Origin of the sequence: Kurthia sp. ISK08, from assembly GCF_046159805.1 — a bacterium.
Classification (GTDB): domain Bacteria; phylum Bacillota; class Bacilli; order Bacillales_A; family Planococcaceae; genus Kurthia; species Kurthia gibsonii.
Map to the genome: position 1 here is coordinate 57,672 of NZ_JBJXHL010000007.1, position 57,671 is coordinate 115,342.

General features: G+C 35.3%; 58 protein-coding genes and 1 riboswitch (2 of these 59 cut by a window edge). Of the genes, 48 read left to right on the forward strand and 10 right to left on the reverse strand.

What is annotated here, in order from left to right; all coding sequences use genetic code 11:
- Positions 1 to 230, forward strand: the 3' end of a protein-coding gene (locus ACKVQX_RS12450) for a type 1 glutamine amidotransferase domain-containing protein (RefSeq protein ID WP_087682025.1). 457 nt of this gene lie to the left of the window's left edge; 230 of the gene's 687 nt are visible here — the last part of the coding sequence; its start codon lies off the left edge, out of view; it ends in the stop codon at positions 228 to 230.
- 55 nt (positions 231 to 285) lie between these two features.
- Here the strand turns inward: ACKVQX_RS12450 and ACKVQX_RS12455 are convergent, their stop codons facing one another.
- Positions 286 to 906, reverse strand: a complete 621-nt coding sequence (locus tag ACKVQX_RS12455; protein ID WP_068457015.1) for an NAD(P)-dependent oxidoreductase — start codon at positions 904 to 906, stop codon at positions 286 to 288.
- A gap of 169 nt (positions 907 to 1,075) precedes the next feature.
- Between ACKVQX_RS12455 and ACKVQX_RS12460 the strand changes: the two genes are divergently transcribed.
- Positions 1,076 to 2,848, forward strand: coding sequence for an aminopeptidase P family protein (locus ACKVQX_RS12460; protein WP_409136376.1), 1,773 nt, complete (start codon positions 1,076 to 1,078; stop codon positions 2,846 to 2,848).
- Positions 2,849 to 3,145: 297 nt separating this feature from the next.
- Here the strand turns inward: ACKVQX_RS12460 and ACKVQX_RS12465 are convergent, their stop codons facing one another.
- The gene (locus tag ACKVQX_RS12465; RefSeq protein WP_068457023.1) at positions 3,146 to 4,327 is read right to left on the reverse strand and encodes an MFS transporter; all 1,182 of its coding nucleotides are present in this window, start codon (positions 4,325 to 4,327) and stop codon (positions 3,146 to 3,148) included.
- 160 nt (positions 4,328 to 4,487) lie between these two features.
- On the opposite strand from ACKVQX_RS12465, the gene ACKVQX_RS12470 reads away from it, so the two are divergent.
- From ACKVQX_RS12470 to ACKVQX_RS12510, 9 genes are all read left to right on the forward strand, one after another.
- On the forward strand, positions 4,488 to 5,447 hold the full coding sequence (locus ACKVQX_RS12470) for a DUF4822 domain-containing protein (RefSeq protein WP_336663960.1): 960 nt from the start codon (positions 4,488 to 4,490) through the stop codon (positions 5,445 to 5,447).
- A gap of 53 nt (positions 5,448 to 5,500) precedes the next feature.
- Positions 5,501 to 6,967 (forward strand): HAMP domain-containing sensor histidine kinase, encoded by a 1,467-nt coding sequence (locus ACKVQX_RS12475; protein ID WP_087682020.1) that lies wholly within the window; start codon positions 5,501 to 5,503, stop codon positions 6,965 to 6,967.
- A complete protein-coding gene (locus ACKVQX_RS12480) occupies positions 6,964 to 7,659 on the forward strand; it encodes a response regulator transcription factor (RefSeq protein WP_087682019.1) in 696 nt (231 codons plus the stop codon). The genes ACKVQX_RS12475 and ACKVQX_RS12480 overlap by 4 nt, the downstream gene beginning before the upstream one ends.
- Before the next feature lie 20 nt (positions 7,660 to 7,679).
- The gene (locus ACKVQX_RS12485; protein ID WP_409136377.1) at positions 7,680 to 8,420 is read left to right on the forward strand and encodes an ankyrin repeat domain-containing protein; all 741 of its coding nucleotides are present in this window, start codon (positions 7,680 to 7,682) and stop codon (positions 8,418 to 8,420) included.
- A gap of 184 nt (positions 8,421 to 8,604) precedes the next feature.
- Entirely contained in the window at positions 8,605 to 9,252 is a 648-nt protein-coding gene (locus tag ACKVQX_RS12490) for a peptidylprolyl isomerase (RefSeq protein ID WP_087682017.1), read from the forward strand.
- Between the two features lie 123 nt (positions 9,253 to 9,375).
- Positions 9,376 to 10,305: a Gfo/Idh/MocA family protein gene (locus ACKVQX_RS12495; RefSeq protein WP_240626027.1), complete on the forward strand. Its 930-nt coding sequence runs from the start codon at positions 9,376 to 9,378 to the stop codon at positions 10,303 to 10,305.
- 10 nt (positions 10,306 to 10,315) lie between these two features.
- A complete protein-coding gene (locus tag ACKVQX_RS12500; protein ID WP_087682015.1) occupies positions 10,316 to 10,813 on the forward strand; it encodes an LURP-one-related/scramblase family protein in 498 nt (165 codons plus the stop codon).
- Between the two features lie 95 nt (positions 10,814 to 10,908).
- Complete coding sequence (locus tag ACKVQX_RS12505; protein ID WP_121176111.1) at positions 10,909 to 11,403, forward strand: LURP-one-related/scramblase family protein; 495 nt, start codon at positions 10,909 to 10,911, stop codon at positions 11,401 to 11,403.
- 67 nt (positions 11,404 to 11,470) lie between these two features.
- Entirely contained in the window at positions 11,471 to 12,094 is a 624-nt protein-coding gene (locus tag ACKVQX_RS12510; RefSeq protein WP_285215644.1) for a CoA pyrophosphatase, read from the forward strand.
- A gap of 39 nt (positions 12,095 to 12,133) precedes the next feature.
- Here the strand turns inward: ACKVQX_RS12510 and ACKVQX_RS12515 are convergent, their stop codons facing one another.
- The gene (locus ACKVQX_RS12515) at positions 12,134 to 12,682 is read right to left on the reverse strand and encodes an ECF transporter S component (RefSeq protein ID WP_068457043.1); all 549 of its coding nucleotides are present in this window, start codon (positions 12,680 to 12,682) and stop codon (positions 12,134 to 12,136) included.
- A 230-nt stretch (positions 12,683 to 12,912) separates the two neighbouring features.
- Here ACKVQX_RS12515 and ACKVQX_RS12520 point away from each other — a divergent pair, with 230 nt between their 5' ends.
- The 9 genes from ACKVQX_RS12520 to ACKVQX_RS12560 all read left to right on the forward strand — a co-directional run bounded on the left by ACKVQX_RS12520 (position 12,913) and on the right by ACKVQX_RS12560 (position 22,333).
- On the forward strand, positions 12,913 to 13,086 hold the full coding sequence (locus tag ACKVQX_RS12520) for a hypothetical protein (RefSeq protein ID WP_156422387.1): 174 nt from the start codon (positions 12,913 to 12,915) through the stop codon (positions 13,084 to 13,086).
- 70 nt (positions 13,087 to 13,156) lie between these two features.
- Positions 13,157 to 14,845, forward strand: a complete 1,689-nt coding sequence (locus ACKVQX_RS12525) for an FAD-dependent oxidoreductase (protein WP_409136378.1) — start codon at positions 13,157 to 13,159, stop codon at positions 14,843 to 14,845.
- Positions 14,846 to 15,095: 250 nt separating this feature from the next.
- The gene (locus tag ACKVQX_RS12530; RefSeq protein ID WP_409136379.1) at positions 15,096 to 15,908 is read left to right on the forward strand and encodes an alpha/beta fold hydrolase; all 813 of its coding nucleotides are present in this window, start codon (positions 15,096 to 15,098) and stop codon (positions 15,906 to 15,908) included.
- The gene (locus ACKVQX_RS12535) at positions 15,905 to 16,867 is read left to right on the forward strand and encodes a diguanylate cyclase (protein ID WP_087682010.1); all 963 of its coding nucleotides are present in this window, start codon (positions 15,905 to 15,907) and stop codon (positions 16,865 to 16,867) included. The genes ACKVQX_RS12530 and ACKVQX_RS12535 overlap by 4 nt, the downstream gene beginning before the upstream one ends.
- Positions 16,868 to 16,902: 35 nt before the next feature.
- Positions 16,903 to 17,124: a DUF2829 domain-containing protein gene (locus tag ACKVQX_RS12540; RefSeq protein ID WP_087682009.1), complete on the forward strand. Its 222-nt coding sequence runs from the start codon at positions 16,903 to 16,905 to the stop codon at positions 17,122 to 17,124.
- 55 nt (positions 17,125 to 17,179) lie between these two features.
- Entirely contained in the window at positions 17,180 to 17,926 is a 747-nt protein-coding gene (locus tag ACKVQX_RS12545; RefSeq protein WP_409136380.1) for a 3-oxoacyl-ACP reductase, read from the forward strand.
- Positions 17,927 to 18,056: 130 nt separating this feature from the next.
- Positions 18,057 to 18,563, forward strand: coding sequence for a QueT transporter family protein (locus ACKVQX_RS12550; protein ID WP_068457058.1), 507 nt, complete (start codon positions 18,057 to 18,059; stop codon positions 18,561 to 18,563).
- Between the two features lie 240 nt (positions 18,564 to 18,803).
- Entirely contained in the window at positions 18,804 to 21,500 is a 2,697-nt protein-coding gene (locus ACKVQX_RS12555; protein WP_068457063.1) for an ATP-binding protein, read from the forward strand.
- Positions 21,497 to 22,333, forward strand: coding sequence for a CheR family methyltransferase (locus ACKVQX_RS12560; protein ID WP_409136381.1), 837 nt, complete (start codon positions 21,497 to 21,499; stop codon positions 22,331 to 22,333). The genes ACKVQX_RS12555 and ACKVQX_RS12560 overlap by 4 nt, the downstream gene beginning before the upstream one ends.
- Before the next feature lie 23 nt (positions 22,334 to 22,356).
- Here the strand turns inward: ACKVQX_RS12560 and ACKVQX_RS12565 are convergent, their stop codons facing one another.
- The 3 genes from ACKVQX_RS12565 to ACKVQX_RS12575 form a co-directional block, all read right to left on the reverse strand.
- Positions 22,357 to 23,484, reverse strand: a complete 1,128-nt coding sequence (locus ACKVQX_RS12565; protein ID WP_409136382.1) for a SpoIIE family protein phosphatase — start codon at positions 23,482 to 23,484, stop codon at positions 22,357 to 22,359.
- A 157-nt stretch (positions 23,485 to 23,641) separates the two neighbouring features.
- On the reverse strand, positions 23,642 to 24,400 hold the full coding sequence (pgeF, locus tag ACKVQX_RS12570; protein WP_068457074.1) for a peptidoglycan editing factor PgeF: 759 nt from the start codon (positions 24,398 to 24,400) through the stop codon (positions 23,642 to 23,644).
- Between the two features lie 134 nt (positions 24,401 to 24,534).
- Positions 24,535 to 25,725: a coenzyme F420-0:L-glutamate ligase gene (locus tag ACKVQX_RS12575; protein WP_068457077.1), complete on the reverse strand. Its 1,191-nt coding sequence runs from the start codon at positions 25,723 to 25,725 to the stop codon at positions 24,535 to 24,537.
- Positions 25,726 to 25,835: 110 nt separating this feature from the next.
- On the opposite strand from ACKVQX_RS12575, the gene ACKVQX_RS12580 reads away from it, so the two are divergent.
- The 7 genes from ACKVQX_RS12580 (at position 25,836) to ACKVQX_RS12610 (ending at position 32,129) form a co-directional block, all read left to right on the forward strand.
- Positions 25,836 to 26,717, forward strand: coding sequence for a LysR family transcriptional regulator (locus tag ACKVQX_RS12580; RefSeq protein ID WP_068457080.1), 882 nt, complete (start codon positions 25,836 to 25,838; stop codon positions 26,715 to 26,717).
- Positions 26,718 to 26,737: 20 nt separating this feature from the next.
- On the forward strand, positions 26,738 to 28,180 hold the full coding sequence (locus tag ACKVQX_RS12585) for a DEAD/DEAH box helicase (protein ID WP_409136383.1): 1,443 nt from the start codon (positions 26,738 to 26,740) through the stop codon (positions 28,178 to 28,180).
- 238 nt (positions 28,181 to 28,418) lie between these two features.
- Positions 28,419 to 29,384 (forward strand): ABC transporter substrate-binding protein, encoded by a 966-nt coding sequence (locus tag ACKVQX_RS12590; protein WP_409136384.1) that lies wholly within the window; start codon positions 28,419 to 28,421, stop codon positions 29,382 to 29,384.
- A 9-nt stretch (positions 29,385 to 29,393) separates the two neighbouring features.
- A complete protein-coding gene (locus ACKVQX_RS12595; protein ID WP_338838384.1) occupies positions 29,394 to 30,380 on the forward strand; it encodes an iron ABC transporter permease in 987 nt (328 codons plus the stop codon).
- Positions 30,381 to 30,382: 2 nt separating this feature from the next.
- Positions 30,383 to 31,168, forward strand: a complete 786-nt coding sequence (locus ACKVQX_RS12600; RefSeq protein WP_409136385.1) for an ABC transporter ATP-binding protein — start codon at positions 30,383 to 30,385, stop codon at positions 31,166 to 31,168.
- A 4-nt stretch (positions 31,169 to 31,172) separates the two neighbouring features.
- The gene (locus ACKVQX_RS12605) at positions 31,173 to 31,667 is read left to right on the forward strand and encodes a HugZ family protein (RefSeq protein WP_409136386.1); all 495 of its coding nucleotides are present in this window, start codon (positions 31,173 to 31,175) and stop codon (positions 31,665 to 31,667) included.
- A 111-nt stretch (positions 31,668 to 31,778) separates the two neighbouring features.
- Positions 31,779 to 32,129 (forward strand): hypothetical protein, encoded by a 351-nt coding sequence (locus ACKVQX_RS12610; RefSeq protein WP_068457098.1) that lies wholly within the window; start codon positions 31,779 to 31,781, stop codon positions 32,127 to 32,129.
- Between the two features lie 114 nt (positions 32,130 to 32,243).
- Here ACKVQX_RS12610 and ACKVQX_RS12615 read toward each other — a convergent pair whose 3' ends face one another.
- Both ACKVQX_RS12615 and guaC read right to left on the reverse strand, forming a co-directional pair.
- A complete protein-coding gene (locus ACKVQX_RS12615; RefSeq protein ID WP_409136387.1) occupies positions 32,244 to 34,202 on the reverse strand; it encodes a methyl-accepting chemotaxis protein in 1,959 nt (652 codons plus the stop codon).
- A 281-nt stretch (positions 34,203 to 34,483) separates the two neighbouring features.
- Entirely contained in the window at positions 34,484 to 35,467 is a 984-nt protein-coding gene (gene guaC / locus ACKVQX_RS12620; protein WP_068457104.1) for a GMP reductase, read from the reverse strand.
- 342 nt (positions 35,468 to 35,809) lie between these two features.
- Here guaC and ACKVQX_RS12625 point away from each other — a divergent pair, with 342 nt between their 5' ends.
- The 8 genes from ACKVQX_RS12625 (at position 35,810) to gltP (ending at position 44,870) form a co-directional block, all read left to right on the forward strand.
- Positions 35,810 to 37,249: a hypothetical protein gene (locus ACKVQX_RS12625; protein ID WP_068457107.1), complete on the forward strand. Its 1,440-nt coding sequence runs from the start codon at positions 35,810 to 35,812 to the stop codon at positions 37,247 to 37,249.
- A 128-nt stretch (positions 37,250 to 37,377) separates the two neighbouring features.
- Positions 37,378 to 37,564, forward strand: a riboswitch (Lysine riboswitch).
- A gap of 120 nt (positions 37,565 to 37,684) precedes the next feature.
- Positions 37,685 to 38,536 (forward strand): transporter substrate-binding domain-containing protein, encoded by an 852-nt coding sequence (locus tag ACKVQX_RS12630; RefSeq protein WP_068457109.1) that lies wholly within the window; start codon positions 37,685 to 37,687, stop codon positions 38,534 to 38,536.
- A 65-nt stretch (positions 38,537 to 38,601) separates the two neighbouring features.
- Complete coding sequence (locus tag ACKVQX_RS12635) at positions 38,602 to 39,390, forward strand: amino acid ABC transporter permease (RefSeq protein ID WP_068457112.1); 789 nt, start codon at positions 38,602 to 38,604, stop codon at positions 39,388 to 39,390.
- 14 nt (positions 39,391 to 39,404) lie between these two features.
- A complete protein-coding gene (locus ACKVQX_RS12640; protein ID WP_068457115.1) occupies positions 39,405 to 40,142 on the forward strand; it encodes an amino acid ABC transporter ATP-binding protein in 738 nt (245 codons plus the stop codon).
- A 288-nt stretch (positions 40,143 to 40,430) separates the two neighbouring features.
- Positions 40,431 to 41,051, forward strand: coding sequence for a CAP domain-containing protein (locus tag ACKVQX_RS12645; RefSeq protein WP_068457117.1), 621 nt, complete (start codon positions 40,431 to 40,433; stop codon positions 41,049 to 41,051).
- Positions 41,052 to 41,224: 173 nt separating this feature from the next.
- Complete coding sequence (locus ACKVQX_RS12650) at positions 41,225 to 42,499, forward strand: sensor histidine kinase (RefSeq protein WP_068457121.1); 1,275 nt, start codon at positions 41,225 to 41,227, stop codon at positions 42,497 to 42,499.
- 2 nt (positions 42,500 to 42,501) lie between these two features.
- The gene (locus ACKVQX_RS12655; protein ID WP_068457124.1) at positions 42,502 to 43,401 is read left to right on the forward strand and encodes a response regulator; all 900 of its coding nucleotides are present in this window, start codon (positions 42,502 to 42,504) and stop codon (positions 43,399 to 43,401) included.
- Between the two features lie 197 nt (positions 43,402 to 43,598).
- Complete coding sequence (gene gltP, locus ACKVQX_RS12660; protein ID WP_269465197.1) at positions 43,599 to 44,870, forward strand: glutamate/aspartate:proton symporter GltP; 1,272 nt, start codon at positions 43,599 to 43,601, stop codon at positions 44,868 to 44,870.
- A gap of 108 nt (positions 44,871 to 44,978) precedes the next feature.
- Here the strand turns inward: gltP and ACKVQX_RS12665 are convergent, their stop codons facing one another.
- Positions 44,979 to 45,740, reverse strand: a complete 762-nt coding sequence (locus ACKVQX_RS12665; protein ID WP_285215632.1) for a glucose 1-dehydrogenase — start codon at positions 45,738 to 45,740, stop codon at positions 44,979 to 44,981.
- A 152-nt stretch (positions 45,741 to 45,892) separates the two neighbouring features.
- Between ACKVQX_RS12665 and ACKVQX_RS12670 the strand changes: the two genes are divergently transcribed.
- From ACKVQX_RS12670 to ACKVQX_RS12715, 10 genes are all read left to right on the forward strand, one after another.
- Positions 45,893 to 46,486 carry a class I SAM-dependent methyltransferase gene (locus ACKVQX_RS12670; protein WP_068457133.1) on the forward strand — a complete coding sequence of 198 codons (594 nt, stop codon included), beginning with the start codon at positions 45,893 to 45,895 and terminating at the stop codon, positions 46,484 to 46,486.
- Positions 46,487 to 46,605: 119 nt separating this feature from the next.
- A complete protein-coding gene (locus tag ACKVQX_RS12675) occupies positions 46,606 to 47,019 on the forward strand; it encodes a MarR family winged helix-turn-helix transcriptional regulator (RefSeq protein WP_409136388.1) in 414 nt (137 codons plus the stop codon).
- 17 nt (positions 47,020 to 47,036) lie between these two features.
- Positions 47,037 to 48,242: an MFS transporter gene (locus ACKVQX_RS12680; protein WP_068457137.1), complete on the forward strand. Its 1,206-nt coding sequence runs from the start codon at positions 47,037 to 47,039 to the stop codon at positions 48,240 to 48,242.
- A gap of 66 nt (positions 48,243 to 48,308) precedes the next feature.
- Positions 48,309 to 49,064 carry an SDR family NAD(P)-dependent oxidoreductase gene (locus ACKVQX_RS12685; RefSeq protein ID WP_068457140.1) on the forward strand — a complete coding sequence of 252 codons (756 nt, stop codon included), beginning with the start codon at positions 48,309 to 48,311 and terminating at the stop codon, positions 49,062 to 49,064.
- 38 nt (positions 49,065 to 49,102) lie between these two features.
- Positions 49,103 to 49,549 carry a MarR family winged helix-turn-helix transcriptional regulator gene (locus tag ACKVQX_RS12690; RefSeq protein WP_087681994.1) on the forward strand — a complete coding sequence of 149 codons (447 nt, stop codon included), beginning with the start codon at positions 49,103 to 49,105 and terminating at the stop codon, positions 49,547 to 49,549.
- Positions 49,550 to 49,849: 300 nt separating this feature from the next.
- Positions 49,850 to 51,043 (forward strand): ABC transporter substrate-binding protein, encoded by a 1,194-nt coding sequence (locus tag ACKVQX_RS12695; protein WP_068457144.1) that lies wholly within the window; start codon positions 49,850 to 49,852, stop codon positions 51,041 to 51,043.
- A 76-nt stretch (positions 51,044 to 51,119) separates the two neighbouring features.
- Complete coding sequence (locus ACKVQX_RS12700; protein WP_087681993.1) at positions 51,120 to 51,998, forward strand: branched-chain amino acid ABC transporter permease; 879 nt, start codon at positions 51,120 to 51,122, stop codon at positions 51,996 to 51,998.
- Between the two features lie 11 nt (positions 51,999 to 52,009).
- The gene (locus ACKVQX_RS12705; RefSeq protein WP_068457151.1) at positions 52,010 to 52,960 is read left to right on the forward strand and encodes a branched-chain amino acid ABC transporter permease; all 951 of its coding nucleotides are present in this window, start codon (positions 52,010 to 52,012) and stop codon (positions 52,958 to 52,960) included.
- Between the two features lies 1 nt (position 52,961).
- Entirely contained in the window at positions 52,962 to 53,738 is a 777-nt protein-coding gene (locus ACKVQX_RS12710; protein WP_068457156.1) for an ABC transporter ATP-binding protein, read from the forward strand.
- Complete coding sequence (locus tag ACKVQX_RS12715) at positions 53,738 to 54,445, forward strand: ABC transporter ATP-binding protein (RefSeq protein WP_068457159.1); 708 nt, start codon at positions 53,738 to 53,740, stop codon at positions 54,443 to 54,445. The genes ACKVQX_RS12710 and ACKVQX_RS12715 overlap by 1 nt, the downstream gene beginning before the upstream one ends.
- Positions 54,446 to 54,589: 144 nt before the next feature.
- Here ACKVQX_RS12715 and ACKVQX_RS12720 read toward each other — a convergent pair whose 3' ends face one another.
- The gene (locus ACKVQX_RS12720) at positions 54,590 to 55,291 is read right to left on the reverse strand and encodes a DUF6904 family protein (RefSeq protein WP_068457162.1); all 702 of its coding nucleotides are present in this window, start codon (positions 55,289 to 55,291) and stop codon (positions 54,590 to 54,592) included.
- A 179-nt stretch (positions 55,292 to 55,470) separates the two neighbouring features.
- On the opposite strand from ACKVQX_RS12720, the gene ACKVQX_RS12725 reads away from it, so the two are divergent.
- From ACKVQX_RS12725 to ACKVQX_RS12735, 3 genes are all read left to right on the forward strand, one after another.
- On the forward strand, positions 55,471 to 56,991 hold the full coding sequence (locus tag ACKVQX_RS12725) for an aldehyde dehydrogenase family protein (protein WP_068457165.1): 1,521 nt from the start codon (positions 55,471 to 55,473) through the stop codon (positions 56,989 to 56,991).
- A gap of 23 nt (positions 56,992 to 57,014) precedes the next feature.
- A complete protein-coding gene (locus ACKVQX_RS12730; RefSeq protein WP_285215629.1) occupies positions 57,015 to 57,380 on the forward strand; it encodes a DUF779 domain-containing protein in 366 nt (121 codons plus the stop codon).
- Between the two features lie 113 nt (positions 57,381 to 57,493).
- Positions 57,494 to 57,671 carry the 5' portion of an aldehyde dehydrogenase family protein gene (locus ACKVQX_RS12735; RefSeq protein ID WP_068450056.1) on the forward strand. 1,250 nt of this gene lie beyond the right edge of the window, so the window shows 178 of its 1,428 coding nt (coding positions 1-178); it begins with the start codon at positions 57,494 to 57,496; the stop codon falls past the right edge of the window.

Consider the following 57,671-nt stretch of genomic DNA (forward strand, 5'->3'; position numbering starts at 1 on the left):
AAGATAAAAAAGTAACTGGATTTACGAATACAGAGGAACAAGCTGTAGGATTAACAGAAGTTGTACCATTCTTAACAGAAGACGCGTTAAAAGAACGTGGCGGCCAGTATGTGAAATCAGATGACTGGGCATCATTTGCAGTAGCAGATGAACGTGTCGTAAGCGGTCAGAATCCTTCTTCAGGTGCTGCAGTTGCAAAAGAAGTTATTCAATATTTAGAAGCACAATAATAAAAAAGTCCGAAGTCGCATTATAAGTGCAATTTCGGACTTTTTTTATGGTTTATTATTGTGCAATTCCTACAGATTCGCCGATATATGTGTCGTCGCCTAAAGCTTTTAAAATAAAGTGTGCGACATCAGCACGTGGTATATTACGTGCATTCTCTGGCACACCTTCTTTTGCTTCACGATATTCTCCTGTATAGTCATCATTCGTCAAACCAAGTGGACGAACAATTGTATATTGTAAGTCTTTATGTGCTTGAATCAAATCAACAGCGTGGCGATGGTCAGTTAAAACATTTTGAAGCATTTTCATCACCATTTTGCCACCTACACCCGGTAGTTCATTATTGATTCCAGCAGAAGCGGTATAGACAATTCGCTTCACGTGATGTGCTTCCATACCAGCTACAATGTGTTGGGTCATTTCTTCTAATTGTGTAGACTTCGCGACCATCTTATTTGAGCCGAGACAAGAAACAACGGCATCATGACCTGCAATTGCAGCAGATACTTCTTCTGCATTTGTCGCGTCACCGCGTACGACATGAAGATGGTCATTTTCGATTTGTAATTTTGTTAAGTCACGTACAAAAGCAGTCACTTCATAACCTGCTTGAAGTGCTTGATTGACTACATGACGTCCAACGCCTCCAGTAGCACCGAATACAATGATTTTCATAAAAATCCTCCTCGAATATAGCGTTATTTACTTATACCCTAAATGAAAATGACATAACAAATCAAATAATGTTCGATTTTTTAAAATATTCAACACTCTTCGGTTCACAAAATAACTTTTTTTGTTCAAAATAGAGAAGTAAGTAATTTTGATAGGGGGACAAATGAAAATGATTAAAGAACGCGTAGCACAACTGAGAGAATTAATGAAAGAACATCAATTGGATGCGTATATTATTCCAAGTTTTGATGCACACCAAGGAGAGTATGTAGCAGATTATTGGAAGAGTCGTGAATGGATTTCAGGTTTTACAGGTTCAGCTGGTACGGTCGTAATTACATTAGATGACGCAGGGCTATGGACAGATGGACGTTACTATATTCAAGCAGAAAAACAATTAGCAGGTTCAGGCATTCGCTTATTCCGTATGGCAGATCCTGAAGTACCTTTTTATACAGAATGGTTAGCGGATGTTTTAAAAGAACAGGCGACAATTGGTTTTGACGGTCGCGTATTTTCAACACAATTAGTAGAGCGTATGAAAAAGGATACAGCTGCTAAACAGATGAAAATTCATGCAAAAGACGATTTAATTGGTCAGCTATGGCACGATCGTCCAGCTGTTTCAGATGCACCTGCTTATATTCATGACGTGAAGTATGCAGGGAAATCACGTACAGAAAAACTAGCAGAAGTACGTGTTGAGATGAAAAAACATCAGGCAACACATTATCTTGTTGCTTCTTTAGATGATATTGCATGGTTATTAAATATTCGTGGTACAGATGTTCCGAATAATCCTGTAGTGACAGCAAATGTGTTGATTACCGATACAAATTGCACCATCTTCATTGATTCTAAAAAATTACGACAAGATGTGAAAGAAGTTTTAGAAGCAGATGGTATTGAGGTTAAAGAATATGAAGAAACTACAGCAACACTTGAAAAGTTACCAACAGATGCAGTCATGTTATATGATGACCAACGCATCAATTATGCTTTAGATGAAGCCATTCCAACAGCTGTTAAACGCATTGCGAAAACAGATGTAACAACAACATTAAAAGCGATTAAAAATGATGTGGAGATTGAAAACTTCAAAGCATGTGAATTACGTGATGGCGTAGCGATGGTTCGTTTTATTAAATGGTTAAAAGAAGAAGTGGCATCTGGGAACATTACAGAAATCGCAGCAGAACAAAAATTAGAAGACTTCCGTCGTGAACAGGCTGACTTTGTAGAGCCAAGTTTTGATACAATTGCAGCATACAAAGAGAATGCAGCGATGATGCATTATAAAGCAGAGGAAGCGACTCAAAAGACATTAGAAGCACAAGGGTTATTCTTAGTCGATTCAGGTGGTCAATATTATGATGGTACAACAGATATTACACGTACAATTGCGTTAGGCGCTCTAACAGATGAAGAAAAACATCATTTCACACTCGTATTACAAGGTTTTATCGCACTAAGTAGAGTGAAATTCTTGCAGGGCTCAACAGGTGGCAATTTAGACGTATTAGCACGCCAACCAATCTGGGCTGAAGGCATTGATTATAAGTGCGGTACAGGACATGGTGTTGGTTTCTTCTTAAATGTACATGAAGGACCACAAAGTATTCGTAACAGCAATCACGTTGTATTAGAAAAAGGTATGATTTTGACGAATGAACCAGGAATCTATTTAGAAGGAAAACATGGTATTCGTACAGAAAACATGTTAGTTGTAGTAGAAGCAGAAAAAACGGAGTTTGGTCAATTCATGGCATTTGATACCATCACATATTGCCCAATTGATGTAGACGCAATCGAAGTAGAATTACTAACACAAGCTGAAAAACAATGGTTAAATGCGTATCATGAAGAAGTATATGCAAAACTTTCTCCATATTTAAATGAAGAAGAACGAGCTTGGTTAAAACACGAAACAAGAGCAATTTAATCAAAGAAAAGCGAAGCCATTCAAAATTGAGTGACTTCGCTTTTTACATAAGAAGTTGTATCCCATGTTTTATGTTGTATTTTTATGCTCAATGATTTTTATTGTGTGGAAGTATCATCTAGCAAAAAAGGGTCGATTTTTAGTTGCATCCATCATATCGATGATCTATTCACTGCTTATTTTTAATTTTTTACAAGGTGAATCTTTTATGTTTTTAACGGTTTATATTAATTGCTATTTATATCTTATGACGCTCGTAGCTTATTTAAAAAAGTCCTCTTTTTCGTAAAAAATTTTTTATTTTGATTTCTGATCCAATCGGTAACTAATACTCGTTAAAATACACGCTAGAATCGCAAGAACACCACCTACAAATGGAATAAACGTTAGCGAGCTTGCGTGATAGACAAATCCACCAATAGCAGAACCCATCGCAATCCCTACATTACTTGCGACAGGCATGAGGGAAGCCGCAAGACCTGTTGCGCTCGGCTGATAAATTTTCGCTAAATCAATTAAATATAACTGAGTTGAAGTCGTTAAGAGAATCGACATGAGTGACATCAAGCCAATATTAACTAAAGCGAGTGGTAGCGAAGCAGTTGTCCAGTAGATTGCGATTAATACAAGTGCTTGAATAAAGAAGACGATACGCAGTCTGGCGATTGGACGATGACTAGCAATCTTTCCAGCAAGAATATTACTAAAGATTGAAATGACACCATAACCAAATAATACGAGACTGATGGACTCATTTTGAATATCTAATGTTTTTAAAATCGGTACAAGATACGTGAATACGGCATAGGTAGCGCCAAAGCCAAGAGCTGGAATGAAGAATGCCATTAGGATTCGACTGTTACCAAGTAGTGCGAATTGGTCACGAATGGAACCTTTCTCTTGACTGAGTTTATGCGGTAATAAACGCTGTGCAAAGATGAACGCAACTAAACCAAGTGAAGCGGTTAAGATGAATGTTGCGTGCCAAGAAAAGTGTCCAGCAAGTAGTGTACCGATGGGAACACCGATGACATTCGCTAATGTAAAACCACCGAATACGAATGAGATGGCCATGCCACGCTTATGTTCAGGAACCGACTCATTGGCTACGACCATCGCTAACGAGATTAACACACCTGTAACGATGGCTGTTAGCATACGAAGTACGAGTAGGACCAAATAGCTTGTTGCAAAAATGGATAATGTATTAAATAGAACGAAAGCTAAAATTAACAGTAGCATCCAAGGACGTTTTTTAAAGTGACTTGTAAGTGCCATAACGATTGGTGTAGTAATGGCAAAAGTAAAGGCAAATGCAGAAACGAGTGTACCTGCTTGTGCATTTGAAATATGAAGACTAGAAGAAATATCAGTTAAAATTCCGACAATCACAAATTCGCTTGTACCTAATACGAATGTAAGTAGGCTTAAAGAGAAAATGAGTAGACCATAGGGTGTTTTGTTTTCTTGTTGTGTCATAGACAGGCTCCTTTTTCTCAAAATAACTTCATTAGCATAGCATAATTAGGACATAAAATAAGGAAAAGTTGAATTTATAATTTGTTTATATTTCAGATATAAAGTGTTTAGAAGTGTCCTTCATACTAAAAGTACGTTATAAATGAAGGAGAGAGATGACATGAAAAAACAATTTAAATTTATGGCATTTGCAGTATTAAGTTCAGCAACAATTTTAGGTGCTTGTAGTAATGGTGAAAGTGAAACAAAAAAAGAAGAAGTAAAACAAGTACAAACAAGTGAAAAGACAGAAGCAGCAAGTCTAACAAAAGGACAAGAAATGGCTAATACGCTAAGCGCAACAAACTGGAAAGGAACACGTGTGTATGACGCTGAAAAAAATGACTTAACAAAAGAGAATCAAAACTTTATCGGTTTGGCTAAATACGATGCACAAACAGGAAAATATGAATTCTTTGATGCGAAAACAGGAAAAACACGTGGTGATGAAGGAACATTCTTTATTACGAACGATGGACAAAAACGTATTTTAATTTCAGATACGATGAAATACCAAGCAGTTGTCGATTTAACAGAATTAAATGATGAGATTTTCACATATAAACGTATGGGGAAAGATCAAAATGGTAAAGATGTCGAAGTATTTGTAGAACATGTCCCTTATAAAGAAAAAGAATTAGCTTTTACAAATGCACCGAAAACATTTGAAGAAACAGAAGCAGTTGAAACGAAAACAGATGGCGACAAAATTTTAAGTGAAACATTATGGTACGGTACGAAGGTGTTAGATGAAAAAGGGAATGATGTCACAAAAGCCAATCAAAACTTTTTAAGTATCGCTAAATTTGATGAACAAACGAATCAATATGAATTCTTTGACCAAAAAACAGGCAAGACACGCGGTGACTTTGGTTACTTTGATGTTATCAACAAAAATCATGTACGTGCGCATGTATCACTTGGTGAGAATAAGTACGGTGTAGCACTTGAACTTACAGAATTAAACAATCAAAAATTCACCTATAAGCGTATGGGAAAAGATGAAGCTGGTAAAGATATTACAATTTATGTAGAACATGAACCTTATAAAGGAGAATTACAACCAACATTTAGCTTCTAGTGGTGAATAGAGCTCCTTTGCACAATAAGGTGGAAAGGAGCTTTTTATAATTTATGAGTATAAAACAACGGTTTTTAGCTTCCTATTTAGGTGGGATTTTTATTGCGAGTTTATCGATTATAGCAATTCTTTGTATCATTTTTTATGTCACAACGGGTTCTGTTCCAACACCTAAAACACTGTATCAGACATTTACGAAACAGCGCTCGCTAAGTCCAGAAGAAGAAGGAGCCTATGTCGATTTACGAAAAACGGCAAAAGAAAATCCGGAAGTACTTTTGGAGTCGAATACGCAAAAACAATTACAGCGTTTTGAAAAAGAAGATGTTGGTATTGTAATTAGTCGCGAAGATCAGATTGTTTATTATTCAAAAGGACTTGTGAAAAAATCATTAGTTGTCCATTTTCCAAAGTTCGATCAGAATAATATCGAAACAAAAGGAACGATTGATAACAGCGGAAATTTATACCGTTATATTAAGTTTGATTTTTATTATCCTAACGAAGAAAAAGGGAGCGTTCTTGTTCTAAAGAAAGAAAATAGTTTTCTAGAGTTCTTAACGAAGTGGGGCATTGTGATTATTGGCTTGATTACGCTCATTGCAGTGATTTTCGTCTGGTTACTGAATCGAATTTTACAAAAAACAATTGTCCAACCACTCGCTAATTTAGGTGAATCTATGACAGATATGCGCGGTGGACATCTTGTTTCAGCGCCGCCACCGTTACCAAAAGATACTGCAATTGAAGTTCAACGACTGCACCAGAACTTTGAGCAAATGCGTGATGCATTGAATCAGTCTTTAGAAGAACAACGTAATCTAGAAAAGAATCGAAAGGATTTAATTGCGAGTATCTCACATGATTTAAAAACACCGATTACATCGATTATTGGCTATGTTCAAGGCTTACAAGAAGGGATTGCAGAAACACCTGAAAAGCAAGCACGTTATTTACAGACGATTTATACAAAATCTGTGGCTTTAAATGAGTTAATTGAACAGCTCTTTTTATATTCAAAATATGATGCGGAAGCAATTCCTTTCCATTTAGAGCGAATTGAATTAACATCCTTTTTACAACACATTGTGGAGGAGTTTCAGTGGAGTCATGCAGATGTTCACTGTCAGTTTGAATCGCTTAAAACGTATGAGGTACAGCTTGATCGTTTACAAATGAATCGCGCACTCGTTAATCTGCTTGAAAATAGCGCGAAATTTAAAAAGCCCGATGAACCATTGTCTATTCAAATCACTTTAAAAGAAAAAGTGCATGAAGTTGGGATTGTTGTTCGTGATAATGGGAGTGGTATTCCAAAAGAACAGTTACCTCATGTATTCCAGCATTTTTATCGCGGTGAAAAAGCGAGAACTTCAACAGGTGGAAGTGGTTTAGGGTTAGCTATTGTTCAACAAATTATTGAGAAACATCATGGAACTGTCGAGATTGACAGTGACGGCAATAATTATACAGAGGTAATCATTTGGTTGCCAAATCAAGAAGGAGAGAATGAAGCATGACACCACATATTTTGATTATTGAAGATGATTCAAGTATTGCTGAACTTCAACGTGATTACTTAGAGAGTCATCAAATGCAAGTCACGATGATGCATAATGGATTTCAAGGTGTGCAAGAGGCATTGCAAACAGAATATGATTTAATCATTGTGGATGTCATGTTACCTTCAATGGATGGCTTTGAGATTTGTAGAAGAATTCGAGAGAAAAAAGATGTACCAATCATGATTGTATCTGCTAAAAAAGAAGAAATTGATAAGATTCGAGGATTAGGGCTTGGAATTGATGACTATATTACAAAACCTTTTAGTCCAAGTGAATTAGTAGCGCGTGTGAAAGCTCATATGAAGCGATATGAGCAGTTAAAAGGTGCAGAACAACGAGAAGACATACTAACGCTAAAAAATATTACGGTTGACCGAGCTGCAAGAAAAGTATTTGTACTGAATCAAGAAGTCACATTAACTACGAAAGAGTTCGATGTATTAGCTTTCTTCATGGAAAATCCCAATCGTGTTTGGACGAAAGAACAATTATTCCGCCAACTATGGTATATGGATGATTTAGATGGAGATGTATTTACAGTTGTTGTTCATGTAGGACGTATTCGAGATAAATTAAAAAAAGCAAACCTCTCTGAAATTCCAATCGAAACCGTTTGGGGTAGCGGTTATCGCTTTAATACAGACTAACTTTTGAGTGGAGTGAATAGATGTTGAAGAATATAATAGGTTTAACAGCAGTTACCATACTATTACTGGCTGGATGCACATCAAAAGGGGATGACAATGTGGAAAAACAGACAAAGACAGAGGTAACAGAAGAAGCAGTAGAGAAAGACTTACAACCAAAAGAAAAACAGCAAGTACAAAAAGGGGAACTTCTACAAGCTGTGGAAGAAAAAGATGTACAAAAAGTAAAAGAGATTTTGGCACGTAGCAATGCAACTATAAATGAAACAAATGATAAAAAGGAAACGCCATTACTCATTGCTACACATGAAAATGATATAGAAATCGCAAAATTATTAATTGACGCGGGTGCAGATATTAATCAGCAAGATGCGATTCAAGATAGCGCCTATTTATATGCAGGTGCACAAGGGAAAACAGAGATTTTACGTTATATGATGGAACATGCAAAACCAAATCAACAAGTACGAAATCGTTTTGGCGGAAATGCATTAATTCCAGCAGCTGAAAAAGGGCATTTAGATAATGTTCGTCTACTATTAACAGATGAACAAGTAGATATTGACCATCAAAATGATTATGGTTACACAGCATTGATTGAAGCAGTTGCCTTAACAGATGGTTCGAAAGTATATCAAGAAATTGTGCAAGAGCTTATGGACGCAGGAGTAAATCAAAATCTACGTGACCGCTATGGTAAGACAGCGTTAGATTACGCAAAAGAACAAGGGTATCGCAAAATGATTGAGATTTTAAATTAGAATAAAGGTTGGAACATAACCACCTTATATAAGTATAAGAAAAATCGGAATTGGGCTGTGGCACGATTCCGATTTTTCGTTGCGAACTTTAAAGGGAAAGTAAGATAGTTTATCTCATTCTGTCTTTTTGGTTCTATTTAAAAGTATGGTATATTTTTGGTAAGAAGAGAGGGAGGATTTATACATGAAAAAGAGTAAGTATGGACTACTATTATTTATGGTGATGGCACTCATCGCAATGTTAGCAGCATGTAGTTCAGATAAAAAAGAATCAAAAGAAGAGCTTGAAACAAATTATGCATCAGAAGTAAAAGAGAATCCGATTGTGACCATCACAATGGAAGATAATCAAAAGATTCAAATGGAGTTATATCCAAAAAAAGCACCGAATACAGTTGCGAACTTTATTTCATTAATCAAAAAAGGCACATATGACGGAACAATCTTCCATCGTGTCATTCCTGATTTCATGATTCAAGGTGGAGACCCAGATGGGAATGGTACAGGAGGTCCTGGCTATGAAATCAAAGGAGAGTTCTCTAAAAATGGTTTTGACAATGATTTAAAACATACACGTGGTGTTGTATCAATGGCACGCAGTCAAAACAATGATTCGGCAGGTTCACAGTTCTTCATCATGGTGGCAGATACACCAAGTCTAGATGGTGACTATGCGGCATTTGGTAAAGTGACATCGGGAATGGACGTTGTAGACCAAATTGTAAAAGTTGAACGTGATGGCTCGGATAAGCCGAATAAAGATCAAAAGATGAAAAAAGTCGAAGTTGATACAAAAGGCTTTGATTACCCAGAACCAGTAAAAGTAAAATAAAGATTTGAAAAATCATCCTAAGTTGTCCACAATACAATAAAGGATGATTTTTTTTGAAAAGATATCCACATGTGTATAACTTATACTAGTTGAAAAGATATCCACAAAGAGAGGATGATGAGGATGAAGGGGATTTTAATTGGAGCAGGTGTTGTTGGAGAGAGAATACTTCAACAAGCAGCTAACTCCACCAGTGTAGAGATTGTAGCAATGTACGACGCGAATACAGAGCGGTTACAAGAAATGTCAGCGCGTTATAACGTTCAAACAACTTCTTCATTAGAAGAACTATTAGAAATAGAGGCTGAATTCGCTTATATTGGCACACCACCTATTAGCCATATGTTTTTGACAGAAGGTTGTGCAAAAAGAGGATTACATGTTATTTGTGAAAAACCGCTTGCTCACAATGAAGAAGAAGGAAAAAGAATGGTGGAAATTGCTAAAGAATATGGTGTTAAAACAGCTATGCATTTTCCAATGATATACGGGGAAGAATTTTTATATGTAGAAAAAGCAATACAGCAACAGGAACTCGGTGATGTTATTCAGGTTGAGTTATCAACTTATTTTCCACAGTGGCCACGCCCATGGCAAGAAAATAATTGGATTCGCACGCGTGAACAGGGTGGTTTTATTCGTGAAATTTTCCCACACTATCTTCAGATGACAGAACGACTTTTTGGTGAGGGATCACTTCAATCTCATCAAACAAATTATCCGCAGAATCCAGAGCTTTGTGAACAGAGTGTTTGTGCACTTGCACAACTTCCGGGAAATATTCCGTTTGTTTTACAAGGAGCGCATGGTGTCGCAGAACAAGAGCAAATAATCTATCGTATTCATGGTACGAAAAAGACAATGACCATTCGAAATTGGGCAGAATTATGGGTTAGTACACCTAACCAACCAGAACAACGACTAACATTACAAAAATCTAACATTTCTTTTTTAGATGAGGTTTCTCTCTACTTTCAGGGTAAAGGTTCAAACTACGTTTCATTTGAAGAAGGCGCATCTGTCCAACATATAATTGATTCTTTATTAAAATAGGAGTGAGAATATGAAAAAGTTGTATATGAAGCAAAAAGTACTTAGCTTAAACAGTAAATTTACGGTGAAAAATGAAGCTGAAGAAGATGTGTATCGTGTAGAAGGTAGTTTTTTACGTATTCCTAAAAAATTCTCTATTATAAATCGGCAGCAACAAGAGGTAGCGCTTGTAACTAAGAAAGTATTTAGTTTTTTACCACGTTTTTTCGTAGAAGTAGAAGGACAAGAAGTACTAACCATCAAAAAGGAATTTTCATTTTTTAAAGCGAAATATAGTATTGAGGGTCACGGAATTGAAGTGAATGGAAATTGGTGGGATATGAATTTCGAAGTCTATCAAAATCGAACGTGTATCGGTTCGGTTAGACAAAAGTGGTTTAGTTGGGGCGATAGTTATGAGATTGAAGTTTTAGATGAGGCGATGGAGATTATACTTGTAGCGATTGTTGTAGCAATTGATTGCGTAAAAGCAGATGATCGTGCAGCAGCAGCATCTACATCTGTATAGTTCAAATTACAAAATGATGTGATATCGTTATTTCGTTATTTAAAGGGGTAAGAGAGTCATACCTAATTAAATAATGAAAAGGTGTGGATGAAATTATGAAAACTTTACACATGGGTGGTAACACATATGCGATTAAGGAATTTTTTATTCGAGATGAACAAGATGAAGTAGCTTATACAATTGAGGGTGGATTTTTACATCTACCAAGAGAATTCAAAGTTCTTGACCGAGATGGACAACAAGTAGCTAAAATCACGAAAAAAACATTTAGTTTATTACCACGCTTTTTTGTAGAAGTAGAAGGACAAGATGTACTCACAATTAAAAAAGAACGCTCTTTTTTAAAGGCGCATTACACAATTGAGGGCGCTAATATCGAAGTACAAGGAAACTGGATGGATATGCAATTTGAAGTGTTATGTAAAGGAGAGCATATTGGACGCGTCAAAGAACATTTTGTAAAAGGGCGCCGTCGATATTTCATTGAAATTGAAGATGAATCGAAAGAGTTAATTCTTGTGGCGATTGTTATTGCAGTGGATTGTGTACGTGTGGATCACCGATTAGAAGAAGATTTAACACATCTATAAAAAGATTTCGTTTCACTTTCATACGCTGTATCATAGAGAGAGAATAAACGTATAGGAGAGAAGTGAAATGGAATTAGAACGTATTCGACAGCAATTGCGTAAACCACAGCCGCTTTTTATTGGTGAAGAACAAGCCTTCCGTTCTGCTGTTATTATTCCGTTGATTCAAAAAGAAGATGGGTGGCATATATTATTTGAAGTGCGTTCTGTCACAATGCGTAAGCAGCCGGGAGATATTAGTTTCCCAGGTGGAAAAATTGATGATACAGATGCTTCTATAAAGGATGCCGCGATTCGAGAAACTGAAGAAGAGTTAGGTGTTCGAAGAGAAGATATTCAAATCTTACAAGAGCTAAGTCCTCTTATCATGTCGCCTTCTTTTGTCGTCTATCCTGTTGTTGCAGTAATTCCGGATGAGTCACATTATAGATTGAATCCAGATGAGGTAGGTTCAACTTTTACGATACCAGTAGATTGGCTATTAAGTCATGAAGCTTACCGTCATTATGTTCCGGTCAAACTTCAGCCAAAAGATGATTTTCCATATGATAAAATTGCGCGTGGACGAGATTATAAATGGCGTTCTCGCGATATGGAAGAATGGTTTTATGAGTATGAGGGGCATACGGTATGGGGCTTAACAGCACGTATATTACGCTATGTGATTGAACAATTGAAAAAAGACGCATAAAAAAACAGGCGACGCATATCGAGCGAAGCCTGTTTTTCATTATGGTCGGAACATCGGTATTTTCTTAAGTATAGCAACTACTGGAATCGCTACAAGTAGACCTATACTGTTTTGTAGTAAGTTACCTGGAATCGATGTAGCTGGTGCAACCCAATTACCGAATAGGATACCCTCACATAAATAGTAACCTGCTAACATAACGGGTATAGAAGCTAAAATACCGACAATATTAAATGGAATACTACGACCTTTACGACCACCATAGAAGGCGATAGAGCCAACAATATAGGCTTGTAATCCACGTGTTACGAATGTGAACGGAGCCCATAATGTCCAGTTTGAGAATAAATCGAATAGACTCATACCTATGGCACCGACAATCATCCCTTTTTTCGGTCCGAATAATAGCGTTACAATGAATAACATCGCTGTACCTAAGTGGACGAGTCCACCATTAATTGAGATTGGTAAACGAATGTTTAAAAATAATGTTGCAACAAAAACAAGTGCAATACACATCGCTGTAATAATTAAGTCATATGTATGAGAGCGCGGACGAGCGTTTGTATTCGATAATGTTTTTTGCATAGTAACCACCCCTTTGGTTCAATTTGTACTCTTACATTAGCAAACACACTGACTGTTTAAAAGTGCCAGAATTAATATATTTAAAGTGGTCAGAAAATTTATAAAATGGTAGTTTGTCATAAATTTGATTTATTCGATAAATTGTCATTTAATACGAGCTGAATTGCTTCATATCTACCGATAAATACGCTATAGTATGAAAATAATCTGAACGAAAAGAGGCGTTTACAATGGCGAAATTGTCATTAGAAAATATTGAGTTAATGTTAGAGGATGCAAAGGATATGTTATCTGTTCTAGAAGCACCTGGTGAAATTGACGAAGGCACAAAAGAATTAATTGAACTAACAAAAGAGCAAATTGCTGAATTGGAAGAAATGAGAAAAGAACTAATCGAAAAGTAGTGATATTCCTTGTTTAATTACCTATAGGGGTATATGATATAGGTATAAACAAATGAGGAGGATATATTCAATGAAGGTATTAGTTGTTGGTGGCGTAGCAGGCGGAGCTTCTACAGCTGCTCGTATTCGTAGATTAGACGAACAAGCAGAGGTAATCATGTTTGAAAAAGGGCCACATGTTTCTTTTTCAAATTGCTCTTTACCGTTTTACTTAAGTGGAATTGTTCCAACAAGTGAAAAATTAATTATGATGAGTCCTGAAAAATTTAAAAAACAATATAATTTAGATGCACGTGTGAATCAAGAAGTGATTGCGATTCATAGGGACCGCAAAACAATTGAAGTGAAACATGTTGTTACAGGTGAAGTCTATGAAGAAGCATATGATATTTTACTATTATCACCGGGTGCAAAACCGATGTTACCTCCTATTGAAGGAATCCATTCTTCGCATGTATTTACGATTCGAAATGTAGCAGATATTGAGAGATTACAAACCTATATTCAGATGAATGGTGTACAGGATATTGCGGTTATTGGCGGTGGCTTTATTGGTGTTGAAGTAGCAGAAAATTTACGTGAAGCGAAAAAGTCAGTGACATTAATTCAGCGTGGTGCACAAATTATGGATCCGTATGATGAAGATATGGTGCAAATCATGCAAAAAGAATTACTCGATCATGGCGTGAATTTAGAATTGCGTGCAGCGGTTGAAAAAATTGAAACAGCGCATGTGTTACTTGCAAACGGTAAAAAGATTGCAGCAGAGGTAGTTGTAGTTGCAGCAGGTGCGAAACCGGAAACCGATTTAGCGATACAAGCGGGGTTAGATTTAGGGATAACAGGTGGTATTAAAGTAAATACGAATTATCAAACGAATGATCCTTCGATTTATGCTGTAGGCGATGCAATTGAAGTATACGATCAAATTCTACGTCGTCCAACACGTCTTGCTTTAGCTGGTCCAGCACAAAAACAAGCACGTGCAGCCGCAGACCATATGTATGGTATTACAAACCGCCAACGTGGTGTAATTGGTTCATCGAGTATTCAAGTTTTTGATTACAATTGTGCAGCGACAGGTATTAATGAACGCACAGCTAAAATGGCTGGTATCGAAGTGGACTCTGTTTACGTGATTGCACCAGATAAAGTGGGATTAATGCCTTCAAGTAATCCACTTCATTTTAAATTAGTTTATGAAGTGCCAACAGGCAAAATTTTAGGTGCACAAGCGATTGGTAAAGGAAATGCAGATAAAAGAATTGATGTTATTGCTACGATGATTACGATGGGCGGTACGATTGAGGATTTAAAAGATTTAGAACTATCTTATTCACCAATGTATAGTACAGCAAAAGATGTTGTAAATATGGCAGCTCTTGTTGCAACGAATGTATTGTATGGGCGTTTTAAACAAGTTCATGTATCGGAAGTACGTGATTTATATGAACAAGGTGCTTTCTTTTTAGATGTACGTGAAAAAAATGAGTTTGAAAATGGACAGATTAAAGGAGCATTAAATGTTCCTTTAAGTGAGCTACGTGAACGTATGAATGAAATTCCAAAAGACCGACCAATCTATGTTCATTGTCGTTCAGCACAGCGTAGCTATAATGCCGTGATGGCACTTCAAAACAGCGGATTTACGCAAGTTTATAATGTATCCGGCTCATTCTTGGGAATCTGTTTGTATGAATATGTACAAGATACATTACAACAGCGAGAACCGATTGTAACAGCATATAATTTTAAGTAATGAATAAACAGGCTGGGATATAAGTATAAAAATACTATCTCATATGAGCATAAGAAAAACTGGAATCGCGCTGTGGCACGGTTCCAGTTTTGCGTTACGAACACTAAAAAAGGAAAGTGAAGTATTTTGTTCCAACCTGTTTTGTTATGTTTTAGAATCCACCCTTTTATTTCATTTTTGGAAATTCATGATAAGATAGAAAGAATAGTCTTATCGTTTTAAAAAGAAAATAAGATAGATAAAGAGGTGGATGAAGATGGATATTTTACAGCGTAATAATGTCAACGTGGTTGGAGATGGCGACCAGACAATCATTTGTGCACATGGTTTTGGTTGTGAACAAAGCATGTGGCAATATATCACACCTGCATTTGCAGAAAAATATCGCTTAGTTTTATTTGATTATGTAGGTGCGGGAGGTTCTGATTTACAGGCCTATCATAAGGAAAAATATAGTACATTACATGGTTACAAACAAGATATTATCGACATTATGGATGAGATGAATTTAGAAAAAGTCATCTTTTTAGGGCATTCGATCAGTTCGATGATTGGTATGCTTGTAGCAATCGAGCGACCAGAACTATTTGAGAAAATGATTATGATTGGACCTTCGCCATGTTATTTGAATAAAGAAGATTTTAATGGTGGTTTTGAAGAAAGTGATGTCCGTGAACTGTTAGAGATGATGGAGATGAACTTTTCAGGATGGGCGAGTTATATGGCACCTGTTGGAATGGGAGAAGAAGCCGCGCCTCAATTAACAGAAGATCTTGAAAAAGTTTTTGTTTCAACAAATCCTAAAATCGCACGTGAGTTTGCGGAAGTCACATTCTTTTCAGATTATCGCGAACAATTACCACAATTACAAACGAATACATTAATTTTACAATGCGCAGAAGATAGTATTGTTCCAAAACATGTAGGTGATTATCTACATCAGTCAATTGAAAATAGTCAATTAGTTGTGATGAATGCAAAAGGGCACTATCCACATATTAGTCATACTTCAGAAACAGCTGCGATTATTGCAGACTTCATTGAGAGTGACTTGGCAATATGATGAATCGTTTTGAACATTCTCCATGCGGTTATATGCAGCTAAGTTTAGATGGTGAAATTTTAAATCTAAATGAGACAATGGCGAAATGGTTGAAGATGGATAAGCAACAACTACTTCATCAATCCATTGAAAAAGTATTATCGAAAGTAAGTATGATGATGTTCTATTCTTATTTTTATCCAAAAATCTCAATTCAAGGGCATGTTGAAGAGATGCTGCTGACATTAAAAACAGCTGAAGGTACAAGTGATTCATATGTATTAAATGCTAAAAAATTCGAAGAAGAAACACCTATAATTGATTGCGTGTTTATGCGAATTAATCGTCGAGTCGATCATGAAAAAGAATTGAGAAATGTACAGTATGCTCTACAAGATGCATTAAAACAAAATCAAATTGCAGTAGAGGCATTAGAAAAAATTAACCAGCAAATTGAAGAGCAAAAAGTAAAATTAGAACAGATGAATTTGGAGTTGTCACAAATATCTCATGTGGATGCTTTAACAGGTGCTTATAATCGACGTTATCTAAATGAACGTATGGAAGAGATTATGCAAGAGAAGGTGCTATTATCTGTGATTATGGTAGATATTGATCACTTTAAAAAGGTAAACGACACATATGGACATTTAACAGGTGATGTTGTCTTAACAAAGTTATCGAAGTGCTTAAGTAATACATTAGGTGATAAAGGGATTGTAACGCGCTATGGTGGAGAAGAGTTTGCGTTATTATTACCTTTAATTAATGCAGATGAAGCACTAGAAATTGCACAGTTTTTAAATCGTGAAGTAGGAAACCAAGAATTTGAAGTTGTAGACCATATTACAATTAGTTTAGGTGTATCAACACGAACAGAAGATGATACGATTACAACACTATTTAAAAGAGCAGATGATGCGCTATACTATGTTAAAAATAATGGGCGCAATCAGGCAGTTCATGCAAATCAATTATGATAAAATGAAGCTATGTTAGAAAAGGAAGTGTATGTATGACATTCGAAGAAGTATTACCAAAACTGAAAAATGGCGAAAAAGTAATTCGTGACGGTTGGAGCGGTCCAGAACTATATGTAAAATTAGTAGGGGCTTCTCAATTCAATGGAGAAAACTTAAATCCATATTTTTTAATTAATGTAGAAGGCGAAGGTTACACGATGTTCCAACCGACAGTGTGTGACATTTTAGCCGAAGATTGGTCAATTGTAGAATAACAATAAGCTGCGCTCTAATTTTAGAGCCAGCTTCTTTTCATATGGAGGAATATAGATGAATTTTAATCAAAAAGTAGTTTTTGTAACAGGTGCAAATTTAGGAATCGGAGCTGCACAAGTAGCTTTATTTTTAGAAAAAGGCGCTTATGTATATGGTTTTGACTTAGAAGATACACAGATGAAACAGATGAAAAGCTTATTTCCAAAACAGTTTGCCTATAGCGTAGGCGATGTATCGAATAAGTTTCATGTGAAACAATCTGTGAAACATGCGCTCGAAACATTTCATACGATTCATATTTTACTAAATACTGCAGGTGTATTAGATGGTTATGCAAAAACCTTAGATACAGATGAAGAGCTTTGGGATCGAATTATGAATACGAATGTCAAAGGAACGTATTTCGTAACGAATGAAGTATTGCCGATTATGTTAGAGCAGAAAAAAGGTGCCATCATCAATATGGCTTCCATTGCAGGGCTTGTAGCTGGCGGAGGAGGAGCAGCTTATACTGCTTCAAAACATGCGATTGTCGGTTACACGAAACAAGTAGACCAAGATTATTGTCGAGAAGGGATTCGCGTCAATGCGATTGCACCAGGAGCCATTCATACGCCAATGAATGCAGCTGATTTTGAAGGAGATGGTGAAATGGCAAAATGGGTAGCAGAACAGACACCAGCTGGAAGATGGGCAAAGCCAGAAGAAGTAGCGAGTCTAACAAGTTATCTTGCAAGCGATGACGCCGATTATATTCACGGCACAGTTATTCCAATTGATGGGGGCTGGATAGCCAAATAAGAATTTGTTATAATAATTCGGTAAGCAAAATGCTTACACTACGGCACTTCAGATTGGGTGAAAACTCGCTTCCTTTGGTCGTAGTTATTACTGGACTACTTAAATAGTAGTACCACAAAGGAGAAGAAAAATGAATAATACGTCGATTACAAAAAGCTCAACAAGTATTTCTGAGCTGTCGAAAACAGCACTGGTTGCCTCATTATATGTGGTCGTAACCGTTTTTTTAGCTGTCATTAGTTTTGGTGCCATCCAATTACGTTTATCGGAGATGCTAAATTATTTAGCTTTGTATCATAAGCGTTATGTTATAGGTGTCACAGTAGGTGTAATCATCGCTAATTTTGCCTCACCCACTTGGTTCTTAGATGTACCGATTGGTGGAGTTGCGACATTTGTTGTGTTAATGATTTGTCGCTATGCAACGCGAAATATGCAAAATATGAAATTAAAAATGGTTATTACGGCACTTATTTTCGCTGCCTCTATGTTTACTGTAGCATTGCAATTATATGTATTAGCAGATTTACCATTCTGGGAAACATGGTTGTTTGTTGGAATTGGTGAGTTATTATCAATGACAGTAGGCGGAATTACCATTTATTTAATTAGTAAACGAATTAATTTATATAAATAATGAATTGATTAAATTACGTGCATAATCTGTGCGTAATTTTTTATTACAATAAATAGGTTTTATGGTCTAATAAAATGTAAAAAAATGTATTATAAAATATAAAAAAGACTTATTGTTCATTGTCTTAAGTAATGTAGATAATAAATAAAATAGCAGTGGATTATATGATAATAAAGAAATCTTTTTATTATTAATTTGCTATAATAAAAAAATCATTAAAAGTGAAGGAGGAAGTGAGAGGTGGTTAAACGAAAAAGCAGTATCCGCTTAAAAGTAACTTTAGGCTATATCGTGATTATCGTTTGTGTTTTACTATCATCTATTCTCATTTTAGAGAAAGTCACTGTTTTAAACGGTAAAAGAAGTGATGTCACGAATCGCAATTTAGAAGTGCATCAAATGATTAACACAGTAGAACAATCGATTATTCAAATTGAAAAAAAGCAAAATAGTTATATTTTAACAGGAGAAAAAAGATACATAAATGAGTATGAGGAACAGCGTATAAATGTTCTTAACGATTTAGAAAATCTGAAAAATGTAGTAGCAAAACAGTCCAATGAAAAAATACTTGCATTAGATTTAGAAAAAAGTGTGAATAAGTGGATAACGCTTATCGTTGAACCTTCTCTCAAAATTAGAGAAGAAAAAAGTGAATCAGCGGCTACCATATTTTTAAAACAAAAAGTAGAAAATGCTGAAATACCTAATATAAATCGTAGTATAAATCGTTTACGTCAAGAACAAAATACAATTTTGAATGATGATACTGAAAACTTAGAGCATACAAGTGTTCAACTTATGTGGATCTTTTTCATATTAATTTTATCAATTATGTTAGTCGGTCTATTTATTTCAAATTATGTTTCAAAAAATATTATTCAAGCGATTCAAAATGTAAAAAAAACGATTCAAAATATTCGCCAAAAAGGTGGCGATTTAAAAGAACGTATTGATATTATATCGCGAGATGAAGTAAGGGATTTAACTATTGAAACAAATCAATTATTAGATCAACTTGAAGAAAAAGAATGGGTTCAAAATAATGTGAATCATATTATTTATGCATATCAAGGAGTCAATGATATCCATACATTAGCCGATGTTATCTTATCTGAAATATCGCAAGTTATTCATGCGGTACATAGCGTTTTTTATTTGCGGGAAGAACAGGATAACGATATATTGTATGTAAAAAAAGGTGCTTTTGCTGAGAATAATTTGGATATTGGGAGAGACTCATTTAAATTAGGTGAAGGATTAATCGGCCAAGTAGCAAAAGATGGGCATATGTATAAAATGGCTGTAAGTCCAGAAAATACACATGTCATTTCGACTAGTTTAATAGATACAACACCTAGGATGCTATTATTAATGCCTGTCTATTTTAACCGTCAAGTAATTGCAATTTTAGAGTTTGCAACGCTTGATACTTTTGAAGAAAAGCATATTCAACTATTAAATAAAGTAAATGAAACACTCGGAATATCGATTGATAGTGTAAAACACATGATGCATATTGAGTCGCTATTATCAGATTCTAATCGCTTAACAGAGGAATTGCAGGTTCAATCTGAAGAATTGCAAACACAATCTGAAGAATTGCAAACACAGTCTGAGGAGTTACAAGCACAGACGAATGAATTATCGACAATGAATGATAGTTTAGCAATTCGTACAAAAGAAGCGGAAGCAAGAACGCGTGAGTTAGCACTTGCAAATCGAGATATCGAGACACAGGCGAGGGAAATTGCTCAGGGTGCAAAATATAAATCGGAATTTTTAGCGAATATGTCACATGAGTTAAGAACGCCACTTAATAGTATCTTATTGTTATCAGAAATGCTGACAGACCAAGAAAATAGTCATTTATCAGATGAAGAAAAAGAGTTTGCGAAAGTCATTCATTCTTCAGGACAGGACTTATTAGAGCTTATTAATGATATTTTAGATTTATCTAAAATTGAAACGGGTAAAGTGAATATTGAGTTTTCTGATGTAAATATTAGTGAGTTACCAACAATTTTAAAAGCAAATTTTGCGCATTTTGCTAAACAAAAAGATTTAACTTATCATATTGAAATCTTAGGAGAAATACCAAAACTATTCTTTACAGATGAATTAAGATTGCGTCAAATATTGAAAAACTTTTTATCTAATGCCTTTAAGTTTACAGAACAAGGGAAAGTAGAAGTTCGTATTCAAAGCGCGGCGTTAATTACAGAAGAAATGCAGAAAGTAAGCGACGATTGGCTTGAGATTGCTGTTGAGGATACAGGCATTGGTATTCCGAAAGAAAAACATAGTATTATTTTTGAATCGTTCCACCAAGTAGACGGTGCAACAGTACGTAAATATGGTGGTACAGGTTTAGGGTTGGCTATTTCAAAAGAATACGCTAAATTATTAGGTGGATTTATTCAAGTAGAATCTGAAGAAGGTATTGGAAGTACGTTCACACTGTATTTACCTAATATGAGGCAATGCCAAGAGAATATAGAGGCTATGCAAGGGAGCTTGGCAGTTCAACCCGAAGAAAAAGTGAATATCTTTCAAGGTAAAAAAATCTTAATGATTGATGATGACCGACGTAACATATATTCCATGCGAACACTTTTAGAAAGTAAAGGGGCGATTGTTACATCAGGAGAAAGTGGATTAGAATGCTTACAAAAATTACAATACAATACTGATTATGATGCCGTATTAATGGATATTATGATGCCAGGGATGAATGGATATGAAGTAATTCAAATCATACGAGAACAAATGAACTTAGACTTACCAATTATAGCTGTAACAGCGAAAGCAATGGAAATTGATCGCGATCAGTGTATGAAGGTAGGTGCATCTGATTATATTAGTAAGCCTCTTAATATGGAACAGTTACTAAGTATCCTACGTGTCTGGCTGACTAAAGAGGTGAAGGTCAAGTGATTCATGAACGCGAAACAATTGAAGTAGAATTGTTGCTCCAAGCCATTCATCAATTAACAGGCTATGATTTCAGAGATTATAGTCGACCATCTATTATGAGAAGAATTCATCATCGAATGAAAATGAATCAAATGGATTCCGTTTCGATTTTACAAAATGAAGTTTTTACGAACAAAGAAATGCTTCATCAATTATTACAGGACTTTTCAATTAATGTGACAGAAATGTTCCGCAATCCTTTATTTTTTAAATATATTCGTGAAGAAATTCTACCAATATTTAAAGAATTATCTGAGATTCGAATTTGGCATGCAGGTTGTTCCACAGGAGAAGAAGCTTTTTCGATGGCTATTTTATTAAAAGAAGCAGGACTCCTAGAGAAATCTAAAATTTATGCGACAGATATGAATGAAGAAGTATTAAAGATTGCAAAAGAAGGTAAAATTCCTTTAAGTAAGATGAAAAACTATACGAAAAACTATCAATTGTCTGGTGGAAAGCAATCCTTTTCACAATACTATACGACAGATGAAGAATATGCTTATCTACAAGAAGATTTAGTAAAATCAATTAGTTTTATGCAACATAATCTAGTGACAGATCAATCATTTAATGAATTTCATAAGATTCTCTGTCGAAATGTATTGATTTACTTTAATATAGGTTTACAAAATAAAGTGCAAAAAATCTTCTTTGATAGTTTAAGTGCAGGTGGTATTTTAGGTTTGGGGCATCGAGAAACGCTTCAGTTTACAGATGTCTGCAAATTTTATGAAACAAAATCAATTGAACATCAAATTTATAAAAAGAAAGAGATACGTTATGATGAGTAAACCATCATAATGTATCTCTTTTTTTATCCTTGAATTAAAATCACACACATATCATCTGTTTGATTAAGTTGTTGATCAGGTGGAAGTAGTTCATCTATTACGGTATTTGGACAAATCCAATGGTGTGAACAATGCGCTTTAATTTTTTCTTCCGCAACATATTCATCTGCATGAATTGCTTCTAATACACCGTCTGTAAATAACACAATTTGAAAATCATTTTCATAATGAACTTTATCTTTAATAGCACATAACTTATCAAAAAAACCAACAGCCATTGTGTTAGATGATAGTGGTTGAACTGTTTTTTCATCTAATGTAAGGTAACCTGCTGGATGACCTGCGTTAATGTATTCAATCGTTTTATCTTTTGTATCAATTACTAAGTAAATTCCTGTAAAATAGTAAGGTATACCATTATCAGTTTCACTATGTAAAATCGACATATAGCGGTTTAGTTCGGTCATAACAGCTACTGGCTCAACAATATTGTTAATTGTTTCACGGAGAACAGAAGATATATACATACAAATAAGTGAAGATGAAATCCCATGCCCCATCATATCAAGTAAGATAATCGCGTAACGATTTTCGTCTAGTCGATACCAATAATATAAATCCCCTGAAAGGTTGGAAGAAGGGCAATAAGATACATCGATTTTTAATTGTTCATTCTCGAAGGGTGTACTTAATAAATTCTGTTGTACTTTGGAAGCAAGGTTTAATTCAATTTGAATTTTTTTATCATGTTCTGTATGCCAATCTAATTCTTTTTTAAGTCGTAATGCTACGCGAATACGCGCGAGTAATTCAGTTTTGTTAAGTGGTTTTGAAATATAGTCACTGCCACCTATATCCAGTGCTTCGACTAATTTCTTTTTATCTTCTAATGCGGTAACGAATATAATCTGAACATTTTTAGCGTGATTCATAGCTTTGATTTGTCTACAAGCTTCTAAGCCATCCATCTCCGGCATCATAATGTCGAGTAAAATTAAATCGACATTTTTAGCATGTGCAGGTGTACGCATATAAGTTAGTAAATCTTTTGAAGAATTAAGTGGAATACAATCTTCATATCCCGAACTTTTTAATAGTTTTTCTAATGTGAATAGATTAATTAAATTGTCATCAACTAATAAAATACTCATAGATTATACGACCTCTCACTTGAATAATACATATATTATACTAAATTTCTAAAAAATACTAAAATCATTTTTAGAACAAATTTTCTATGCGATGTTTCACATGAAACATCTTTATACAAAAAAAGTTGTTCTAAAAATAGAACAACACATAAATGCATTACCTTCTATAAATAAAAGTTAAATGTCGTCCATCTTGCTTACATTGTCGATAAGAAAAGCCTTCAATCGAATCAAATGTACATGTAGGATCTATTTGTATATTATCACTTGGTACACCTGATAATTCAAATTGTGTTTTTACAACGAGTTGGTTATCAATATGATATTTGGAAGTACCTTCATTAAAATAGATAAAATCATTCGCATAGCCTAAAGCTTTAAAACGAATATATACATCTTCGTCTACTTCGAAATGATGTTGGCTGAGTGCTGTACCAATATGAACTTGTAAATTTTCAGGGTTAAGTCGTTCTCGATTTTTCAGGAAATCCATTACACGTAAACTAATTTCTTTTACAGTACCTTGCCATCCTGAATGAATCACACCAATCAACCCAGATGTAGGGTCATAAAATGTTACAGGAACGCAATCGGCTGTAAAAGTACACAGAACCAAGTCTTTTTCAAATGTGTATAAAGCATCTGTGTTTGGAATGGCAGTATCTGCATCTGTAGAACCACGACCTAAATCATCTCTTGTTACTTTATATAAGTTAGCACTATGTGTTTGGTTTGCGCAAATTAGTTGCTCTAATTCCACTCCTAGTTCGTCAGCTAAAGCACGTCGATTATTTAGAACAGCTGTAGCTTCTTGGCAACAATGCAGGGCTAGATTATAGGCTTCTGGTTCAGTTTCATCTTTTAATGTAATACCTGATACGATTTCGTCATCTTGACGAATATATTGGATTTTCATGCAATCACCTCTTTTAAATTACTGTATGATATTTAAGTCCGAAAATCAAAAGACAGGGGTTTAGACTATTTATACTCTACCCCAATTTATAAAAAAGAGGCTAGGGATTTCCCTAGCCTCTCATAAATAAATGATTATTTTGTGTAATTATCGAAGTAACCTTGGATGTAAATCATTGGTGTTCCTTTATCACCAGAACCCGAAGTTAAATCTGATAGAGAACCGATTAAATCAGTTAAACGACGAGGTGTAGTACCTTGGGCAGCCATATTACCTGTTAAATCTTCATCTTTATTATTGATGTAGTTTTTAATTGCAGCATCTAATTCATCACCGCGTAAATCAGCGAAATCATTATCAGCTAAATATTTTAATTTTACTTCGTTCGGTGTACCATCAAGACCTGCTGTGTAAGCTGGTGATACAACAGGATCAGCTAGTTCCCAAATTTGACCTACAGGATCTTTGAAAGCACCGTCCCCGTAAACCATTACTTCAATTGTCTTACCTGTTTTCTCTTTTAATGTTGCTTGGATACCATCAACGATTGGTTGGCAGTTACGTGGGAATAATTTTACGCTATCTTCTGTTGATTTGTTTGAACCCAGAAGACCGTATGCTTCGTTGAATCCACTACCGTTTACTGATTGATTTAAAATATCGTCAAGTGAGTAAACTTTTTCTGCACCAGCAGTTTTTAAAATACGTTTTGTACGTTGACGTGAGTGGATATCACAAGTTAAAACGTTCTTTGTATAGTCTAAGATTGCTTTTGGATTGTTAGAGAAAATAACTTCTACCTCAACACCATATTCTTGAACTAATGATTTATAGTACTCGATATAATCAACACCAGTGAATGGGTGTGTGTTTGCGCCGAAGTGTTCACGGAATTCTGTTTCTGAAAGTGTATCAGTCCAAGGGTTCACACCTTTTTCATCTAATGCATCTAGGCTTACTAAGTGGTTACCTACTTCATCTGATGGGTAGCTTAACATTAAAACAGCTTTTTTAATGCCCTTTGCGATACCACGTAAGCAAATTGCAAAACGATTACGACTTAGAATTGGGAAGATAATACCAACTGTGTCATCTCCAAATTTTGCTGATACATCTTCAGCGATTGCGTCAACTGAAGCATAGTTACCTTGTGCACGTGCAACAACTGATTCTGTTACAGTTACAACATCGCGATCTTGAATTTCAAAACCTTCTACTTCTGATGCAGTTAATACAGCATCTACAACGATTTGTGCGATATCGTCACCTTCATTAATAATCGGACCACGAAGTCCACGTACAACAGTTCCTACTACTCGTTCCAAAATAATCTCTCCTCAATAATTATGTATTATATATGATATAAATAACTATACTTTGCTTCTATATATAAGTAAAATTAATATAAGAAATAGCACGTATAAGGAGAGGTTATATGGTTGTCAAACTAGACTACTATCGCATATTTTCACATGTGGGTCGTGCAGAGAGTTTTTCAAAAGCAGCCAAAACTTTATATATGACACAACCGGCCATTAGTCAGGCCATTTCTCAATTGGAGCGCGAATTGAATTGTCGTTTATTTAATCGCACACCAAAGGGCGTTACACTAACAAGTGAAGGCGAGATTTTATATGCGCATATTAAATCAGCACTTGCTTTAATTGAAGTGGGTGAAAATAAATTGTTAGAATTAAAATATTTAACAGTGGGAGAATTAAAAATAGGAGTAAGTGATACGATTTCTAAGCATTATCTCTTACCTTATTTAGAAGATTTTCGAAATCGTTATCCGAATATCCATTTTAAAATGGTGAATGGTACAACGATTGAGTTAACACAACAAGTAAAGTCTGGTGCTGTTGATTTAGCAGTGTGTAACTTACCCATTCATGAAGAACAACTTGCAGTTACAGCACTAAAAGAAATTCATGATATTTTTGTCTGTGGGGAGAAATACAAACCACTTATAAAATATCCACTAAAGCTCGAACAACTAAAAAATTTACCACTCATTATGCTTGAGCGCTCAGCAAATTCGCGAAAATATGTAGAGAACTTTTTAAAAGTACAGGGAACCTTGATTGAACCAGAACTCGAACTTGGTTCACACGATTTACTCGTGGAATTTGCTAAGAGTAATTTAGGAATTGCCTGTGTAACAAAAGAGTTTGCACTCGAAGAGTTAGAGAGAGGTCGTTTATTTGAGATGACACTTGAACATGATATTCCACCACGTTCTATCGGTGTTTGTCATTTGAAGAATGTTCCTCTAACTCCTGCTTCCACACGTTTTTTCGAAATGCTTGTTAAATAATGAGTAAGAGAGGAATTTACATGCATTCATTTTCACATTATATTCAAGATTCAAAAGTTTTACAGGCCATTGAGGATTTAGGTTATAAAAAACCAACACCGATTCAAGAGAAAGTGCTACCAATTGTACAATCAAAACAAGATGTCATTGCAAAGTCTAAAACAGGTAGCGGAAAAACAGCTGCTTTTGCGATTCCACTAATTGAACAAATGAATTGGGAGGAGAACAAACCGCAAGTACTTGTGCTTGTTCCCACACGTGAATTAGCTGTACAAGTAAAAGAAGATTTTACGAATATCGGTCGTTATAAACGCATTAAAGCAGTAGCTGTATATGGTCGCCAACCGATTCGATTCCAAATGACTGCACTCCGCCAAAAAACACACGTTGTTGTAGGAACACCAGGGCGTATTATGGACCATATTGAGCGTGGAACACTTCATTTAGATCAACTGACAACACTTGTTATTGATGAAGCAGATGAATTATTGCACATGGGATTCATCGATCAGGTTGAAAAAATCATTAAGAAGTTACCAACAAAGCGTCAAACACTACTTTTCTCTGCAACCTATGCAGATGAGATTAAACGTTTAGCTGAGAAATATATGAAAACACCTGTCTTTATTGAACATGAAGCGAAAGAGCAAGAGAAAACGGCGATTCGTCAACAACGTATTCAAGTGAAAGCAGAAGATAAAATACGTGTGTTACGTGATGTCACAGTCGTCCAAAATCCAGATAGTTGTATCATCTTTTGTAATACGAAAGAGCAAGTGCGTTCTGTATGTGACCAATTAGAAAAAGCACACTATAGTGTGGACATGCTACATGGTGGAATGACACAAGATGACCGATTAGCTGTCATGAAAGATTTTAGAAAAGGCGACTTCCGTTACTTAGTTGCAACAGATGTAGCAGCACGTGGTATTGATATTGAAGGAATCTCACTTGTGGTTCAATATGATGTTCCATTTGAAAAAGAGAGTTATGTACATCGTATGGGACGTACAGGACGTGCAGGTCAAAAAGGTACAGCGATTCTATTATCTAGTCCGAATGAAAAACGTTACGTACAAGAGATTGAAGAGTATATTGAGAAAATGATTCCAGTTGAACAAGCACCGACTGCTGAAGAAGTAGCTGAAAACCAAGCTGCCTTTGAAGAAAAGATGAATACACGACCAGAACGTAAAGTGATGAAAAGTGAGCAATTGAATGAACACATTACGAAACTGTACTTTAATGGTGGTAAAAAGAAGAAAATTCGTGCAGTTGATTTTGTAGGAACCATTGCAAAAATTGATGGTGTGACAGCTGATGATATTGGCATTATTACAATCGAAGATACATGCAGTTTTGTTGAGATTTTAAATGGTAAAGGAACACTTGTTTTAAAAGAAATGCAAAATCGTACAGTTAAAAATAAAAAATTAAAAGTACATGTTGCGAAAAAAGCATAATTTACACATCATTCATTCCGTATTGATTACGTGAATGAATGATTTTTTTATGTGATTTTGCATATGTGAGAAAAAATAGGATACAGTAGGCAATTGTTATATGAAAAAAAGCATGTAGAAACGCTGAATTTATAGATTTTTAGAAAAAAAACGAGAGTTGTCAGTGTGAAAATGGTTTGTTATATTGCTTATTGATAATGATAATTATTTTCAATTAAAATAAATGGAGGAAATAAAAATGAAAAAAGGTTTATATAGTGCATTACTTTTATCAACAGCATTATTACTTGGTGCATGTGGTAATGCAGAAGATACAAGTTCAGGTTCAAAAGTAGAACAAACAACAAAAGATCAAACAGCTACAGCAAATTCTGCACAAACAAATGAAGCAGTAGATAAATTGGTTCAAGTATTTCCACAAAAGGAGATGAAAAATGTTGTAACGACATCGGTTACGCTTGCCGAAATGTTACATATTCTTGATGTAACACCTATTGGTCTTCCTACAACAACACATCAGCTTCCAAAAGAGTTTGAAACGATTGAAAAAGTAGGTTCTCCTGTTGAACCAGACGTTGAAAAGATTGTTAGTTTAAAACCGGATATAGTAATCGGTCCGATTTCAGTACATACAAGTTTAGAGAAGAAATTAAAGCAAACTAATGTTGCATCAGCTTATCTACCAACTGATTCGTATGAAGATTTAAAGAATGATTTAACAGCACTCTCAATTGTTCTTAAAAAAGAACAGCTCGCAACAAGTTATTTAAATGAACTTGAGAAAAAAGAACAAAAAATAATCCAATCTTTAGATGTAAAAGATCGAAAAGTTATGATTCTTTTTGGAACAGGTGAATCATTCATGCTCATGAATACAAACACATATGTTGGCAGCCTCGTAAATACGATGGGTGCACAAAATATGATTACAAAGGTAAGTAAATCAAAAGAAGCCTACGTACCACTTAGTATGGAAAATATTGTTGCAACAAATCCGGATGTTATCTTACTTGTATCACATGGAGATGCGACAGTCGCTTTAAAACAATTTAAAGATGAAGTAAAAAAGAATGGTGCATGGAATCAGCTGACAGCATTTAAAGAAGATCGTGTGCAGGCACTAGATTATAGTGTTTTTGGTTACGCTTCAATTGAAAAAGCACCTCAAGCACTCGAAGAACTACAAAAGATTTTAGCAAAGTAGGTTGGAAGAATGAACATAAAAATAAGTCCATCCACACGCATTGCCTCTACTAGTATTTTGTTACTCATTTTTGTAGTCATTTCAATTGGCATGGGAAGTGTTTATATTTCGCCTCTTGAAACGATTCAAACTATTTTTACACGAAGTGAGGAAATGGCAACAACGATTATTTGGGATTTACGAATTCCACGTGTTGCAGTGGCAGCGATTGTCGGAGTCAATCTAGCTTTATCAGGAGCATTACTTCAAGCTGTTATGCGAAATCCACTTGCAGACCCAGGATTAACAGGTGTCTCGAGTGGTGCATCTGTTACCGTTTTAGCTATTATGCTCGTATTTCCAAACTTTACGTCTTTCGTTCCCATTGCAGCCATGATTGGTGGAACCATTGCAGTGGCGATTGTTTATGCCCTTGCATGGAAAAAGAATACGATTTCACCTGTTCGTATTATTTTAGCTGGTGTTGCAGTTAATGCGATTTTCGGAGGGATTACAGGACTACTTTCGATTTTATATAGTGATCGTCTACCTGCTGCTTTGCAGTGGATGAATGGTAGCCTCGGTGGTAAAGGTATGGGGGATGTAGCAGTTCTGTTACCGTATTCCATGATTGGTTGGGTTCTTGCATTATTTTGTATTCGTTCTGCTAATTTACTGTCACTGGGTGAAAAAGTAGCTAGTAATTTAGGAGAAAATACAAACCGTATTCGAATTTTATTATCTTTAGTTGCCGTATACCTTGCAGCTGTCTCAGTATCTATTGTCGGTCTACTCGGTTTTGTTGGATTAGTTGTACCCCATATGGCTCGTTTAATTGTCGGTACGAATTATCGTTTTGTTATCCCGATGAGTATGGTACTTGGAGCAGTTGTTTTAGTGATTGCTGATACAATTGGTCGCACATTATTCGCACCACTCGACTTACCAGCAGGAATCATTATGGCCATGGTAGGTGGACCATACTTCTTATATCTCATGCGAAAAGGAGATGTATAAAGATGTTAAAAGTTGAACATTTACATTTATCAATCAATCAAAACGCCATACTTCATGATATTCAGTTTGAAATAAAAGAAGGGGAGATTGTTTCAATCATTGGTCCGAATGGTTCTGGAAAATCAACCATTCTAAAAGCAATTTCACAAATGATTCCTATGGATGAACAGGTTGTATTTTTACAAGGGGAAGACCTATATCATGTTAGGTCAAAAGAGCGCTCTAAAAGAATGAGTGTTCTTTTTCAGTCGAATGAAGCACCACATGATTTAACTGTACAACAGCTAGTCGAATATGGTCGTACACCACATAAAAAGTGGTTTCAGACATTGAATATAGAAGACGAGGAAATTATTGATTGGGCAATTGAGCAAACGGGATTAGAAGATTTTAGACATCGCTTTGTATCCTCTCTTTCAGGTGGAGAAGCACAGCGAGCATGGATTGCGATGTCGCTCGCACAGCGACCTAAAATTCTACTTCTAGACGAACCCACTACTTATTTAGATATCGCACATCAATTACAATTACTCGAACTTATCCATCGCGTGAATCGTGATTTTGGCATGACCATCGTGATGGTTTTACACGATTTAAATCAAGCGAGCCTATATAGTGATCGTGTATGTATGATTCAAAAAGGAAAAATCGTGAAGTATGGAACATCAGAAGAAGTAATGACACGAGAGTTAATACGCCAAGTTTATCATGTGGACTGCGATATTAATGCTCACTTTAAACATGGTCGCCCAAGAATTCAGTGGATTGGAATTGCAGAAGGAGATTAAACATATGAAAAAAGAAATAGATTTAGCTGAACAGCAGCAAGCATATCAAACATTTTTACAAACACAAAAAACAGTCATGATTAGCAGTATAACAGCAGAAGGATTACCTTTAATTAGCTATGCTCCTTATATTTTGAATGAGGGGAAGTTATACATCTATATTAGTCGCATATCAGATCACTACGCCTCTATTCAACAAAGTGAGTGTATTCAAGCTATGTTAATAGCAGATGAAGTGCATTCACCTAATTTATTCGCACGAGAACGATTACGTTTTGTATGTAGACCTCGATTAGTGGAAGAACATACACATGAAGTAGTTTTTCAACAGTTTGAAGAAAAGTTTAAGAAGGCAATGATTGACCTTTTACGTGGCTTAGATTTTTCACTTTTTGAGTTAACACCATTGGAAGGGCGATATGTAGTTGGTTTTGGAAAAGCTTTTGATGTTAATTTACTTGAGAATACCATCTCACATGTAGTCATCGATAAAAAGTAAGAGAAGCAGACACTTAGACGATAGGTGTCTGTTTTCTTTATTTACATTTCAAAATAAATTTGTTATTATTCTTATAAGATAACTAGGTTATTAAAACGGAGGCTGATTAAAATGAATACAAATCACTTTTTTAGAACAACTATGGCAACATCTTATACGGCACGAAAGTTTTTCAAAAAAGTTGTACACGATGCATATTTGCAATTACAACAATGGGATTCAGAAGTTGTATTAGAAGCAGAAGCATGGCGTTTATACACGGTTAAAATACAATATCGTGGACAGTCTTATCAAGTTGCCTTTACTAAAAGTGAAATTGACATTTTACAGCAAGAATCTCCGTATGCACTTGATCAAGCAATTTGGTTACATCTTATTCAGCAAGGTCTAGTCATTCAACCATTTGAAGGGAATTACTTATCAAAAGTTTTAACTTCTTCAATTCAAAGAAAAATTTCATAATAAGCAGGTTAGGACAAAGCATCCACAACGAAAAACTGGAACCGCGCTACAGCGCGATTCCAGTTTTTTTATGCTCATATGGGATAGTGTTTTTGCACTTATGTCCTAGTCTGTTTAATTTGGTAATTTAAATCTTTGAATACTTTGTTGTAATTCTTCAGCTAAGTGTTGTAATTCTTGTGCAGTACGTTCCATACTTGCCATTGAAGACAGAGATTCTTCAGTAGAAGCAGATACTTCTTCTAATGCAGCTGCATTTTCAGTTGCTGCATCAATTAATACTTGTGAACCACTTGTCATCGTTGAAATAGTTGCTGCAATTTCTTGTGAAACAGCAGAAACATTTTCCATACGTGGTGTAATACTTTGCATATTTTTAACGATTACATCAAATTTCTCAGCTGTATTTTCAACCACTTTTGTTCCATCTTGCACGTGATGAAGAGCAGATTCCATAATTTTCACTGTTTCGCCCGTATCATCTTGAACTGTCTGAATCAATGTTTCAATTTGTCCTGCAGATTGTTGTGAGCTTTCAGCAAGTTTACGAACTTCTTCAGCTACAACAGCAAAACCTTTCCCATGTTCCCCAGCACGTGCTGCTTCAATTGAAGCATTTAATGCAAGTAAATTTGTTTGGTCAGCAATTGAGCGTATCATTTCTAAAATTGAATTGATTTCTTTTGTACGATCATAAAGTGAACGGACTTTTAAATCTGTTTCATTTACAGCCGATTGAATACTTTCCATCTTTTCAACAGTCTCTTGGATTGATTGTCCGCCTTCAAGAGCTTGTTGGTTTGCTGTTTGTGATAATTCCGTTACTTGACTAGTATCTGAAGCCATATCTTGGATACCATCAGAAACTTCACCAAGAGCTTGGTTAGATTGTGCCATTTGGTTTGTTTGACGTTCATTATTAATCGTTACTTGTTGCATTGCAGCAGTAATTTGCTGTGAGCTTGCCATATTTTCGCTTGTACTTGCAGAAAGTAAGTCAGAAGACTCGCGAATGGTATTAGCATTATCTTTTAAATTAGATATTAAAGCTGTTAAATGAATTTTCATCTTTTCGAATGCTTCAGCTAATTGACCTACTTCATCTTTACCAGAAACCGTAATTTCAGTTGTTAAATCACCTTCACTGATTGTTAAAGCACTATCACGTAATTTTTTAATTGGCGAAATGATTGAACGAATAATGAAGAAAATTAAAATACCACCTAAAATTAAAGAACCGACAAGAATGTACATGATATTCATCCATGTTTTACTTGCTTGCGCAGTAGCTTCTGAAATATAAGTTGTACTTACAATTTTCCAATCAGATAAATCATTTGTTTTTAACGATAAAGTTTTATTATTTATATCTTTTGTGTCAGTTTTTTTATTGCTAGATATGATGGATTTCATCTCATCATCTACAGGTTTTCCAAGTTCCTTTGTTGGGTGGGTAATATAGTTTCCATGTTGGTCAATAATAGAGATAAAACCCTTCTTGCCGATTTTCACTTCATTCGCTAATTTTTGGAATGAATTAATCGACATATCGATACCGACAACACCCATATCATTCGGTAACTTTTTTGAAATGGTAATAACCAATTTATTATCTAAAGCAGAGATATAGGGGTCTGAAATTGAATAATCTTGTTCATTTAAAGCCCCTTTATACCACGGACGTTCTATTGGGTTATAATCTTTTGGATAAATGTAGTAAGGCATTTGAATCATATCGCCCTTCGCAGACCCAACATACGCAATCTGTACATCATTATGTCCTTCTGCATACTCACTTAAGACTGTTCGTACTTCAGATTTCTTATCCATTTTTAAAGGCAGTTTTGAGATGCGATCTGCTAAATAATCAATATCATCTATTTTACTTTGTAATGTATTTGTGATATTTGCGTTCAGTATATCTGAACTAGAAAGCGCATATCCACCTTGCTGTTCAATTACAAGAGATTTGATATTTTGAAATGCTACAGTACTGATAATCATGCTAGGAATGATTAAGATTGCCAAAAACGAAATAATTAGTTTGGTGCGCAAGCGCATATTTTTCAACATTTTCTAATAACCTTCTTTCATAAAATACATATACATTAGTATCGGAACAAAATATGTATTATAAACAAAAATGATGAATTCAAGTCATAATAAAAGAAAATTAACATTTTATAGTGTTTTTTAGTAAAAAAACTAATATTTTGTATAGGTTAATTAATGATTAGAAGTGTGATAAATATACTAAAATAAAATTAATGGAATTAAAGGTATTAAATGTAATTTTGGTGTAAAAAAACAGCTTACAAAATAATGTAAGCTGTTTTATATATTGGTTGATACGATTAGTAAACTTTGTCACCGTTGAAAATTGAGTTTTTAACGATTACATAATCAACTGTACGGATAGCATCTAGTTTTGTGCCGCCAGCGTAAGAAATTGATGATTGAAGATCTTGTTGCATCTCAACTAATGTATCTTTTAAAGCACCTTTGTGCTCCACATACATTTTCTTACCTTCAACATTCTTCTTTTCACCTTTTTGGAATTCAGAAGCTGAGCCGAAGTATTCTTTTACTTTTTTACCATCGACTTCAACTGTTTTACCAGGTGACTCTTCATGACCTGCGAATAATGAACCAATCATAACCATTGAAGCACCAAAACGAATTGATTTTGCGATATCGCCATGTGTACGAATACCACCATCTGCGATAATTGGTTTCGTTGCAGCTTTTGAGCACCAACGTAAAGCAGCTAATTGCCAGCCACCTGTACCAAAGCCTGTTTTGATTTTTGTAATACATACTTTACCTGGTCCGATTCCTACTTTTGTAGCGTCAGCGCCAGCATTTTCAAGTTCACGAACTGCTTCAGGTGTACCAACATTACCCGCGATTACGAATGCGTTTGGTAGTAGACCTTTGATGTGTTGGATCATGTTGATGACTGCATTTGAATGACCATGTGCAATATCAATTGTAATGAATTCAGGTGTTAAACCTAAAGCAGCTAATTCTTCTACGAATGTATATTCTTCTGGTTTTACACCTACGCTAATTGATGCGATTAAACCTTTTGATTGCATGTCTTTAATAAAGCCAATACGTTTTTCAGGGTTGAAGCGGTGCATAATGTAGAAGTAACCATCTTCTGCTAATTTTGTAGCAATTGTTTCATCAATGATTGTTTGCATATTTGCAGGAACAACCGGTAATTTAAATTTATGTCCACCAAGCTCGATTGTTGTATCACACTCCGAGCGGCTATTTACGATACACTTTGCTGGTACTAATTGAATGTCTTCATAATCAAATACGTTATCCATTGTTTAAAATACACTCCTAAAGGCGAATATTATTTTTGTTGGGACTATAAATGTTCGTCCTTTGGTAATTTACCTCATTTTCAAAGTCATGTCAAAGGTTTTGTGTATAAATATTTAGAAAATTTTTTGATGTTCACACAAATTGAACAATTTAAGACTTGTAAATGCTTTCATTTTAAGTTATAAAAACGAATAAAATACGTGGAAGTATGAAACTATCAAGACGAAGTGATAACAATATGATAAAATTAGAATTTAAAGAGTAGTAAAATATATACAGTTATTGATTGCTTTATTCATAGATTGAAATACGGAAAGAGCAAGTGAGAAAGGAAGTTAGTCATGCGACAATTAGAAATAGAATTACGTGAACTTTTAATTGGTGCACCACCGATTAAAATTATGACAGAAGAAGAGATGGAAGAATTCGGAGAGATTGTAGATGCACATCGCGAAATCTCTTATGGACAAGTTGAAGTGTCAGATGAAGGGAAAATTACATCATTAATTATTGATTTAGAAGCCATTTTAGAAAATAATGATGTATCTTTAGATGAATATGAAGAACTATCAGCTGAAGATTTAAAAGAGATTGCTCAAGATTTTGTAGATGAATATGGTCAAAAGAATTTACAGTTAACTTCTTTTTCTGAGTGGGGCGATCAAACTTTTTTATTAACTTTTGAGGCAATGGATGTGCAGTATCAAATCCCACTACCTGATTCAGGTGCAACAATTGAGATGAATAAACAAGGTTTTGTATTATCTGCAACATTCAATCAATCTTATTATCAATTAACACATCCGAAACTTACAGTCGATGCAGATGTGGCATTGATGATTTATAAAAATAGAATGTTAGTTGAATTAGCTGCTTTCCAACAAGAAGATGAAATTCGATTAATGTACTATCCTAAAAATTTAAATGAAGTAGTTGGCGCAAACGGAGATATTATTTCATTAAATCAATTTTTAGAGAACGGTCCTGTTGAATTAGAAAAAGTTCCACCTGTTATGGAAATGTATGATGAAGCAATTTTGTTAGGTATTACACCGGATATGAATAAAGTTGAAGAAGAAAATACAGTTACATATGAACAATCTGACCAACATTATGTTAAATTCGATATGTCTGATGAACATCAATTGATTATTGATTCTACTCTGCCATTCAAAGAAGGGGACGAATACACACTAGATGAACTTCGTAAACGTGCAATTGCCTTTTTAGAATCCAAAGTAGGAAATGTGTCTGAACATTATTTATTAGAAGATGCATTTGTTGAAGAAGATTTAGAAGATGATGAAGATGATGAGTTAACAGAAGAGGAAATTGAGATGTTAAAAGCTCTATCAGCAGAAGATGGTGAGGATGAAGAGGAAGATGACGAAGATGATTCTTATGCTTTCGAACCATTTGTGACTTTTACATTCCACCGTTACATTAATGGCATTCCACTAAGTGAATATACAGCAAATATTGATATGGGTATTTATTCAGGTCGTGTAACAGATGCAGTGATTCCAATGTTAAAAGAAGAGCATATTGAGAATATGTCAATGGAACCAACAATTACATTAGAAGAAGCAAATGAAATTTATAAAGACTCCATTAAGATGGAATTAGCACGTGTTCCATATGAAGATGAAGAATTTACAAAATATGAATTATGCTATGTTGTAAAAGAAAAAGAAGTGGGACAACGCATTGAGAGAATTGATGCAGAGAATGGAAATATTTTTTATTATGATCAATTAGATGATATTGAATACGAAGAATAAATACATAAATTTTTATTTTAAAATAAAAAATTTATATTTTTCTTTTTTTCAGTATATTGACATAAAATAGTCTATAAAGTAGACTATTGTTAATTATAACAAACGAATATGACCTCACATTGACACAATTGTGAGGTAGAGGCGCGATATTTATTAGTAAGTAGCGGAGTACGAGAATACAAAGATGCTACTTAGAAGGAGATGTCGCCGAAGTGTATGGTGGGTTCTCAACATCATATGCTGGGTCTGCAATTAATAGTTGCAGGACTGTCTTACTTTTTTTACCCGAATAAAGTAAGTTGAGCTATCTCAATTGGGCAATGATGAGGATTTTTAGAAGGACTATACCAAAAGGTCTGGAGAAGTATCTCATCCACCTTTTGTTATAGTCCTTTTCGTTTTCACAATGGGAACATATTTAAAGGAGAGGTACAAATGAAAAAATCATGGGGAATATTTACAGCACTATTACTTGTGCTTGTAGTTGCACTAGCAGGATGTGGCTCAGGAGATTCGGAAAAATCGGAATCTTCAGGCGATAAAGAGAAAGAAAAGTTCACAGTCGGTATGGAAGCAGGCTATGCACCATTCAACTGGACACAAAAAGATGACGCGAACGGCGCTGTAAAAATCGAAGGTAATGCAGAGTATGCGGGCGGTTATGATGTACAAATTGCTAAAAAAATCGCAGATAGTTTAGACCGTGAATTAGTAATTGTAAAAACAGAGTGGGATGGTTTAATTCCAGCACTTATTTCAGGGAAAATTGACGCAGTAATTGCAGGTATGTCACCAACAGAAGAACGTAAAAAAACAATTGATTTCTCAGATATTTATTACACTTCAAATCTTGTAATGGTCGTGAAAAAAGGCGGTAAATACGACAATGCTACATCAATTCAAGATTTCAAAGGTGCCAAAGTAACAGGTCAGTTAAATACGTCACACTATACAGTAATTGATCAAATTGATGGTGTTCAAAAACAACCAGCTTCAGATAATTTCTCAGCAATGCGTGTAGCACTCGAATCAGGAAAAATTGATGCATATGTGTCAGAACGTCCAGAAGGTTTATCTGCTTCAGCAGCAAACGACAAATTTAAAATGATTGAGTTCAAAGACGGTTCAGGTTTCAAAGCTGATAAAGCAGAATTCTCAATCGCAGTTGGTGTGAAAAAAGGTAGTGAGTTAGCAGAGCAAGTGAATAAAGCATTAGCAGGTATTTCAGAAGAAGAGCGTCAAAAGATTATGGAAACAGAGATTAAAAACCAACCAGCAGCAAAATAGAACGTACGTGGCTACCGACTGTCTTGTTTAGTCGGTAGTTTGTGTTTTTATAGGGGGAGAACGAAATGAGTCTAGAATGGCTATTTGAAATTGCTAAAGATAATTGGCAAATGTTTTTACGTGGCGCAGGAATGACGATGTTTATTGCCACCGTCAGTACCATTCTGGGGGCAGTCATCGGATTATTAATTGGGGTAATTGATACGATTCCGAAAACAAAATCAGCATTTAAAATGACCGTGTTAAAAATTATTCGTGTCATCTTACGAATCTATGTAGAATTCTTCCGTGGCACACCGATGATGGTACAAGCGATGGTTGTATTCTACGGATTCCCATTGATTATGCAGTCAATTAAAGAATCAATCGGAACTGATTTTGGTGTGACAGGTGATATGAATCGTACAGTTGCGGCAGTATTAGTTGTATCGCTGAATACAGGGGCTTACATGGCAGAAATCGTACGTGGTGGTATTGTCAGTGTGGATAAAGGACAATTCGAAGCAGCACAAGCAATTGGTATGAATCACTGGAAAACGATGATTCATGTTGTATTACCACAAGTTTTACGCAATATTTTACCAGCTACAGGTAACCAATTCGTTATGAATATTAAAGATACATCTGTATTAAATGTAATCGGTGTAACCGAGTTATACTTCGTCACAAAGTCAATTGCAGGTGCGAACTTTAGATACTTTGAATCGTTCTTCGTAGCATGTTTAATCTATCTAGTCTTAACGATTGTTGTGACACAGATTCTACGATTCTTTGAACGTAAATTAGGTGGCACAGCCAACTATCAAATGTTAGATATTCCGCAGCCTAGAAGAGCTGAAGGACCAATGAAGTAGGGAGGGAATTTACATTGAGTACAGTCATCGATATTAAAAATTTAAGTAAATCCTTCGGGTCACATGAAGTCTTGAAGGACATTAACTTTTCAGTTGAAAAAGGAGAAGTTGTGACCGTTATTGGTTCTTCAGGTTCAGGTAAATCTACTTTATTACGTTGTTTAAATTTACTTGAAACACCAGATGGTGGTGAAGTGAATTATGAAGGTCAAAATGTATTAACACATATGGAAGATGTGAATGAGTACCGAACAAAGTTAGGAATGGTGTTCCAACAGTTTAATTTATTTAATAACTGCAATGTTTTACAAAACTGCACATTGGGACAAATTAAAGTATTAAAACGCTCAAAACAACAAGCAGAAGAAATTGCGAAAGAATATCTAGATATCGTGGGGATGGGCAGATATATTAACGCAAGACCAGCTCAATTATCGGGTGGTCAAAAACAGCGCGTGGCGATTGCGAGAGCTTTATCTATGAAGCCGACTGCATTATTATTTGATGAACCAACTTCAGCACTTGATCCAGAGATGGTCGGTGAAGTATTAAAAGTCATGAAAAAATTAGCAGAAGCAGGTTCAACAATGATTATCGTAACGCATGAAATGGAATTTGCGCGTGAAGTATCGGATCGTATTGTTTTCATGGATCAAGGTGTGATTGTTGAAGATGGAACACCAGATGAAGTATTTAATCATCCAAAACATGAACGAACAAAAGCTTTTTTACAACGTACGTTTAAAAACTAAGGGTAGTATTTTATTATAATTAAGAAAGAATTGTGCTAAATCAGCATGATTCTTTTTTTATTTTAAAATTGTAAAACCTTGCTCTATCAAGGATATCATCACTTTTTATACAAAATACTTTCATAAAAGACATAAATTGTTGTTTAGGAAATGGCAAATTAGTCAAAAATATTAACACATCCTAAAACAACTTAGAAAGTGGTGAGTGCGATTTTAGTAAATAAAAAATATGTTCGATTGTATATTAGTTTATTACTACTATGTTTTCTTATGATTCCTTCTCTCTCTATGGAAGGTAATCCACAAGCAAAAAAAGAACAACTGCTTATTTATGTGAATCAGGCAACGACCATGTATAAAAGTAAAGGAAAAGGAAAATATAAATCGAAATTATCGCCAAGTATTTATAAGCAATATAGTAAGTCTGGTAGCTGGGTTAAGGTGAAAAATAGTAAGGCACAAAAATATGTATGGATTAAAAATGTAAAAAGCCTTTCAAAACTACCTACTAAGACGAATGCAACAATGGAAAAAGAAATTGTGACATTAGTGAATAAAGAACGTAAAAAACGTGGAATTTCCTCTCTAAAAGTAGATACATCATTAAAAGAATACACACATTTTAGAAGTAATGATATGGCAATGGTAAATTATTTTGGTCATAGCAGTCCAAAATATGGACGCTGGGCAAACTTTCTTTATACAGGGGAATATAAATTTTCATTTGCAGGTGAGAATCTAGCAGCGGGGTACATGACTGCGAAAGATTTTGTACAAGGATGGATGGATTCACCAAGTCATAAAGCAAATATGTTAAATCCTCGATTTAAAAAGATTAGCGTAACAGTAGTAAAAGGTACAAAAAATAGTGACTACCCTACCTATGCTACACAATGGTTCGCTAAATAAGATGAGCATAAGAAAAACTGGAATCGTGCTGTAGCATGGTTCCAGTTTTTCGTTGCGAACGCTAAAAAATAAAAGTGAAATGTTTGTCCAGCCGGTTTTGTTTTATGAAATAGTAGAGAATTATAAAGAGGCAGTGGTAAACTGAAGAAACAATGGGGATAAAGGAGAAACTAATGAATAAAAGAGTTAATCAGATATTTCGTTTTGAGTGGGTCTGGATTATATTAATAGCTGTATTTACAGCAATCAGTAGTGAAATTAAACTCTCTCCATTTAGTGGCGAAAATTTCCGTTTTGGCATGGGGAGTATTGTATTCTTTTTAATGTTACTTATTCGTATGCCAAAGCGTTACATACTAACGGGTATAGTTACAGCATGTATTGTTGTTGGATTCCGTATATGTTTTCCATTAGAACAAGTGCCGAACACGACAATTTATGATCGATTCATTGAACATTATCCAGCAGGTGCTTATTATTTCATATATGTAATAGGTTTTCATTTTTTAAAGCTTAAAAATTTTATTGGACAACCTTTAAAATTAGGTTTTTTAGCGACATTTTTAGAAATACTAAGTAATAGTATCGAGCATCTATTACGTATTTTAACAACAGATGGTTTAACGAGTAGTTTACAAGACTGGTTACTACTTGCAGCAGTTGCTGTATTTCGTAGTTTCTTTGTTGTGGGGTTATATAGCTCTGTCTTGTTATCTGAACAGAAAAAAAGATTGGAAGATGAGTTCGCGGTAGGATCAGGTTTATATATTGAAACACTTTATTTACAAAAATCCATGAACCATATTGAGCAAATCATGGCAGATAGTTATGATTTATATCGTGTATTAAAAAAAAGCGAACAAAGAGAATTTAGCCAAAAAGCTTTGCACATTTCTCAAGAAATTCATGAAGTTAAAAAAGATTCACAGCGTATTTATTCGGGCTTATCTGCAATTACACAATCACGTGATTATACACATTATGATTTATCCGAAGTAATAGAAGTAGCTATAGAAGGAAATCGTAAATATGCGCAACATTTAGAGAAAGAAATTACAATTTATACAACCGTGAATGTGAATTTTATTGTAAAAGAGCAAATGCTTTTTTTAGCGATTATTAATAATGTACTTGCGAATGCAATCGAAGCAATTAAGAAAAAAGGAAGTATCTCATTTATTATTAATGAATTAAACGATTCAATTTATATACAAGTAAGAGATTCAGGTAAAGGTATTTCAGAAGAAGATCTGCAATTAATTTATGAGCCTGGTTTTACAACTAAATTTAATGACAAAGGTGTCGCGGCAACAGGAATCGGTTTATCGCATGTTCAAGAGGCGATTCGTTTATTAGAAGGAGAGCTTCGTGTGCAATCGGTTATAGGAAAAGGTACAACATTTACAATTAAAATACCAAGGAGCAAAATTGAGCAGAGGGGCGAATAATAGTGCGTTATTTTATAGTAGATGACGATGCGGCAAGTCGTCGTATGTTAAAAACGATTATTTTAGAAGAAGAAATGGGTGTAATCGTCGGTGAGGCAGATAGCGGTGAATCGGCTATTCAAAAAATTATCGCAAGTGATCCAGATGTTGTATTAATGGACTTACTGATGCCACATTTAGATGGAATCGAAACAATTGATGAATTGCAAAAGCATGGATTCAAAGGAACGTTCATTATGTTATCTCAAGTTGTAAATAAAGAGATGGTGGGAGAGGCATATGAAAAAGGTGTCGAATTTTTTATTCATAAGCCGATTAATCGTATTGAAGTGCATAGTATCTTAAAGAGAACGAGTGAAAATTTAATTTTGAAACAATCACTTATGACAATTCGAAAATCAATTATGAACTTTGAAGAAAGTACAAATACAGAAAATTATCGTAATTTAAAAGATATTGCGCTTTCTATATTAAATGATATGGGTATTGTGGGAGAAGTAGGAACAGACGATATTGTAAATATGCTGACGTATTTAGCTGAACAAGAAGAACATTCGATGCAACTTCCACCATTAAAAGAGTTATATGAAGCAGTAGCACGTAAAACAAAAATTGATCCACTTGAGATTCTAAAAGAGAGTAAAGCCATCGAACAGCGTATTCGTCGTACGGTTGGTGCAGCAATGAATAATATTGCAACATTAGGTGTAGTAGATTATACGAACCCAGAATTTGAATATTATGCGCCACGTTATTTTGAATTCTCAGAGATTCGTACGGTGATGAAGGCGATTCAAGACGAAACAACCCCTAAAAAAGTGAAGATTAATGTGAAAAAGTTCTTACAAGTACTCTATATCGAATCAAATGAAAAATTTAACAATAATTCTAGTAAAATGTAATTCAGAAATCGTTTTCATATCAAAACAGCATAATAGTCACCTCAATGATAAGGAAAATATATGTTTTTGAACTTTTTTTGAAAATTTTATCTAATTAAAATGTCGGATAATGTCGGAAAATTAAGGTCAACCATAGAATAAGATTATAGTTTTTAAAAATTCATGAAAAAAACTAATATAATCTGAGAGGTGACTCATTGATGAAGAAGTTTAAATTAGGTCTAGCATGGCAGATTTTAATCGGTCTTATTTTAGGTGTTATTGTCGGTGCTGTATTCTACGGAAACGACAACGTAACTAAATATCTTCAACCATTAGGTACAATCTTTATGAACATGATCAAAATGATCGTAGTACCTATTATCATTTCAACTTTAATTTTAGGTGTAGCTGGTACTGGAGATATGAAGAAGCTTGGTAAACTAGGTTTAAAAACAATCGTTTACTTTGAAATTATCACAACAGTAGCTATTTTAATTGGTTTACTAGCAGCAAACATTTTCAACCCAGGTGCTGGCGTTGATATGGCTCATTTATCTAAAGGTGATATTTCTCAATATCAAACAACTACAGAAGAAGTGAAGCATGGTGGTTTTGCGGATACGATTATTAGCGTCGTGCCAACAAACATTGTAGCAGCAATGGCTAGCGGTAATATGCTTGCGATCATCTTCTTCTCAGTATTATTTGGTTTAGGTGTGGCAGCAATTGGTGAACGTGGTAAACCAGTCTTAGCGTTCTTCTCTGGTGTAGCAGATGCAATGTTCTGGGTAACAAACACAATCATGAAATTCGCTCCAATCGGTGTATTTGCATTAATCGCTGTAACAGTTTCAACGTTCGGGGTAAAATCATTAATTCCATTGTCGAAATTAGCAATCCTTGTCTATGTAGCGATGGCATTCTTTATTTTCGTTGTATTAGGACTTGTAGCAAAAATGGCGAAAATCAGCATCTTCAAGTTAATCAAAGTGTTAAAAGAAGAGTTGATTCTAGCTTATTCAACATCAAGTTCTGAAACCGTTTTACCACGTGTGATGAAAAAGATGGAGAATCTTGGTGCTCCAAAAGATGTTGTATCATTCGTTATTCCAACAGGTTATTCATTTAACTTAGATGGTTCAACCTTGTACCAATCAATCGCAGCCATTTTCATTGCACAAATGTATGGCATTGATTTATCAATCACACAACAAATTACATTAGTATTAACATTAATGGTTACTTCTAAAGGTATTGCAGGTGTACCTGGCGTATCATTCGTTGTATTATTATCAACACTTGGCGCTGTAGGTATTCCAGTTGAAGGTTTAGCATTCATCCTTGGTATTGACCGTATCCTAGATATGGCTCGTACAGCTGTAAACGTAGTAGGTAACTCATTAGCGTCATTAGTAATGGCTCGTTGGGAAGGTCGTTTCGATCAAGAGAAGTACGATAACTACTTTGAAAACCAATCAAAAGCATAATACAGTATTTATATAGTGAAAAAGGAGAGTACTCATATCGAGTGCTCTCCTTTTCTAATTTATGAATTGTAATATTTATTTCAGGGTATATGACTTAAATAGTCTGGTTTAGTAAGCGCTCCAACCTGAATCGGCAGCAATGGCTACACCATTAATAAGAGATGATTCATCTGAAGCAAGGAAGATTGCGATATTTGCAACTTCTTCGACTGTTCCAACACGAGGCATCATACTCACACCACGCGTTGCGACTTCTAAACCGAATTGGTCCATCTTACTCATATTCGCAGCGAATTTTGTTGCGATTTGAGCAGGTGCAATCGCATTACAACGGATGTGATGTGGTCCGTATTGTGAAGCGACGTTCTTTGTCATACCAACAACTGCGTGTTTCACAGCTGTATAGGCTAAGCCGCCACGACCACCTGTTAAACCAGAGATAGAGGCCATATTAACAATCGTACCGCCACCTTGCTCAACGAAGTGAGGAATTACTTTTCGCATGGCACGCATGACACCAGTTAAGTTAATATCAATTACGCGATTCCATGTATCATCTTGAACATTACCAGCCGCTTGCATCTCATCACCAATGCCAGCATTATTCACAAGAATATCGACTTTACCATAGTGAGCAATGGTATCATCTACCATGCGCTGAATATCATCTTCAGAAGCTACATTCACTTGAACACCGAAAGCATCTAATCCTTCTTTTTGAAATTCTGCAACTGTTTCGCGTAAGGATTCGTCATTAAAGTCAGCAATAACGACTTTCGCACCTTCTTTTGCGTAACTACGTGCAATTTCCTTACCGATTCCAGAACCACTACCTGTAATGATTGCAACTTTATCATTTAATCGTGACATTGTTCTTCACCTTTTCCTATTTTATAGTTAAGATAGATTACGCAATCATTATATGTAACGATATTTTAAAAGTAAAGTATTTACAGTTGAATGATTCGATCATCTATTATAGATATAAATTTAAGTCTTTTAATCACAGTGGAGGGTTAGCAATGAATATGTGGCAAGATCGTTTTGATACAGATGGTTATGTGTACGGTATCGAGCCAAATGAGTTTGTAAAACAATATTACAAAGTATTTAAGGGAAGTAAGAAAATCGGTGCTTTTGCAGAGGGAGAAGGACGAAACGCTGTTTTCTTATCAATGCGAGGATTTATGCTAACTGCTTTTGATTTTGCACAAAGTGGTTTAAGTAAAACGAAGAAATTAGCTTCTGAAAATCATGTGCATGTTGCAACAAGATTAACAGACCTTATTCATGATGAAACACCAATTGAAGAGTTTAATGGAGCTGTTATGATTTTTGGGCATTTCCCCAAAAAATATCAAAAGCTCATTTTTGATAAAGTAGTAAAATCAGTCACGCCAGGTGGCATGATTATGATGGAGCTGTATAGTGAAGAACAATTACATTATCAAACAGGCGGACCAAAAGATATCGATTTATTATATAATCCACAAGATGTTTTAGAGTGGTGTAGTGACTATAAGATTAAACATTTTTATGTTGGTGAAGTAGTACGCAATGAAGGCACGCTACACACGGGATTAGCGCATGTTATACAATTCATTATTCAAAAATAGATTGTCTTTATAAGGCAATCTATTTTTATTTACTCTTTATTTCCTGGGAAATTGTGATACAATTATTTAGTGAAACTAAAAGTTACCCTAAGTAACTAAATGTGAAAGGAGGAACTGATTTGGCACATATATCATCATTATTCCATCAAATCATTTTATTTTATCGACCTTTTGAAACGCATTTGAATGCGATTTTAGCAGACCATCAATTGCATCGTGCGCAGTGGTCAATTCTTTATTACTTAGAGAAAAATGATTCAATAACTTTAGTTGAATTAGCACAGTTACAAGGAGTTGAAAAACCGACTGTGACAAGGACTGTTACAAAATTAGAGGAAGCTGGTTTAATTAAACCTATCGCAACACATGATAAACGAGAGAAACGCATAACCCTAACAGAACAAGGAAGAACACTATATCATCAAGTTCGTATCCCAATTGATGCATTCGAACATTGTTTATTGGAGGGAGTTTCAGAGGAAGAACAGCAGCAGATGATTGAATTGTTAGTAGCTTTAAGAGAAAAAATTTAATAAAAAGAAGGAATAATATGAGTAAGACAAAAGCAGCTTTATGGACACCACAATTTATTGTGATGTCAGCGATTAATTTTTTATTAATTGTTATTTTTTATTTATTGATGGTAACAATCGGCAAATTTGCGATTAGTGAGTACGGAGCAACAACAAGTCAAGTTGGTTTAGTAACAGGTATTTATATTATTGGTACATTATTAGGACGATTATTTACAGGTCGTGTCATTGAACAAATTGGACGCAAAAGAGTATTATTATTTGGTTTGCTCTTTTTCATTGCAACTACGGGATTATATTTCATTCATGCAGGAATTATTCTTTTATTAGTATGCCGTCTTGTACATGGAATTGGGGTAGGGGTTGCTTCTACAGCAACTGGAACCATTGTTGCGCAAATTTTGCCTCCATCGCGTAAAGGTGAAGGAATTGGTTATTTTGCAATGAGTGCAACACTAGGTACAGCAATTGGTCCTTTTATTGGACTATCTATGGTTCAACATACAACATATTCTGTTATTTTTATGATGTGTATGATAATCGGTATTATTAGTTTCTTACTTGCTGTATTCACAAAAGTACCTGGTGCTGAATCAACTACAGTAGTACAACCAACTGAAAAATCAAAAGGAAGTTTTATTTCACAATATATTGAACTAAAAGCAATGCCAATTGCCATTGTGACTTTTTTAATGTGCTTTGGTTATGCAGCAATTTTATCTTTTATTAGCTTGTTTGCAAAAGAACGTAATTTAGAAGTAGCTTCTAGTTACTTCTTTATCGTTTATGCAATTGCTGTTTTATTAACACGACCTGTAACAGGGAAAATGCTAGATCGTTTCGGTGGAAACTCCGTCATGTATCCTTGTTTTATTTTCTTTGGTACTGGATTAATTTTAATGAGCTTTGCACATTCAGCTTTTATACTCCTCTTAGCTGGTATTTTAATTGGTATCGGGTATGGTAATTTATCATCTGGTGCCCAAGCATTAGCTATTAAGTTAACGCCTCCACACCGTATGGGATTGGCTACATCTACTTACTTTATTGCGTTAGACGCCGGTTTAGGTGTAGGACCATATCTCTTGGGGTATGTGATTCCTGTATTCGGATATAGTGTCCTATATACCTCGCTTGGTATTTTCATTTTCGCACTCATTCTTCTCTATTACGTAGTCTATGGTAAAAGAGAAAGAATGTTAAAAGTTTCACAATTAAGTTGAAAACGTTTTAAAATTAAATTTTTTAGTGTTAAAATATGTATGAACATATTTTAAGGAGTGAAATACATGGGAAAGTTAGAAGGTAAAGTAGCAATTATTACTGGAGGCGCTGGCGGTATCGGAAGTGGTATGGCACGTGCAATGGCTAAAGAAGGTGCAGTTGTAGCAATCGTTGATTTAAACGAAGAAATGGGTAAAGCGACTGAAGCAGAACTTCAAGCGATTTCTCCAAAATCATTTTTCTTAAAAGCCGATTTAATGGATCATGCAAATCTTCCAAACATTGTAGAAACAGTGGTTGAAAAATGTGGTAAACTAGATATTCTAGTAAACAATGCACACGTTTCAAAACAAGTGCCACTAGCAGAAACAACACAAGCACACTTAGATCTATCATTTGGTACAAGTTTCTACCCTACATTCTATTTAATGAATGCTGCATTACCACACTTAAAAGAGACAAAAGGTAATATCATTAACTTTGCATCAGGTGCTGGTCTTTCTGGCCATAAAACACAAGGCGCTTATGCAGCAGCAAAAGAAGCAATTCGTGGATTATCACGTGTAGCAGCAAATGAATGGGGCGAGTTCGGTATTAATGTCAATATCATCAGTCCATTAGCATACACTCCAGGCGTTGAAGCTTGGTCAAAATCACAACCAGAGTACTATGAGCAAGTTCGTAATCAAATCCCACTAGGTCGCTTTGGTGATGTAGAACAAGACATCGGTCGTGTAGCTGTATTCTTGGCTTCAGATGATTCTTCATATATCACTGGTCAAACTCTAATGGTTGATGGTGGATCATTAATGCTTCACTAGAAACGATGATTTTCGTGGCTATTGAGGAGGATATAGTTGTGAAGGATTCAAATTTATTTCAAGTTATACACAAAACGGAGTATATTAATAACTCAAACATCTATCATTTTACAAGACGTTTTCCGCATAAATTAGGTGTAACGCCTGTACTTGTACTCTCTGAACTTTTACAGCACGGTGCTTTAAAGCAAACTGTGTTAGCAGAAAGAATGGGATGTACACCTGGTGCTATGACAAATATTGCGAATAAACTTGTAAAATTGGGTTATGCGAAGCGTGTTTACAACGAAGAAGATCGTCGTCATGTGCTCATGGAAATTACTGATGCAGGTGTTTCAGTATTAAAAGATGCACAGGTACAAGGACGAAAAGTACATCAAGAATTATTTGAAGTATTAACTGATGAAGAACTCGAACAATATTTAAATATTACTGAGAAGTTATTAGAAGCTTCAATAGCACGAAATCAACAATATAAGCCTTAGTTTGAAAAGAGGAGAATTTTTAATTCTTCTCTTTTTTGTATATAAAAGAGAATATTTATTTATTCGAAATAATTTTCTCGTAAAAGGCTCGAAGTTAAGCTATATAAGGACTTTTATATAAAAAAACTAGTTTAAAGAATTAATTTTATTTAAAAATTTAGAATTTACAGAAAATTAATGTAGACGAAATAAAAGTAATCATTTAAAATGTGAATTGTTAGATGAAGGGGAAGTATCATTTATATTTCTGGACAAGTATCATTACATAATTCAGAAAAATCAGAATTTAGGGGGATTCATATGAATAAAAAATTAAAACGGTATGGTTCGGTATTTTTAGCAACTTCTTTTGTTTTAGCAGCACTTACAGGATGTGGAGCAAAAGATTCATCAGGGGGTGGCAGTAAAGACGACGCAAAAGAAATCAAGTTAGGCATGAACTTAGAGTTGTCAGGTCCTGTAGCTTCATATGGCTCTGGTATCGCAAATGGTGCACAACTTGCGATTGACGAAATTAATGCCGATGGTGGAATTGACGGTAAGAAAATCACAGTAGTTAAAGTAGATAATAAATCTGATTCTGCCGAAGCAACAACAGCTGCTTTGAAGTTAGCTACACAAGACAAAGTAGTTGCGCAAATTGGTTCTGCAACATCAGGTAATACACTTGCCTCGGTAAAAATTGCGAATCAAAACAAAATGCCAGTTATCGGACCATCTGCAACGTCACCAAACGTAACAGTCGATGAAAAGACAAATAAAGTAAATGACTACGCATTCCGTACATGTTTCATCGATCCATTCCAAGGTAAAATTGCAGCTAACTTTGCCATTGATACATTAAAAGCGAAAAATGTAGCGATTTTCTCAGATAGTTCAAGTGACTATGCAAAAGGACTGGCAAAATCATTCAAAGAGACAATCGAAAGTAAAGGTGGAAAAGTCGTTGCACAAGAAGCATATGTAGCAAAAGATACAGACTTCAAATCAACACTTACACGTTTAAAAGCTAAAAATCCTGACTTTATTTATATTCCAGGATACTACGAAGAAGTGGGTATTATTGTAAAACAAGCACGTGAAATAGGTATTACAGCACCACTAATGGGTGGAGACGGTTGGGATTCGCCAAAATTAGTTGAATTAGCAGGAGATGAAGCACTGAATAATACGTACTTCACAAATCACTATTCAGCTGAAGATCCAGACAAGCGTATTCAAGATTTCGTAAGTGCATATAAAAAGAAATACGATAAAACACCAGATGCATTCAATGCACTTGGTTACGATACAGTTTATTGGTTGAAGGATGCAATTGAGCGTGCTGGATCAACAGATGGTGAGAAAGTCCAAAAAGCATTAGCTGATACAAAAGATTTAAGTCTTGTAACAGGTACATTCTCAGTCGATGAAAATCATCACCCTGTAAAAACAGCAACAGTACTTGAGTTTAAAGAAGGCAAACAAGTATTCAACTCAAAAGTAAATCCTTAATAATGAGCTGAATAGTAAGAGAGTGTCTAGTTTACGCTAGGCACGCTCTTTTACTTTAATGATAGGAGAGGTGCAAATGGAGTGGTTACAACAACTCATTAATGGTATATCGCTTGGCAGTATTTATGCGCTAATTGCATTAGGATACACAATGGTATATGGCATTATTAAACTAATTAACTTTGCACATGGTGATGTATTCATGGTCGGGGCATTTGTAGGTTTCTATGCTGTCACGTCTTGGAAAATGGGCTTTTTCCCAGCACTCATCATTGCGATGATTTTATGCGCAATACTTGGCGTAGTAATCGAAAGACTCGCATATAAGCGATTACGAAATTCTACGAGGATCGCAGCACTTATTACAGCAATTGGTGTTTCATTATTAATTGAATATGTCACAATCTATATTCGCGGTGCACAACCCGAAGCTTACCCAAAAGATTTAGTTGCCAATAAGCAATTTAATTTATTCGGTGCAGATATTAGTTCGCAATCATTATTAATTTTAGGTGTATCGATTACATTGATGATTTTATTACAGTTTATTGTACATAAAACGAAGGTTGGTAAAGCGATGCGTGCGGTATCACATGACGCGGAAGCAGCAAAATTAATGGGAATTAATGTAGACAATACAATCTCAGCTACATTTGCGATTGGATCTGCATTAGCAGGTGCAGCAGGCGTTATTTTCGGATTATATTACACAAAGATCGACCCTTTAATGGGTGTTATTCCAGGAATGAAGGCCTTCGTTGCAGCGGTATTAGGTGGAATTGGTAGTATTCCAGGAGCGATGACAGGCGGTATGATTTTAGGTGTTATTGAAACAATTGTAAGTGCAGTTGGCTTCTCACTGTGGAGAGATGCAGCCGCATTCATTATTTTGATTATTATTTTAATCTTTAGACCAGCAGGTATTTTCGGTAAAAATACCCGCGAGAAAGTGTAGGTGGCGGCCTTATGAAAAAGTCTAAAGTGTTTTGGATATATACTGTTTTGGCGCTTGTTGTATATGCAGTTGTTCAATTCATGATTACGAGTGGACAGTTAGATGCATATTATACAAACTTAATGATTACGATTTTAATTAATATTTCATTAGCAGTTAGTCTTCATCTGGTGATCGGAATTACAGGACAGTTCTCAATCGGACATGCGGGATTCTTAGCAGTAGGTGCTTACATTTCTGCGATGTGTACAATGAATTTTAATATGCCATTCATTGTGAGTTTAATTATCGGTGCATTGGCAGCGGCAGCAATGGGCTTCCTAATTGGTATGCCGACACTTCGTTTACGAGGTGACTATTTAGCGATTGCAACACTCGGTTTTGCTGAAATCATTCGTATTACGTTTTTAAACTGGGAGTTCGTAGGTGGTGCCTCAGGCTTCCAAGTAGATCAGCAAACAACATGGACATTCGCATTCTTTGCGACACTTGTGACGATTATTGTTATTTCAAACTTTACGAAATCACGTCATGGCCGTGCATGTATCGCAGTAAGAGAAGATGAGATTGCAGCAGATTCAATGGGGATTAATACGACATTTTATAAAGTAATTGCCTTTGTGATGGGTGCATTCTTTGCCGGTCTTGCGGGTGGATTATTCTCGCACAATTTCTATATTATTCTGCCATCACAATTTGGTTTCTTAAAGTCATTTGATATTTTAATCTATGTTGTACTTGGCGGTTTAGGAAGTATGTCAGGTGCGATTATCGCAGCAACACTTTTAACAATTATTTCTCAGTATCTACAAGAGTTCCCAGAGACGCGTATGATTATTTACAGTTTAGTTTTAATTATTGTGATGCTATATCGTCCTTCGGGTTTAATGGGTACGAAAGAAATTACGGATATTTTTAAAACAAAAAAACAACGTAAACCTGTAGCGAAGGGGGAAGATTAGCATGAATAACCCTTTATTAAAAGTAGATCAAGCAGGGATTCAATTTGGTGGTTTAAAAGCTGTTTCAGGTTTGAATATGGAATTATATCAAGGTGAGTTAATTGGACTAATTGGACCGAATGGTGCGGGAAAAACGACAACATTCAACATGTTAACAGGTGTTTATAAACCGACAGAAGGTGCCATTTATTTTGATGGTAAAAATACAAAAAGTATGTCGCCTCACCAAATTACTAAAAGTGGTGTGAGCCGTACATTCCAAAATATTCGTCTATTCAAGGAATTATCGGTTTTAGATAATGTAAAAGTAGCGAATCATTCATTAGCTAAGCACTCTATCTTAAGCTCTGTTTTACGTCTACCATCTTTTTTCAGAGGCGAAGAAGAGATGGAGAAAGAGTCGATTGCTTTTTTAGAAATATTTGGACTTGAAAAATATAAAGATGAACTTTCTAAAAATCTACCTTATGGTATGCAACGTCGTTTAGAAATTGCGCGCGCTTTAGCAGCAAAGCCGAAGTTATTATTACTTGATGAACCAGCTGCTGGTATGAACCCACAAGAAACAAAAGAATTAATGGAATTGATTGCACTCATTCGAAAACGTTTTGATTTAACGATTCTATTGATTGAACATGATATGGGGCTTGTGATGGGCATTTGTGAACGAATCTATGTACTTGATCATGGTCAATTAATCGCAGATGGATTACCAGAAGAAATTCGAAATAACCCGAAAGTAATTGAAGCTTACTTAGGTCAGGAGGTTGATGAGTGATGTTGAAAATCGAGAACCTAAATGTATATTACGGTAATATTCAAGCGCTTAAAGGTGTATCACTCGAAGTAAATGAGGGCGAAATCGTTACGTTAATTGGCGCGAATGGTGCAGGCAAAAGTACATTGCTCAAAACAATCTCAGGGTTACTTCGTCCGAAGCAAGGAACGATTGAATATTTAGGTTCATCTATCAATAAAAAAGCAGCGCAAAGTATTGTAAAGACGGGAATCTCACATGTGCCAGAAGGTCGTCGTGTCTTTTCGAATATGACAGTTGAAGAGAACTTAGACTTAGGTGCATACTTGCGACGTGATCGCGCGAATATCTCGAAAGATTTAGAGCGCGTATTCGAGTTATTCCCTCGACTACTTGAACGTCGAAAACAACCTTCAGGTACATTATCTGGTGGTGAACAGCAAATGCTCGCAATGGGCAGAGCCATTATGGCAAAACCAAAGCTGTTACTCTTAGATGAACCTTCTATGGGCTTAGCACCTTTAATGGTTAAAACGATTTTTGAAATTATTGAAGAAATAAATCGTAATGGTACAACTATCTTACTTGTGGAACAAAATGCGCATATGGCATTATCGATTGCGGAACGTGGTTATGTAATTGAAACAGGTAAGGTCGTATTGTCTGGAGATGCGAAAACATTACAAGCGTCTGATGAAGTACGCGCTGCCTATTTAGGTGGTATTTAAAACAAGCTAGGATATAAGTGTGAAAACACCATCTCACAAGAGCATAATAAAAACTGGAATTGCGCTATGGCGCGGTTCCAGTTTTTCGTTGCGAACGTTAAAAAATGTTTTGTCCTAACCTGTTTATTTTGAACTACCAATGATTTAGTCTGCTTGTAAGACAATTCTATGTATTGGTAGATTAGATTCTTTTGCAGTACGATTTAGCATGTTTTTAAAACAAGTGTATTCAAAATCACGTATATGGAATTTTTTAAGAATGTGAGGTAGGTATATCATTTTAGTTTCTTGGGGTAGAGCCAGATATTTAGCTGTGATGAGATCGACATATTGTGCAATGAATTGACGAAAGTCGTGAGGGGCGCTAAAAAATAATGTAGCGATTTGAGACTTATTAATGAGCGTGATTTTTGAGGTGAAACATTCGAACACGAGGGACTCGAATTTTCGAATGACCATAATATGAGTTTGTGTGAATGGTTGTTCTTTATGAGTTGTTGTTTCTTCAATAAAATGATTTAAGCAGAGAACTGTAAACAGCATTTTTGGCCAACATTTTTCAAAAGAGAAATAAATATTTTCTTGTGGAAATGGAATAACAAACTCTTCTTGTAATTCGTCGTAAATGCCATTATAGGTGGTCTCGATAGCAACTTCGCCTTCGATTGCTTGTTCAAGTTCGCGACAAAAACGAAGTACATAATTTTTTTGTACATGATTTGTACAATTATTTTCAATAGATGTATGAAGTAATTGTTCAATAGCTTTTTGTAGTTCTTTTAAATCCCAATAATCACCACTTATACGGATGTTTTCTAATTGTTCTGTATTTAGTACGGCTAACACATAAATACCTCCTTTTTGGAACTTATACCCTAGTATTTTAAAATAAATACCATACTTTGAAAGTTAATAGTTGAAAAATATTGAATTTTAAGACAAAATAAAGTCAAAGATACACAAAAATTCTGTTTAAGACGTAATTTTTCTTGTGTATTGAATGATTGCAGAGGAGGAAATTTATCATGATTTATGCAAATCCAAATACAGCAGGTGCCGTTGTAGAGTTTAAACCGCAATATGAAAACTTTATTGGGGGCGAGTGGGTTCCACCGGTAAAAGGTCAGTATTTCGACAATATTACACCAATTACAGGTGAAGCTTTTACACGCATTCCAAAGTCAACACCTGAAGATATTGAATTAGCACTTGATGCGGCACACGCTGCAAAAGATGCTTGGGGTAAAACATCACCAGCACACCGCGCGCAGGTTTTAAATGCGATTGCTGATCGTATTGAAGAGAATCTTGAAAAAATCGCTGTTGCTGAGACGTGGGAAAATGGTAAGGCAGTTCGTGAAACATTAAATGCAGATATTCCATTAGCAGTAGATCACTTCCGTTATTTTGCAAGTGCAATTCGTACACAAGAAGGCTTCTCTTCTCAAATTAATGAGGATACAATTGCTTACCACTTCCAAGAGCCACTTGGTGTAGTAGGACAAATCATTCCTTGGAATTTCCCTATTTTGATGGCTACATGGAAGCTAGCACCAGCTTTAGCTGCAGGGAACTGTGTTGTATTAAAACCAGCTGAGCAAACACCAGCTTCGATTCTATATGTTGTGGAGTTAATCCAAGATTTATTACCACCAGGTGTTTTAAATATCGTAAATGGTTTTGGTGCAGAAGTAGGTAAAGCTTTAGCAACAAATAAGCGTATTTCAAAAATTGCATTCACAGGTTCTACAGCAGTAGGTCGCCTAATCATGCAATATGCGACTGAGAATATCATTCCTGTAACACTTGAATTAGGTGGTAAATCACCGAATATCTTCTTCCCAGATATTATGGAAGCAGATGATGACTTCTTAGATAAAGCAGTAGAAGGATTCGTTATGTTTGCACTTAACTCTGGTGAAGTATGTACATGTCCATCACGTGCATTAATTCATGAATCAATCTACGATGAATTTATGAAGCGTGTTCTTGAGCGTGTTAAAGCGATTAAAATCGGTAACCCACTTGATACAGAAACAATGATGGGTGCACAAAACTCAAATGAGCAATATCAAAAAATCATTTCTTACCTAAAAATTGGTAAAGAAGAAGGCGCTGAAGTTCTTGCAGGTGGCGATGTAAATGATTTAGGCGAAGAATTCGCAAATGGTTTCTACATCCAGCCGACTGTCTTTAAAGGTACGAATGATATGCGTGTATTCCAAGAAGAAATCTTTGGTCCAGTTGTAGCCGTTACAACATTCAAAGACTTCGATGAAGCAATTAAGATTGCGAATGATACAGACTACGGTTTAGGTGCAGGTGTATGGTCACGTCATGGCGATACAGCTTACAAAGCAGGTCGTGCAATTCAAGCTGGTCGTGTATGGACAAACACATATCATCAATATCCAGCAGCAGCAGCATTCGGTGGTTACAAAATGTCGGGTATCGGACGTGAAAACCACAAAATGATGTTAGATAGCTACCAACAAACGAAAAACTTACTTGTAAGTTACGCTGAAAAGCCACAAGGGTTCTTCTAAATCGAATAGGAGGTGAAGCAAATATGGTGAAGCGTGTAGAAGTAACACCAGAAGCTTTACAAATGATTCGATTTTTAAAAGAAAAGCATGGCCCAATCATGTTCCATCAGTCTGGTGGATGCTGTGAAGGTTCTGCCCCTATGTGTTATAAACAAGGTGATTTTCAAGTAGGTAGTGTAGATTTATTGTTAGAAACAATAGATGGAGATGTTCCATTCTATATGCATGAGGCTTTGTATCGTTACAATAAACATACACAAATTATTGTAGATCTTATCGATGGATTTGGTAGTGGCTTTTCACTTGAAAGTTTAGAAGGTAAAAGTTTTCTATCACGGAGCCGCATGTTTACAGATGAAGAGTATGCAGAAATAAAAAAGAGTCTCTAAAAAAGCGAGAATTGTAGATTTCTACAGTTCTCGCTTTTTCTTCTATGATTAAAATTATTTTAAAAGTGTATACAATAAGCGTATGATAGTAAAAAAGCATAGGAGGAGATTACATGATTAAAACAAGTTTATGGATTGATGGTCAGTGGGTAGAAACGGTGAAGAAAGATACGCTAAAAGCCCCTTATGATGGTGAAACCATTGCGGAAGTTGCACGTGCTACTCCTGAACAAGTATCGGTTGCGATAGAAGGTGCACACCGTGCCTATATAAAATTTAAAGAAAAGACAG

Coding starts and splice junctions, on each gene's coding strand:
- ACKVQX_RS12500 (WP_087682015.1), top strand. CDS start 10,316: ATGAAAAAGTTGTATATGAAGCAAAAAGTACTTAGCTTAAACAGTAAA.
- ACKVQX_RS12525 (WP_409136378.1), top strand. CDS start 13,157: ATGAAGGTATTAGTTGTTGGTGGCGTAGCAGGCGGAGCTTCTACAGCT.
- ACKVQX_RS12480 (WP_087682019.1), top strand. CDS start 6,964: ATGACACCACATATTTTGATTATTGAAGATGATTCAAGTATTGCTGAA.
- ACKVQX_RS12505 (WP_121176111.1), top strand. CDS start 10,909: ATGAAAACTTTACACATGGGTGGTAACACATATGCGATTAAGGAATTT.
- ACKVQX_RS12485 (WP_409136377.1), top strand. CDS start 7,680: ATGTTGAAGAATATAATAGGTTTAACAGCAGTTACCATACTATTACTG.
- ACKVQX_RS12680 (WP_068457137.1), top strand. CDS start 47,037: ATGAGTAAGACAAAAGCAGCTTTATGGACACCACAATTTATTGTGATG.
- ACKVQX_RS12625 (WP_068457107.1), top strand. CDS start 35,810: ATGCGACAATTAGAAATAGAATTACGTGAACTTTTAATTGGTGCACCA.
- ACKVQX_RS12590 (WP_409136384.1), top strand. CDS start 28,419: ATGAAAAAAGGTTTATATAGTGCATTACTTTTATCAACAGCATTATTA.
- ACKVQX_RS12605 (WP_409136386.1), top strand. CDS start 31,173: ATGAAAAAAGAAATAGATTTAGCTGAACAGCAGCAAGCATATCAAACA.
- ACKVQX_RS12530 (WP_409136379.1), top strand. CDS start 15,096: ATGAAGATGGATATTTTACAGCGTAATAATGTCAACGTGGTTGGAGAT.
- ACKVQX_RS12545 (WP_409136380.1), top strand. CDS start 17,180: ATGAATTTTAATCAAAAAGTAGTTTTTGTAACAGGTGCAAATTTAGGA.
- ACKVQX_RS12695 (WP_068457144.1), top strand. CDS start 49,850: ATGAATAAAAAATTAAAACGGTATGGTTCGGTATTTTTAGCAACTTCT.
- ACKVQX_RS12565 (WP_409136382.1), bottom strand. CDS start 23,484: ATGAGTATTTTATTAGTTGATGACAATTTAATTAATCTATTCACATTA.
- ACKVQX_RS12705 (WP_068457151.1), top strand. CDS start 52,010: ATGAAAAAGTCTAAAGTGTTTTGGATATATACTGTTTTGGCGCTTGTT.
- pgeF (WP_068457074.1), bottom strand. CDS start 24,400: ATGAAAATCCAATATATTCGTCAAGATGACGAAATCGTATCAGGTATT.
- ACKVQX_RS12610 (WP_068457098.1), top strand. CDS start 31,779: ATGAATACAAATCACTTTTTTAGAACAACTATGGCAACATCTTATACG.
- ACKVQX_RS12645 (WP_068457117.1), top strand. CDS start 40,431: ATGGAAGGTAATCCACAAGCAAAAAAAGAACAACTGCTTATTTATGTG.
- ACKVQX_RS12585 (WP_409136383.1), top strand. CDS start 26,738: ATGCATTCATTTTCACATTATATTCAAGATTCAAAAGTTTTACAGGCC.
- ACKVQX_RS12595 (WP_338838384.1), top strand. CDS start 29,394: ATGAACATAAAAATAAGTCCATCCACACGCATTGCCTCTACTAGTATT.
- ACKVQX_RS12710 (WP_068457156.1), top strand. CDS start 52,962: ATGAATAACCCTTTATTAAAAGTAGATCAAGCAGGGATTCAATTTGGT.
- ACKVQX_RS12460 (WP_409136376.1), top strand. CDS start 1,076: ATGATTAAAGAACGCGTAGCACAACTGAGAGAATTAATGAAAGAACAT.
- ACKVQX_RS12465 (WP_068457023.1), bottom strand. CDS start 4,327: ATGACACAACAAGAAAACAAAACACCCTATGGTCTACTCATTTTCTCT.
- ACKVQX_RS12715 (WP_068457159.1), top strand. CDS start 53,738: ATGTTGAAAATCGAGAACCTAAATGTATATTACGGTAATATTCAAGCG.
- ACKVQX_RS12725 (WP_068457165.1), top strand. CDS start 55,471: ATGATTTATGCAAATCCAAATACAGCAGGTGCCGTTGTAGAGTTTAAA.
- ACKVQX_RS12475 (WP_087682020.1), top strand. CDS start 5,501: ATGAGTATAAAACAACGGTTTTTAGCTTCCTATTTAGGTGGGATTTTT.
- ACKVQX_RS12490 (WP_087682017.1), top strand. CDS start 8,605: ATGAAAAAGAGTAAGTATGGACTACTATTATTTATGGTGATGGCACTC.
- ACKVQX_RS12520 (WP_156422387.1), top strand. CDS start 12,913: ATGGCGAAATTGTCATTAGAAAATATTGAGTTAATGTTAGAGGATGCA.
- ACKVQX_RS12455 (WP_068457015.1), bottom strand. CDS start 906: ATGAAAATCATTGTATTCGGTGCTACTGGAGGCGTTGGACGTCATGTA.
- ACKVQX_RS12665 (WP_285215632.1), bottom strand. CDS start 45,740: ATGTCACGATTAAATGATAAAGTTGCAATCATTACAGGTAGTGGTTCT.
- ACKVQX_RS12635 (WP_068457112.1), top strand. CDS start 38,602: ATGAGTCTAGAATGGCTATTTGAAATTGCTAAAGATAATTGGCAAATG.
- ACKVQX_RS12630 (WP_068457109.1), top strand. CDS start 37,685: ATGAAAAAATCATGGGGAATATTTACAGCACTATTACTTGTGCTTGTA.
- ACKVQX_RS12540 (WP_087682009.1), top strand. CDS start 16,903: ATGACATTCGAAGAAGTATTACCAAAACTGAAAAATGGCGAAAAAGTA.
- ACKVQX_RS12510 (WP_285215644.1), top strand. CDS start 11,471: ATGGAATTAGAACGTATTCGACAGCAATTGCGTAAACCACAGCCGCTT.
- ACKVQX_RS12535 (WP_087682010.1), top strand. CDS start 15,905: ATGATGAATCGTTTTGAACATTCTCCATGCGGTTATATGCAGCTAAGT.
- guaC (WP_068457104.1), bottom strand. CDS start 35,467: ATGGATAACGTATTTGATTATGAAGACATTCAATTAGTACCAGCAAAG.
- ACKVQX_RS12650 (WP_068457121.1), top strand. CDS start 41,225: ATGAATAAAAGAGTTAATCAGATATTTCGTTTTGAGTGGGTCTGGATT.
- ACKVQX_RS12550 (WP_068457058.1), top strand. CDS start 18,057: ATGAATAATACGTCGATTACAAAAAGCTCAACAAGTATTTCTGAGCTG.
- ACKVQX_RS12670 (WP_068457133.1), top strand. CDS start 45,893: ATGAATATGTGGCAAGATCGTTTTGATACAGATGGTTATGTGTACGGT.
- ACKVQX_RS12685 (WP_068457140.1), top strand. CDS start 48,309: ATGGGAAAGTTAGAAGGTAAAGTAGCAATTATTACTGGAGGCGCTGGC.
- ACKVQX_RS12515 (WP_068457043.1), bottom strand. CDS start 12,682: ATGCAAAAAACATTATCGAATACAAACGCTCGTCCGCGCTCTCATACA.
- ACKVQX_RS12730 (WP_285215629.1), top strand. CDS start 57,015: ATGGTGAAGCGTGTAGAAGTAACACCAGAAGCTTTACAAATGATTCGA.
- ACKVQX_RS12615 (WP_409136387.1), bottom strand. CDS start 34,202: ATGTTGAAAAATATGCGCTTGCGCACCAAACTAATTATTTCGTTTTTG.
- ACKVQX_RS12600 (WP_409136385.1), top strand. CDS start 30,383: ATGTTAAAAGTTGAACATTTACATTTATCAATCAATCAAAACGCCATA.
- ACKVQX_RS12580 (WP_068457080.1), top strand. CDS start 25,836: ATGGTTGTCAAACTAGACTACTATCGCATATTTTCACATGTGGGTCGT.
- ACKVQX_RS12700 (WP_087681993.1), top strand. CDS start 51,120: ATGGAGTGGTTACAACAACTCATTAATGGTATATCGCTTGGCAGTATT.
- ACKVQX_RS12470 (WP_336663960.1), top strand. CDS start 4,488: ATGAAAAAACAATTTAAATTTATGGCATTTGCAGTATTAAGTTCAGCA.
- ACKVQX_RS12495 (WP_240626027.1), top strand. CDS start 9,376: ATGAAGGGGATTTTAATTGGAGCAGGTGTTGTTGGAGAGAGAATACTT.